The following is a 56,285-nucleotide window of genomic DNA, read 5'->3' as shown; positions in this document are numbered from 1 at the left end:
CCTTTGGGTGCCCATCGCAAATTCTGCACGCTAGCCCGCAACCATATTTCGGCTCTTAGGCGCTGAATTATAGGCTTGGCAAGCCATCATGTGCTCGAGGGAGTGTGACCGATATTCCTAGTGCACAGACGCAGACGAACGCACCACGCGCTCACCTACTAATCGCTTGCGAACGCGGAAGAAATTGGGCTAATCGCTGTACGTTTTGTCAGCGTCAAAGCACTAGGTGCCGGTCCCTGCTGGCTTCCTTTACCTCGCCGTGGTACTCAATGGATTCAGCCGTCAAATGTTTGATCGCGGAACGCTCACGCTTGGAACTGGCGTCCGGACTCGTAATGGTGGCTACTCCTGCCACGGTGTGATTCAGGGTTCCTGTAGGAGGAGCCCATGGATCAGTTTTGGCTGACGGACGAGCAGTTCGCGAAGGTCGCGCCGCATCTGCCCACCGACACGCGCGGCAAAGCTCGCGTGGATGACCGACGCGTGATCGGCGGCATCGTCCCTGTGCTGGAAGGCGGTGGCCGCTGGACCGACGCACCGCGCGAGGTCTACGGGCCGAAGAAGACCCTCTACAACCGCTTCGTGCGCTGGGCAGCCAAGGGGGTCTGGGCCAGACTGTTCGAGACGCTCGCCCAAGCTGGCGGACCGCCGACGCAGGTGCTGGTCGACTCCTCGGTCGTAAAGGCGCACCGCTGCGCCTCGGGAGGGACTCGTATGGCCCGCCGCGTCTGCAAGTGGCTCTGGATCCGCTGGTCTGAGCAGTCTGCATAAACGTATCGGGCCTTCCGGCGAGCCGTTGGCCAAGATGGAGATCCGCGCGTCCTGGGCCTCATAAGGGGGTCGGCGTCGAGCGCCATTTGCCTGCCAAAGGCTTCCAGGACATCGGTTGACTGTCAGGCCATCTTCCTCCCACCGCTCGCAGACATCAGAAGGCCGACGCGCCCTGTGTCGGCCGAACTCAGATCAGGCGGCAATGGCCGCCGCTTGGTAGACGCGCCCATGCCGCAGCAGCGCCCAGACGATCTGAGCCATCTTCGCCGCCAAAGCCACGACCGCCGTGTTCGTATGGGCCTTCGCGAGCAGACCACGCAGCCATTGGCCGAGCTGCGTCTCGCTCTGCCGAAGCGTCGGCATCGCGGATCGCGCACCCTGGATCAGCATCTTGCGCAGGTACTTGCTGCCGCGCTTGGTGATGCCCGCGAGCTTCGGTCGCCCGCCCGTCGTTGCCTGTCGGGGTACAAGGCCGAGCCAAGCGGCTCGGTCGCGTCCGCGGGTTACGTCCGTCAATGAGGTGGACTTTGGGGGTGGAATTGGAGCCGCCATCGGTCAGGCAGCCTGTGGTGGAAGTGTCGTGACGCTCTCCTCGATCAACGCCGAAGCAAACCCGGCCATGCCCTCGATCTGCATATAGCGGTGCTGAAGCTGCCACTCGTCGTTGGCCTCCAGAAGCACCGCACCGATCAGGCGTTGGATCGAGTCCGTGTTGGGGAAGATGCCGACCACATCGGCGCGCCGCTTGATCTCCTTGTTGAGGCGTTCCAGCGGGTTCGTGCTGTGAAGCTTGGCCCGATGCTGGAGCGGGAAAGTCAGGTAGGCCAGCACGTCCTCGCACGTGGCCTCGATGAAGACCTTCAGCCTCGGCCAGCGGTTGTGCAGTTGCTCGCCCAGGTGCTGAAGGGCGGCCCGGGCGGCGTCCTGATCGGGCTGCTGGAAGGCGTGGCGCAGGCCGGCAGCCACCATGGTCTGCTGGGTGCGCGGCACGTAAGCCAGCGCGTTCCGGGTCCAATGAACGCGGCAGCGTTGCCAGGTCGCCTTCAGCACCCGGCGGATGGCCGCCTTGAGCCCCTCGTGGGCCTCCGAGATGACGAGCTGCACGCCCGAGAGCCCGCGCTTGACCAAGCTCCGCAGAAAGTCTGTCCAGAACACCTCGGCCTCGGAGGGACCGATGTGCAGGCCGACGATCTCACGCCGGCCTTCGGTGTCCACCGCGACGGCGACTATGGCAGCGACAGAGACGATGCGACCGCCCTCGCGCACCTTCAGGTAGGTGGCATCGAGCCAGAGATAGGGCCACGCACCCGAGAGCGGACGCGTCAGGAAGGCTCCGACGCGCTCGTCGATCTCCTTGCACAGCTTCGACACTGAGGACTTGGAGATGCCCGACAGGCCCATGGCCTGCACGAGGTCTTCCACGCGCCGGGTCGAGACGCCGGCGATCCACGCCTCCTGGATCACGGCGACCAGCGCCTTCTCGACCGTGCGGCGCGGCTCCAGGAAGCCGGGGAAGTAGCTGCCGGTCCGCAGCTTGGGGATCTTCAGGTTGAGTGAGCCGAGCCGTGTGTCGAGGCTGCGCTCGCGATAGCCGTTGCGGTAGGTGCTGCGCTCGCCTGTGCGCTCGTAGCGGCCCGCGCCGATCAGGCCCCCTCCACGTCGGCCTCCATCAGGATCTGCAGGACCGTCTCGGCCAACGAGCGCAGGAAGTTGCCGTCGTCAGCCTTCTGCAGCGCCTCGATCAGTGCCACTCTGTCGTCGGTCATCGGGTGCTCCCGGCTCAGGTTGAAGTCCGCAAACTCCACCTTAGCCGCCGGCCCCGATGGCCACCCCAATCCCCACCGAAACGGTCCCGGAAATTACACCTCGTCCGTGGACGCTACCCGTCCGCGCGAGAAGGTGTTCACGTCACCGATGGCCGCTACCAGCGCGGTTGCATTGAGGGCGCCGATCCCAGGAATGGTGGTCAGCCGCCGCGCCTGCTCATTTGTGCGCGCCTGCTCGGCGAACTCAGAGTCGAGTGCGGCAATGCGCTGATCGAGGAACTGCCAGCGCTCGCGAACCGCGGCCACGAGAGCACGCATACGGGGCGTCAGCGACGAGCCCACATCAGCGTCGAGCAGGCTGGCAAGACAGACGGCGAGCGGGGCCGCGTCCTTGCGGTACGACATGACCGCGGTCCAAGAGGATGGCGCGGATCTGGTTCATCAGCGCCGTACGCTAGCCGAGGAGCTGATCGCGCACTCGGTGCAGGGTTTGCACGTCGAGCTGTGCTTCCGACTTGAGCGCCACGAAGCGCATGGTCGGGCGCGTGGCGGCTTCCGCAATGGCCTCGGCATCGCGGTCGTCATTCTTCTGAGCTTTGACGTAGGGGCGCACGTACTCGGGTGACATCAGCCGGACGGCGGGGCCCTGCGCAGCCAGAGCCCGGCCCATGTGGTGCGCGCCGCAACACGCCTCCATGGCGATGACGCAAGGCGGCATCTTGGCGCCGAACGCGAGCACCGTCTCGCGGCGCATGCGTCGGCGCAGCACGACCCGCCCGGTCGCATCCAGCCCAACGAGGCTGCAGCTGTTCTTGCCCAGGTCGATCCCGAGGACCGCAATCGTCATCGTCCTGCTCCATCCCTCATAGCGGCTACTCGGCAAGCCTAGCAGCGCAGCCCGGTGAGGGGCGGGCCATCCATAAGTGGGGAGCAGAACCAAGCCATCGGCCGCTCGCGCGGGGGTTTCACGAGCAAAATCCACGGTCTCACCGATGTGCTCGGCCGCCCCGGCGTCCTCCTGCTCACGCCCGGCAACGCCAGTGACGTGACGACCGCCCCGGCGGTGCTGGCCGAGGCCCCCGGCCGGGTCCGCCGCTTGGCCGCCGACAAGGGCTACTATGCTTCCGCCGTCGCCCTTGCCGCCGTCATCGCCTTCTGGTGCTGATCGAGTCTAAACCCCAGCGCAGCGCCTTGACGCGTTCACGGTCAGCCATCGTGAGCACATGAACCAAGCGCTCGAACACACCCTCGTGCAACAGGCATTAGAACCAGCGATGCACGCTGCCTAAGGGCGGGAATTCCAGCGGCAGGTGCGGCGATGCGCAGCCGACGCGCACGAAATCTAGGATGGCGTCGAGGATCGCGCCCTGCGACCATCGCATGGGTCGACTTGAGCATTTTCGGGTCACGCGGGATCATAGCCGCAGTGAGGGAAATAGTTAGCGCGCTCCTCGAGCGTGACGCTTGAGAAAGCTGCGTGGACGCTCTGCCAGAAGGCCTCGCGCGTCCGGGCTGCGGCGACCAGCAACAGCGTTTTCAGTTTGGAGAAGGCGAGCTCGATCGGGTTCAGATCGGGCGAGTAGGCAGGCAGGTAGAGGGGGCTGGCGCCCGCTCCCCGGATTGCCCGGATTGCGGCACGGGGATCCGACAGCGCTGGCCGCGCGGCGCCCATCCGTAGCGGCGGGCCAGGCTGGTCGCAGCAGCAGTCTCGTCGAAGAACACCAAGCGACCCGGGTCGAGGGCATCCTGTCTGGCGAACCAGTCCTCCCAGGCGACCTACACGTCCGCCCGCTCTTGCTCGGCCGCGTCCAGCGTACCCATTTGCGGGTGATGCGGTGGCGGGCGAAGAAGCGCGACAGCCCGCTCGTGCTGGTCGTCTAGCTCTGCTCGGCCAGGGCGGCGCGCAGTTCGTGCAGGCAGATCGTAGGCTGCGCTTCGGAGGTGGCCCGGATTAGATCGGCGTGCGCCGCGAGAGCCCGTGAGCGCTGATCGTCGCGTGGCCGTGGCGCAGCCTGACCGTCCTGCCGCACGCGCCCTATCCGACGGGCGCTCGACGCGCTCGCCCCGAAGCGGGCGGCTGCGGCATGGCAGGACGTCCCCCCGCTATCGCGGCGACGACGCGCTCGCGCAGATCGATAGACAAGGCTTTCGGCATTGGTGCCTCCTCGGACCGTCAGCGCCGCCCCAAACTACGTCGCAGATCGGTCGGGCACAGCTATAGCGGCACCTGCCGCTCCTCCGACAACCAAGCCGCTGAACCCGTTTTGAAACGGGGTCTAACTCTGAGCGGAGTCAATTTCCGACGTCACAGAATTACTTAGATGATCCAGCGATGCGATTAGAACCAACGCATCTTCTTCGCTTCCTGGGTACCAAAGTTCAATTTTATCCTCAAGCATATTCCCGCTAGCCGAGCTGTTCATTCAAGCAGCCAAAAGATGACCACTCTCGTTGTTTTACGAGCTGTCGCTGAAGCGCCTAAGTTAAGACTCCATTTCTAAAATTTTATCTTTTGATAGCATGCCTGTCGCTTTGAAAGCTCCAGAGAATCGACTGAAATCAGGAAGCACACTCCTGTGGTTTGACATATCCATTAAACTATCCCTCTTATTCCGCCGGATATAATGGATTGTACTCGGCGCCGTCACATGCATAAATCCCGCCATGACAGTTTCAAGGTTCCAGACCCAGTCCTCATAACCAAACCCCTCATTGATACGATTAGGGCAGTAGGAGAACCGACGAAATATGTCAGCTGAAGCCAACAATGATGAGGTCCAAATATTTTCCGAAAGTAATCGGGTGGTACAAATTTCATCGGTACGCATATCTGGGAGCACCCAAAAGTGGTGACTGAAGGAGCGCCCGAAAAACAGGTTAAACCTCGGATGCACAATGTGCAATTCTACAGCGGATCGTGCCTCAGCCATCGCACTGACCAACCAGTTGCGGCAACATAAATCGTCACCATCTAGAAATGAAATGTAATTACCCGTCGCCGAACGGATTCCATGATTCCTAGCAGATCCGAGGTCTCCGGCATTGATTGACTCAATTCGAGCACCTACAGCATTCGTTGCAACAACTTGCTCGGTCAGCGGGTCCGGTCGGTCAAGCACAAGAATTAGTTCCGCAGAGAGGCCCGCATTATGCGCATGCGAGACGGCTATTGCAGCGCTCTGAAGGGAAGGAACGCAAAGTTCCCCCTCTCGGTGTATATTTACAACCAGAGATACATCCATATTTTTACCCTTCAACTTCGCCGAGCCGGCTTTCTACTGAAAACAAAAGCTTGACATCCCTAAAGTAACGATCGGCAGAAAATAGCTCAGTAATTGACTCCGACAATCGGAAAGCCTTGTTCATCGCAACATCTGGATTTTGAATAATTTTGCGTAGCGCATCGACGTAGTCATCCGGAACTCGAGGCGCCGAGATAGGCCAGCCGGTCTCATTAGTCAAAAACACTCCTGCGCCGCCCACCCCGGAGGCAATAATCGGCAATTTAGCATACGCAGCCTCAAGTAAAAAACGCGGCGTACCTGCCCAGTTCGAAGTACTTAAAACTGCTATAATACTTTCGGTGCGCAGAGGGAAATGTAAGTATTTACGAACGCGAGATATAATATTACTCGGACACTCCATTTTATCAATTTCAAGTGCAATGCCGTTCTCAGAAATGACACAGAATTCGATTTCTGGAATCGCGCGAGCGATTTCAAACAATTTGGCGAATTGGTCTTTCGAGTTATACCGGTCGACGCAAACAAGACATCCGCGGCGACCGCTGAATATATCAACATTTTCGGTATTAGTTTTTAACAATATTTCGACGTCTTTATAAAAAGGAGGACGCAGAACACAAAATTTGTTGCAATTTGCTTGGGAAAGCCGCAAATCACTTTTCAATATCTTGACGAAGGCGGTGTCATTGGTTATTACGTAATCAAGATGGTCGACAGCATACGGCAGTTCCGTCCAGGAGTATCCTGCTCGTCGGCCGAAATTGTCGTAAGTGTAAAAGAATGCACAGCCCATCATCAAAGTGGTACGACGCAGGGCGAAGCCATGACGCTCCACTAATAGCCACCCCAGTTTAGAATTTATGACGCAAATGCTGTTCTTCGGTAAAATCTGAATGAAATTTGCAATTGTGAGCGCAGCCGTGTTAGGGGCCATCGAACAGACGATATCACCAAGGTAAACGACCTCACAGGTTTTTTTGTCTTGTAATGGCTGAGGTTGCATCCGGACTTTGCCAGTAACGATTATCATTATTTGCGCGGTCGAGTGCTGACTTTGACAAGCACATATAAGCGGCGCAATAAATTGGAAATACTCATCTGTATTGTCTTCTTCAATGAAGAAAACCACGGCACGACGGCTGTTATCCAGCTTACGCAATAGGATGCTTAAGAGCTCCCTTCCGCCCGATCGAGCATCAGCGATTATAACTCGCGGTAGTGACTCACAATCAACGTAAGGGGGCAAAATTGCAGGATCAAGCGTAGCGGCGAACTCTAAGTCGAGCTTCACGCCTTCTAACGAAGCGGTGATCGGAAATATTGCCAGCCCTTCAGCGTGCCCCCACCGCTTGTAATGGTATAACGGGTTTACGTTTTTTGCATAAGGGTACCGGCGAATGTAGTCGGCAGCGTCGAAATCCGGCGACGGACTGATTAAATGACTACTGCTGAGGTAATGCTGAAGTACACTCTCATTTTTTTCTAACTCATTACCAATACTTTCTAGCACATAACTTTCTCGGAAATATCGATCAGGATTAATCGATCCACGAACTGCCGTGATGTATTGAATAAGCGGATCGCTTTGGCTGAGAGTTTGTTCTTTTATATATTCGACATCAATCAACGGATGTGGACGGCGACCTTCAGCTGCCCCATATTCGATATAGTGAACAAGAGCTGGTTTCCCCGCAGCAGCTACATCAGGATATAAGCTGTGATAGAAATCGGTATCGAAAAGGGGATGCGGATTTAGGCGGTGGAAGTCGCCAATGGTGATATAGTGAAGCCAAGGATCGGTTCCATTCAACTGCAACCCGGCGCAGACGACTTGGCGAACATAGTAATCAGCCTGAAACAATGGGTGGTGCGACAAGACGACTGTACCAGCCGCTTTCCGCGATTGACTATTTCTTAAATGAATTTTATTTCTTAGATATTTTCTTAGTACTGCTCTAACGCGCATGACCTGTGCATCTTTCGATGTATCTCGACTAAAATTTTTGACCGATGAAGTTTCACTTTCCGAGTTAATTTCGATTTGACCGAGCCTGTCCTTTGTAGTTCTTGCTTACGTCGACGCAGTTAAGGTCATACGCCCCTCCGGCTTTCGTTGCAATGCTCCGCCGCCCATCAGGAAACTAAGCCTTTTTCATAAGAAACAAATCTGGATACTTTTAAAATTTTGTAAATTTCAGATTTTCCGCTTTAGAGCGCAGGCCGGCTTTTGAAACATGCGCTGCTTTTTACTCGATTGTCCGCTGTTTCAGGAGCAATAGACAGTAGCAATCGAGGTCGACTGTACCTGTGGACCACGCTTCATATGCCGCCGTTTCGTGCTCCTCATCCCGCTCACCTGCGTTCAACGCCTTTTTCGTGCTGGAGCTAGTGTTCGACGAGGAGGCGACAGACTCGTAGAGCATATATGGGTCATGCCGAGTCATAGCCGGAGTGATGAAAGTGGGTGGCGCACACCTCGGACATGGCTTGTGTTAAGGCCGCATGAACACTCCGCCCAAGAGCCTCGCGTGTCCGGGCAACGGCGGCACGTTGCACCGTCTTCAGAATGCGAGTTCGATAAGGCTCAGATCGGGCTCGTAGGCGAGCAGGTCCAGGAACCTCGCGCGCGCTGCCAGGAGCGCCTGGATGACGGTCAGGCTCGTGTGAACTGAAAGGTTGTCCATCACCACCCCGTCGCTTAGGCTCAAGCAGCGTGCGAGCCTATCGGTGAAATAGGTCAGGAAGGGCGCTGGAGACAGCCGGGCAGACCGTAGCGATGGAGGGCGTCAGTCGCGAACGTGTGTTTCTTCGCGTGCGCGGCGAGGTACATTCCCTTCGTGCGCGGCTCAGTGAGAAATCCGGCGTCGATTTCCGCGAAAAATGGGCCGTTTTCAGTTGAATTTTAAAGTCGCGAGCCGGTGCACAGAAACGAAAAACCACTGCATTGGCAAAGGCTTGATGGAGCGGGCGATCGGGATCGAACCGACGACATTCAGCTTGGGAAGCTGACGTTCTACCACTGAACTACGCCCGCAGCCACAGCGCTCCAAACTGCGCGGCCGCTTTTCGAGCGGCTCAGGCTAGACCATATCACAGCGTGGAGGTTTGTCTACGTCGCCGTCCCGGCGAGATCCGCAAGTAGGAGCAACGCGTTCACTTCGCGCGCCCGTTACAGTAGTGCTCTGCGCTACGGAGGGTGGACCGTGACTCACGCGCAGAGGCAGTACGAGAAGAGAATGGACACAATGCCTTCGCTCGAGGCTCCCATGCCTCAGACAAGCACGACGATCTCACACGCGGCTCGGCTAATCCTAGCCTCAGCATCACCGCGGCGGCTTAGCCTGCTTCAACAAATCGGAATCGAGCCCGACGCGCTGCTGCCGGCCGACATTGACGAGTCACCCCGCAAAGCGGAATCGCCGCGCGAGTGCGCCCGCCGCCTAGCTAGGGAGAAAGTAGATGCCGCATACGAGACTGCGCGTCGCCGGGACGACATGCGCGACGCTTGGATCTTGGCAGCCGATACGATCGTGGCAGTGGGGCGCCGCATTCTGCCCAAGGCTGAGATCCCAGACGAGGCCTCGGACTGTTTACGCTTGCTCTCCGGGCGCCAGCACCGCGTCTTCACTGCCGTTGCGCTGCTCTCACCCAAGGCCCGACGGCGCGAGCGAATTGTCGAGAGCCGAGTCCGGTTCAAGAGATTAACGGGTCGAGAGATCCAAGCATATCTCGCCTCCGGGGAGTGGCGCGGCAAAGCCGGAGGCTACGCGATCCAAGGACTCGCCGGCGCTTTCGTGGTTAGACTGGTTGGTTCACATAGTGCGGTTGTCGGTCTCCCGCTCTACGAGACAAGCAATCTTTTGGAGGGGGAAGGTTTTTCGGTCCAGGAGCGGTGGGGCGCTATCGCATGACGGGTACACCGAGCAACCGAATTTCCTGCCCGATCTGCGGGTGCCGAGCTGAAGTTGCCTACACGCCATTCTGCTCGCGACGATGCGCCGACATCGATCTTGGGCGCTGGCTAAACGACCGGTACGTCATCGCTCAAGAGGAAGATGACGACCGAGAACATCCGCAGGATCGGAGCGACCTAAAGCTTGGGACGAAACCGACGTGAGCGGGTTGAGTGGGCATACACGCTCTCGTTCGCGACGACGTCTGAGCGACGGTAGACCCGCTTCTGCCGCTCGAACCTGCGAAGTTGAACGGTGAACGGCCACGCGCCCCGGAGTGAGCCGCGCTAGCGCGCATCATCCTGTTTCTGCGCACCGGAATCACTGGAAAAACCTGCCGCGCGAAGGTCGGGTGAAGCGGGAGGACGAGCTGACGACGACTGTGGGCGTGGCAGGCAGCCGGTGTCTGCGCCGTCTTGCACCGCTCGATGCTGCAAGAGTTACAGGATGTAGATGCGCTCGATTGGTCACGCCGCTCTCGACGGCGGCGGCCTGCCAGCGGGACAAGGGGACAGCCACGGGTCCGAAGCCGACGGATGGGGCAGATTCGGCACGAAGCGCTACCCCTTCGTGGACGCGAACGGCACGCAGCCCGGCCTGAGGCTGGATAGGGCAAACTACCGCGACAGCCGCATGCTGGCGGCCACGCTCACTGCAGTGCCAGGCGTGCGCACGGGCCGGCGCCGTCGCCCCGGCCGCAGGCCGGAGCGCCGCGCCATCTTGGTCCGAGTTCAGCGGACACGGCGCGCCACTTGGTTCCGTTCTGATGGCGCCAGAGGATGGCTAAGACCGTGCGGCGAAGATCCTGGGCGCCGTCTTGCCCATTGGTCGGCGAGCCTCAACGGGTAGCTCCAACTCGGCCCATTGCGCGTCTCACGGCATCGCCCCTCCTCGTCCGCGAGAGGCGAAACGCTCACTGCACCAGGTCGTTCAAGCGATCACAGACCCTAAGAGTTGGACGAAAAACCGCAGGGCGCTTCGAAAGGAGGCTAGACAGCACGGCCGTCCCTCACTATACCCCCGCCTCAGCCGACGCCGCCAAGCGGTTCGGTGGTCGCCCAGGTAGCTCAGTTGGTAGAGCATGCGACTGAAAATCGCAGTGTCGGTGGTTCGATTCCGCCCCTGGGCACCATCAAGTCTCGAAAATCTTCAGCATGTTAGAGTGCTGTTTTTCCGGAAAGCAATGAGACTATTCCGGTGATTTCGAGTTGGTGTGATGGTCAAGCTCGCACCAGTTTCCAATGATTATGTGCCACCCTTGGCCCTGTTCCGCTCGCAGACTGCTCTAGCGTGTCGACGTTTGTGGATCGTAAAGGGCATACCTCCCTGGACGAGCCGCCTGCGGCTCCTCGGCGACACCCCGAGAGCACTTTCGCCTCTACCGAAGCCTCTTTCTACGCCAAGCCGATCACGGTTCGATATCTTGCCCGCCACCTATCAGCGAACAGACGAACTTGAAGCAAATTTTTATCACGCCCCCTGATCAGGATAATGACAGCAAGTCCATATTTCAGTCGCTATCGTGGGCGATTTGGTGAGGTCGTTTCTGCAGCGATTGCGAGAAGCACATGAGCGCTGGCCAAACCGCCCCTAATCGGATCAGAAGCAGTACCGAGGCCTACCTGCGCGTGCTACATGCGCTGATGTTGCGCGACATGCGCACGCGCTTCGGTGGCTCGCATCTCGGCTATGCAGTGGTTGTGTTGTGGCCTGTAGTCCATTTATTCGTGCTAGTATCTATTTACGTATTTCGCAAAGTTCCCGCACCACTTGGGGAAAGCAGGGCGTTATTCTTTGCCACGGGCGCTGTAACCGTTCTCATATTCCAATACATATCCAAAGAGGTCATGAAGGCGGTTATAATGAACAAGCCTTTGACGTATTATCCTCAGGTCAAAAACTTTGACGTAGTACTTGCTCGTATTCTTGTTGAAATAATTACAGGTTTTCTTGGCCTATTGACGGTCATGTCTACTTTGATAGCACTTGGAGTAAATCCCCTCCCTGTCGATCCCATTGCTGCAATAGCCGGCTACTGCGCTGCGATCGCTTTGGGAATAGGCATCGGAACAATCAATATTGGTATTATCGCGTTTTTTCCGGGGTGGCTTATAGGATACCAACTTTTCAATATTCTCATGTATGTCGCCAGTGGCGTAATGTTTCTTCCTCATTACCTCCCAAAGCAAATATATGATATACTAAAATACAACCCGGCAATGCAAGTTATAGAATGGGTTAGACTTGGCTACTACCCGAATATGGGTGTGAAAGTTGATTACATGTATGTAATGCTATTTTCAAGCGCCGCCCTCACTTTGGGATTGCTGCTGGAACGTTTAGTAGTTCGCAGGCGTAGTTCCTGACTAATGATTTTGGCCTGGCGAACTGCTCGAAGCTAACCGCAGGTTTTTCTCGCATCTTGAACCCTGAGGGAGGGCGGATGCCGTGCGTTGTAATCGCTTCACAAACGTACAGATCGCCTTTGCCTTTCGGCAGGCGGAAAAGGCTACGACGGTGGACGAGATCGGCCGGTGACGGTTCCCCAGATCTTGTTCGGGCCAAAGGGTGAGCCCCCGGATCTCGCTCGGCAGCCTGCTGGGCTGTCGCCAAGGAGAATTCCTAGGGCATTCGCCATCGCAGGGCCCTGTGAGGACGGCTCTCGTTGTACTGCCGCCGGCACGCCTCGATTTTGCCCCTGACGTTGGCCAGCGACAACAACTAGAAGGATGTGCTTATCGAGGCTCAGATTGGCCATGAACTGCTTGAGCTTGCGGTTCTTCTCCTCAAGCTGCCTCAGCCGGCGCAACTCACCCGTTCCGAGGCCACCGTAGAGCTTCTTCCAGCGCTAAAAAGTCTGCGCTGAGATGCCCATCCGGCGCAGCACATCCGCGACCGGCGTTCCGGTCGCGGCCTGCTTCAGCGCGGCGGCACTCTACTCTTCGGTGAACCCGCTCGTCTTTACGGCCCTGCTCCTCCCGTCAGGGTCTCGCCTCATTCCCGCAAAAAACGCGAGCTTCGGTCGAAACACAGTCAGGTGTGATGGGACAGTCATAGGCGGGACATCCACCTACGCCTAGAAGTGCCGCACATTTCTGAGAGGGCGTCGTGAAGAGTACCAATCAGCCGAAAGCCGTGACGTATGCGCAGACGAGGAAACAGGACCGCCCGCCGGTTGCTTGCTTCGATCCGCACTTTCCGCATTTGCCGCAGCGACTCGAACGCATCGGCGTCTCACCGAAACCGGATCGCTCGTCTCAGTCGACCCAGTTCGATCCGCACTTCCCAGTGCTCCGGACGAGCCATGCGCTGACAAATCGGGTGAGTTTTTTGGCCCCGCCATGTGGTACAGAGGATCAAGCCTGAAGTTTTCGAGCTGTTTCGTCTATTTATGGCCGACGAACTCGTAGGGTGTGAGTCCACGCAGCATGTCGAGGCGGTAGCCATCGTTTAGACTGTCGCGGGCTTCTATAGTTGGCTCTCCAGTTCATTCTAGGCCCGCAAACATAACTCTTTATCGTAGCGCCCTTGATCCTGTGATTCATTCATCTGACCTGATCGATATCCTGCACGTTGCGGTGTTGAACTGCATCCGGTTTTAACTCGACACGCGGCGCAACTGTGAGGCCCAGAGACTGTTATGTACCTCCGGCAAATTACCGCTGACATCTCCGACGTACGGTGCGCTCGTATATTCCTGAATGTCTGCTCAATCACGAGGCGCTACCCGGCGAAAGCTTTGGGAATGGCGCTATCTGCTGGGCTAGCGGGGTGGGCCTGTAGTCCTAGGGTGTGAACCGAACCAAGCCGTTGCGGAGTTTATGATTTTATGATTCAGGGCCGCCGATTGCAGCGTGGAGGCGGCGATGGCGGACCTGTTCTGGCTCTCGGATGAGCAGTGGGCGGTGATGGCCCCGTTCATGCCCAAGGATCAGCCCGGACCGGAGCGGAAGGACGACCGGCAGATCATCTCCGGCATCCTGCACGTGCTCACCTCGGGCTGCCGCTGGCGTGACTGCCCGTCCGCGTATGGGCCTCGCACGACCGTCTACAATCGCTTCAACAGATGGTCCCGGCGTGGCTTCTGGAAGGCGATGCTGGTGGCCCTGGCCAAGGCCGGCTGGTCGGGCGAGGCGGCTGCCATCGACAGCACCTACGTGCGCGCGCATCGCTCAGCGCACGGCGGGAAAGGGGGGCGACGGCGCAGGCCATTGGCTCGTCGCGCGGCGGCCAGACGACCAAAGTCCACGCGCTCACCGATGTCCTCGGCCGGCCCGGCGTTCTCCTGCTGACGCCTGGCAACACCAGCGATGTCACCGCCGCTCCGGCCGTCCTGGCCGAGGCGCCCGGCCGGATCCGCCGCCTGAGCGCCGACAAAGGCTACGACGCCGATTGGCTGCGCGCTGACCTCCGCAAGAGTGGCATCACGCCGATCATTCTGGGCAAGCGCGGCCGCAAGAGAAGGATCCGTCACGACAAGCCGCGCTACCGGGAACGCTGGCGCATCGAGGCGACGTTCAACCGCCTCAAGGACTTCCGCCGCATCGCCACCCGTTACGACAAACTCGCCCGCAACTACGCCTCAGCCGTCGCTCTGGCTGCCGTCATCGCCTTCTGGTGCTGATCGAGTCCAAACCCTAGATGTTTGATCCCAGGGAGTGATGGCGAAGTTTCCTGACGCGAATGCAGGGATGCGCCATGGGACAGGGTCACCACGGGTGCGCTGCGGCGACAGCGGCAGTCCGTCGAGCGATACAGCTTGGGCAAGCGAGCCTGAGGCAGCTTGCTCAGCGCTGCGGGATCAACCCAGAGATCGTCGCCAAGTGGAAGCAGACTGCGGTCGGAGGCGCGGTCCGACGGCCAACCGGAAGACGGGGCCGAACGTGCCGAATTCTACTGTGCTGTCGGCCGAGGACGAAGCCGTCATCGTTGCTTCTCGGGGCACACGCTCTTGCCGCTCGAAGTGTGGCTCTACGACGTGCAGCCGGCGCTCCCACACCTGCCGCGGTCGAACCTGCACGCACCGCTGCCTCCAACGCCATGGCATCTCGCGACTGCCTGAGACCGACGGCGACAAGCCGCTGCAGGCGAAGTTCAAGCGCTACCCGCGCGGCTACATCCACGTCGACATCGCCGAAGTGCACACCGAGGAAGGCAGGCTCTACCTCCTCGTGGCTATCGACCGAACCTCAAAGTTCGCCATTGCCGAGCTGCACGAGAAGGCCACGCGCCGGGTTGCCGGCGACTTCTTGCGCGCCCTCGCCGCTGCCGTTCCCTACAAGATCCACGCTGTGCTCACCGACAACAACAATAGGGTCTTCAGGCGCCGCGCGAAGTTGTAAGCAGCCACCAAGTCGGCAAAGTACTGCCGAAGCTGGTCATGGCCTTCGTCGCGGAAGCGCTTGACGGACGCGTCCTTGATCGTGCGGTTGATCCACTCGAGTCGACAATTCGTCCAAGGACGACGGGGCTTCGTCAGCCGATGCTCGATGTCGAGATCGGCGCAGACCGCCTCGAAGGAGTGGCAGCGGACACGCATCGAGAAGGCCATCCGTTAAGAAGGGGCAACCTTCATCCTTCCCGAGATTCAGTTCTGCCCAAGCGGCATCATTCCCGCAGCCGCCAAATCCGGGCCCGCCGGTTACTCGATACTTGGTTCAGAGGTGGGCGGCCTGGCCACACCTACACTGCCGACGAATGCAAGATACCCCTCATCCGGATTGGATTGAGCAACCGTCTCGTAAAGTTTCCGACCGCTCTAATAGAACTTATCGCTCAATCGAGGAGAAAGTCCTCAGATGAAGCAGATAGTATTATTTTAGCACCTATACACGAAAATTCTTCTACGAAGGCGATTTAAAAATGGACATCAGCCAAGAGCGAGGGCTAGGACTGGAAATAAAACTTTGGACGTCAGCGAAAATATTTTCGTCCTCCACCAGGTTCATAGTCTCTCTGTGAGTCTCGATGAAATCTTCATAAGACATCGTACCGATTTCCGCGACAGGTGTCCCGACAAAATTTTCGACAATGCGGGGATCGCGCCACACCACGGTTTGTCCATGGCCACCGAAGGTCCGAAAATGATAGAACTTCATCATCGTACGGATGAAGTAGACGACTTTGAACACGTCGCCCATCCAAGACCAATCACCGTTGCCGATGGACCTGCGCAGGCGGTAGCAGCGCTCCTGATCCGGAAGCGCTGAGAAGCTGTCGTTCGGCACCGTATCATCAATGAGCCAGATCGTTCTGTCGTGTGCGAAGGCGAGCGAGCTGATGAAGTCCCGCAGAGTTTGCTCATAGGTATGTAGGCCGTCGAGAAAGATCAGGTCGAATGGCTCATAGCGTGCGGTCCGGAAGAACTCATCACTCGGAAGAGGATGAAAATGCGTTCGATCGTTCGCGAGAGCTGCGTAGTCAAAATGAAACGTTGGATCGACGCCAACCCGGAAATCAACGTCTACCCCCGAGAAAGTTGAGCCGTTAAAGACCCCGATTTCCAAGTAACGCTTAGCGTTCGCGATTCGCGCTAAGCGGTTGATGCGCTCGTAATGCATTCCTGGAATTTCCCACTCTCAATCCGGGCCTGCCACGCGTGTAGCATAACCCGAGCCCCAAGGCGCCTGCGAAGCTGAGTGCCTTGCAAAAAGTAGCCTACGCCTCTCTCCGCGAGTTCATGAAGCCAATGGCTGCTCGCCGACATCGATCGTCTTCTCGACGAGGGACGAGAGGCTGCCGCTGTACCAAGCTGCGATTGAGCGGACAGGTGGATTGCTCGCCACCGAATGATCCATATCCGCCGCTTGGTACCCGCCGGCGAGGGGCTGTTGGTGACCCTGAGAAGCTATGCGGTACGTCAACATTGAGCGATCACTGATGAAGGCGAGGCGACTCTTTAATGGCAACCTGCCAGCAACGGTAGGATGTTTGGCTATTCCATCGAGTTCTGTGACCTCAAGGAGCAAGGCGTTTAAGCCCTAAGCCATTCGTTTGAAATGAGTTGGCCGCTGTCTGGAGCGTTCCGTTAGGGCAAGCCCGAGTGGGACAGCGTCGGCTTATCTCCCAAGCGCAGCCGTAGAATTATTCTGCTTGCCACAAAGGCTGGCATGCCAAATAATGCATACATCGCACCTGCAGTGGATCCTGGTTCGCCGTAGCCGAACACGGCGTTTTACCAGCATTCACCCCATCACGACGGAGCCGGAGCATGCGTCGCTACGTGATCCCGATAGTCCTCGTCCTCGCCGCGACCGGCACCCGCGCCGCTGAGACGGCCGAGGCGCCGCTCCCGAACCGCGCGCCGGCACTCGTCTCGCAACTCGTCGGCTACGCGATCACCCTGGAGAAGTGCAAGGCGGTCAAGCCCGGCCGCAACGCCCAGGCACCCTGGCTCGCCCTTCAAGCCGCCTACGGCGGCGCCCATGAGCGCTGGGAGCAGGATCAGGCGCGGCTCAAGGCGCTCGTGCGCACCGAGATCAACCGCCAGCGCCTGACCATGCCGGAGCCCGCCGACGGCTGGTGTGAGGAGGCCAGGCGTGCCTACGGCCGCCGCGGCACCGTCTACCCGGACGCGATCTCGATGATCGACGGCTCCTCCAGCAGCGCCTCCCTGGGCGCCGAGGCGATGTTCACCGCCGACACGCTGGAGATCTAGCAGCACTGATGGCGCGCCGCGATGGCTGGGCGGCAGCCGCATAATGCCGCTTACATGAGATGGGCAGCTCCCTAACACCCGATCGGTGAAGGTCCGCTCCCGAGGGCAATGCGACCCGTTGCGGTTGGTTGGCTGAACGCAGGCTACCCATTCGTGGCGGCCCCGTACGTGGGTACCGAGCGTCAAATGACGACCGCTGTCATTGCCCTCGATGCTGCCGTCGCCTAACTTAAGTTAAGGCCCCTTTCTCGTCGAGCAGAGCCGGACAGTGACGCGAGCGGAGCTTGACATAGCCCTCGCCCGGGCGCGCGAGCGCGTGTTGGCCGGGCAGCGATCCTGGGACGAAACATCTGAGTGTCTAAGGCGCTCGCAAGAACTGCTGGCACGTTCCCGAGCCTTGCTGATGAGAACTGCGCAATCATCTTCGGGCCATACGACAGTCTTCGGCGACGCGCCGATCGAACGATGTCACTCGCGGCTCGAGTCCAGAAGCTGACGCTCAAAGCCCCTTTTCGCTCAGGCGGTCAGCGCTCGCGCAGGCCCGAAGTGAGGTTCTGAAAGGAACTGTCACGACTGAGGAGCAACGCGCAGGTGATGCCCACGCAACGAAAAGCCCGCCACGGCGGACCGGGCGGGCCTTGCGCTTCATGCGGCATCATCTCGACAATCGAGGCGTCAGCGGCCGCCGACAGGCCGAACCTCGCCTGCGTTCACTCCGCCGCAGCCGGCTCGGCTGTTTTGCGCCGGCTGCGCGGCTTAGGAGCCGGTTCAGCCGCCTTTGTCCGAGCACTGCGGCCCTTCGAGGAAGCAGGAGGCGGAGCTGCCTTGGTTCTGGTCTCAGGCGCGAGAGCGGCTGGAGTTGCAGACTTACGGCGCTGCTGCCCGAGCCCCAAACTCTTAGCGAGCGATGACCGCGCCTCCGAGTAGGAGGATGACACCATCGGGTAGTCGCGCGGCAACCCCCACTTCTCCCGATAACTCTCCGGCGTCAGCCCGCGGATCGTCAGATGGCGGCGCAGCGTCTTATAGGGCTTGCCATCCTCGAAGCTGATCAGCGCGGCGGCCGTGATCGATTTACGGATCTGGGCCGGCGTCGCCTTGATCTCAGGCTCGGTCACTTCGGCCCTCTGATTCAAGCCCGACACGGCAGCATGCACGCTTGCGATCAGGCTCGGCAGGTCCGCTACCGCGGCGTGATTGTTCGATAGGTAGGCCGAGACGATGTTGACCGTCAGGTCGATGGGGCTGCTGTTCAGTTCTTCAATGTCTGCCATAGCGAGATCCTTCTTGATGCTCGCTCGCACTTCTGCAACTTCAGACACTCTTGGCAATCCGAACGCGTTGGGAAAAGATCGTTTTACAACACAAATTCAGCGACACTGTTTCGCCGTCGCAGACGACCGCTTGACGGAAACGATTGGACAACTTTCGCTAACCGATCCCGTTCGATCCGGCACAAGCGCGCTCAACTCTCAAATCGGTCTGCCCATAGAGCCAGCAAGCCTAGCTGCGTTGCCGCGCCGTCCGGGAGATGGCATACGCCCTCGGAGGTTGAACTGAGCTCTGACCCCACGTCGGAAACGCCTTCACATACGAGCAGCTGATGCAGCGATTCATCTCCTCGGCAGTCCGCCGGATCATCCAGAAGGGGGCGGCCGCTCCGGCGCCGGCTCCCGCTCCGAGCGCACCTGAGCGGTCTCATCTGCTGTTCAATCCTCCGGCGAGCGAGGCGCCGCCGCCCCAGGCCGGGTATGAGTACCGCGCCACGGGCTACCACCATCCCGCAATCCATCACCACGAGGACATTCTCGCGCCGTGGAAGGCCATCGCGGGAGAACGGGGCGATCTCCACCGCGAGTATCTTGTTCCCAGGCTCGTGTGTGCTCCCTCGGAGGAGGATTTCGCGTTTCTCAGCCGACCGCTGCAGCTGTCGAAGCCCGAAATCGAGGCTGGCATCAGCTCGCTCGCACCCTGGACCTACCACCTGGAGCCGGCTGGCGTGTCGACGGAGGCCCTCGGCGCCTACAACCAGCGGACGGTCGCTTTCCACCGCTATCGAACGAACCTGATCACGCGGGCCGTTGCGGGCATGCTTGGACCTGAGGCTGCCTCATCGACCCTGCTCGACCTCGGCTGCAACTGCGGTTTCTTCACACTCGACGCGGCTGTGCACGGAGTGGGAAGCACATCCGGGCTCGACCTGAGAGCAGAGAATATTGCACAAGCGAACTTCCTAAAATCCCTCTACGGTGTAGAGAATGCCAATTTTGAAGTCGGCAATGTGAAAGATGCCCTCGACACCGACAAGACCTTTGATGTGGTTCTCAATCTCGGATTGATGTACCACTTGTCCACGCCCTTCGAAGTCATGCTGGATTGCTACAACATCAGCAAGAAATTCTGCGTGGTCGACACCATCACCCATACGGAACCTTTCTCGGCTTACTTCGTCAGATCGAAGGACACGAGTAGTCCGATCGAGGGCGACCTGTCTTTCGAGCTGCAGCCGACCTATCGCGGCATCATCGACACGATGCGCGCGGCTGGCTTCCAGGACATCATCGAACTCGAGGCACCCACCTCCAGCATAGAACTGTATTCGGATGGTACACGACGCTGCCTCGTCGGGTTCAAGGACAGTTCCGAGACGTACGTGAACAGGCTTCTTGCTTGAACGTCTCGCTTGAAGCGCGGAGTGCAGCACAAATTCGATTGTGCGGCACGATACGCCGATCTGACTATCTTCGATTATCAATGAGTTTTCGAGGATGGAGAGCGCCGGTTCTCTCCTCGGGACGGACTGGATCACAATGGTGGACAAGAAAGCCGTCGAGGAATTTACCATCCCTCCTCCAGCCGGCGCTAAAGTCGCGTCCATGCCTTGCACCAATTCGTACTACGCATATCCCAAAGTAAAAAACCTTCACCTAGCTTCATCACATATTGCGTCACTGCTCGACGGTCTCTGGAGAAGATCTGTCCATCCGGGAGAGGACGTCACATTTTACCATCTGAAAGATGTTATCGTTGCCGAAGAGGGTCTGGTTTTCGATCTTGCCGGGAATCTGATCTCGGTTACGCGCACCTACCACACGGATGAGGAAGTGCTCGCCGGCCGCCAACGCGTACTGGATGCGATCGAGCGTGGGCTTGCAAATAAGATTGATAAAGGCATCCTCGGGAAGAGCCGCGGTGCCGACAATTATGGGCACTTCCTCGTGGAAATGCTTCCGCGCGCCTGGCTTGCCAGAAAAATCCTGTCCCTGAACGATTGGCCCGTCATCATCTTCGATGAGCCGACAGCGGTGACGCGATCGGCGACGGCGGCGCTGCATTGCGCGGGTTTCTCGAACGAGTATGTGCTGCCCATGGGGCGGGCTCCGGTTTTTGTCGACGACCTGATCGTCGTCGACCGGCTTACCGGCCATGCGGTGTACCTGTCGCCGCTGGTCATGGAATGCTTGGACACGATCACTGAGACGATCGCAGCCGCTAAGAACGATTCGATCTATGTGCCACGCAGACCGTCGAAGAGCCGCGATTTCAACGACGAGCATCTGGTCGCCGAGCGGCTGCAGGGGCTCGGATTCCAGGAAGTTGAGGCAGCGGCGCTACCTTTCCACGAACAAGTCGCAGCGTTCAAAGGTGCGTCGCGGGTGGTTGGATGCGCCGGAGCAGCTCTCACGAACATTGCGTTTTGCCGACCGGGCACCGACGTTTTCATTTTCATGCCGAGTGGCGCTGCCGAAGTTTTCTTCTGGATGTTGGCGGAGGCCCGTAACTTGAATTATCACGAAATTCGATGCCGCGAGATCGGCCCACAACGAGGGGCATTTTCCTGGGATCGTTTGCTCGATGTTTCACCGGATGAAGTTGTCCGGCTCATCGAGCCTGGCGTGTGGAACTAAGTTCTAAATTGACTTAATCCCGCACCGGACCTGGTTGATATTTTTACATCGAAGCGCAGGAATACGCACTCATCGCCCTGCTCGCGGGCGAAGATTTATCGGGCCTGATTTCTGCATTCTCGCAAACCATTTCCATGTGCGGAAGGATTGTGTTCCGCTTCGTCGTTGCGACGCGAGAAGCTTCAACGCCACCGAGCGAGCTCGGCTTCAACCTTTGCCAGGAAACGCGCACGCCTTGCCTCATTGCACGAGTCCATGCCCGTCAACGCGATCCAATCGAGGCGGCAACGCTGCGCGCAAAGCGGGCGAATGCCGAAGCGAAATACCCGCCAGTCCGGCCAGCCGATTAGCCACAGCAGCCAGCGCGGCGATCCGTAGGTCGTGATCACGCCGATCCGACGGATCCCCGTGAGTTGGGGCTGCAGGTCGTTCGGGCCGGCGAGCCGGAAAGCGACGCCGGGCAGCCAGACACGGTCGATCCAGCCCTTCAGCATGGCCGGCATCCCGAACCACCAGGTGGGATAGACGAAGACCAGCGCCTCGGCGCCTCGGAGCGCCGCGATGTGATCGGCAAGACCGGAGCGATCAGCCCTCTCGTCGTAGTAGCACCCGCGCTCCCTGTCGGAGAGAACGGGGTCGAAGCCCTCGGCGTAGAGGTCCCGCAGAACGACCGCATGCCCGCCCGCCTCAAGACCGCGCCGTGCCGCGTCGCGCAAGCCTGCCGAGAAGCTGTCGGCACGCGGGTGGCAGTAAATCATGAGCACGCGCATGCCGAGCTCCCGCGCCCTATTGGTCTCAGGGGCGATCCGTGACGCGCTGGAGAAGCTCCGGATCAGCGAACCCATCCGGCGTCAGACCGGCCGAGCCCTGAAACGACCGGATCGCCGCGCGCGTCTTCGGGCCGATCTTGCCGTCGACGCCCCCGGGATCGTGGCCGAAGGCCGACAGCCTCGCCTGGAGATCCCGGATCTCGTCCGGCGTGAGCGGGCGCTTCGACCGCGGCCAGTCGCGGAGGAAGCCGCCCGCACCGCGCAGACGATCGGAAAGGTGAGCAACCGTCAGCGCGTAGGACAGCGCCGTATTGTAGCGCAGGATCACCCGGAAGTTCGGTTGAAGCAGGAAGGCCGGCCCCCCGGCGCCGGCCGGCAGCGCGAGGCTCGCGCGCTGCTGCAGGTCGGCGACGGGACGGCCGTCGGCGGGGCGCAGGCCGCGCTCCTGCCACTCCGACAGGGTGCGCTCCGTCGTCTCGTCGGCGAGACGGTAATCGAAACCCTCGGGAAGCGTGACCTCGAAGCCCCACCCCTCTCCGGCTTGCCAGCCGGAATGGCGCAGATAATTCGCCGTTGAGGCGAGCGCGTCGGGAATCGAGCTCCAGATGTCGCGGCGGCCGTCGCCGTCGAAATCGACCGCGTGCTCTCGGAACGTCTTCGGCATGAACTGGGTGTGGCTCATCGCGCCGGCCCAGGACCCCGTCATCCGCTCTGCTGGGACAGCGCCCTCGGCCAGAATCTGCAGGGCCGCCACCAATTCGTCCCGCCAATACGCGGCGCGCTTCGGCTCTCCGCAGCTCAGCGTCGCGAGCGAGCGCAGGACGGGCTTCACGATCGATGGATCGTCGAGCACCGCCCCATAGGTCGACTCGACGCCCCAGATCGCTACGAGAATGTGACGGTCGACCCCGTAGGCGCGCTCGATGGCAGCGAGCGTCGGTGCCCACTCCGCGAGCTTCTCACGGCCTGTAGCAATACGGGCCTCCGTGACGGTGGCCTCGATGTAGTCCCAGATCGGGCGAACGAACTCGGCCTGCCGGTTCGCCGCGGCGAGAATTGCCGGATCGGGTGCAACGCCCGCCAGTTGAGTTTCCACGAAGCCCCGGTCGAGGCCGCGGCTCGCGGCAAATGTCGCGATCTGGCGCAGGCAACCCGTGAAGGTGTCATTCGCACCGGCCTCCGAAGGGCTTCCTGACGATGGCTCGACCTCGGCGCGGAGCGGTGCAGCGCCGAGGACGAGAAGAGCCGCGGCAGCGAGAAGGGTTCTCATCGCCACACCCGCGCCAAGGCCGCACGGAAAGCGGAGACTCCCCCGTGCAGGCGCGACGGCTTCCGGTCGGCTGGTGGCTCGGAGGGCGTCGAGCGTGTCAGCAGCCGTTCGAGCTCGGCCGGTGAGACGTCGATCAGCCGATCCCACGGCATCGCCCAGAGTTGCGGCCCGATTTCCGGGCAGCGGATCTCGCGATACCGCAGGCGGCGTGCCTGCGCCAACATCCAGAAGAACGTCTCGCCGGCGCTGCTCGGCGTGAACACCACGACCTCCGTGCCGGGGCGGCAGAACACGATGTTCGTGATGGCGGCGCCCATGCAGCCGACGACGCTGCGCGCGCCCTTGAAGGCCGCGACCTGGTCCTCGAAACTCAGCGCTGCTGCTTCGACCTCACGATAGCCCATGGTGCGCAAGCGTTCGGCGATCGCTGGCTCTTCCACGAACTCGCGGATCCGCGCAGGGCGCCGCGTCGCGTAGAGGTCTGCTTCGGGCGCCGGCGCAATCCCGGCGGTGATCGTGTCGAAACACTGCATCACGTGGGGCGACAGGTAGGTGCTGTGCGAGGTGAGACCGTCGATCGCGACGAGGTCGCGCACCAGCACGGGCTCTCGCCCGGTGACGACGATCTCCTCGGGCGCGAACCCGGCAACCTGCAAGGCTGCCCGCGCGACGTCCCGGACCGGGGCCGGCTCGTCGAAGATGATGGCCGGCCAGTCCGGAAAGCCGAAGCGCGTCCGCGCGAGCCAGGCGCGGGGCAGCATCTCGACGAGGAAATGGCCGTAATTGTCAGCCCCGCGGCTCTTGGCGAGAATGCCGCGCTCGAGGGTTCGCGCCGAGCCGGATCCGATTGCCGTAAGGACGGCAGCATGCGCGCGCCGGATCTGCTCGTCGTCGTGATAGGTCCGCGTCGGTGCGAGAAGCTTGCCGGATTGGTCGAAGGCGAGACCTTCCTCGGCGACGTACACGTCGGTGAATCGGTAGGCGACGACGTCCCGGCCCCGATGGATATCCTTGCGCCAGATCGTCTCCAGGGTCGGACGGATCGTCTCCGGAATCGGAGCGAGGCAGGTCAGTCGCGGATAGGCGTAGTACGAGTTCGTACTGGGGATCGCAGCGATCCGTGCAAAATCCGGTGGTTGGACGATCAGATCTTCGATCGGCTCCGACAACGATGTGACTTCCCCTGCATGCGGCAGCCCGCGAGACGCCCTCTTGGCCGCTTTCTGCCCTTGCACGCAACAGCAAGCGACCGCCGGAACGCGCCGCGATGGGCGTTCCGGCGGTCGGCCGGTCTCAAATCCCGCTCTCGGATAAGAAGCGCGGAGGCGGGGCCGCAGCGCGAAGCCGCGCCCGCCCTACTCGCAGACGCGGACGCGGCGGAAGAACACGTCGCCGTAGCCGTCCACGTAGCGGCGGCGCTCGAAGTGGCAGACCGGGCCCTCGTCCTCGACGTAGACCGGCGGCGGAGCGCGGTAGACCGGGCGGCCGGGATAGTAGCCGTTCTGGGAGGACGCGATGGCTCCGCCGACAGCGAGGCCGCCGAGCACGCCGAGGGCGGCGGCGCCGCCCGGGCTGATTCCGTCGCGGGCCTGCGCGGCCGGCACCGCGGCGACGGCGAGGCCACCGGCCACAAGCGCCGTGGTGAGAAGCCTGATCATGGTTCGATCTCTCCTGTGAAGCGACCTCCCGGCATCGCCGGGGAGTCGCGAAGACTGAACAGAACAGCAACGGTATTGGGGCGAGAGTTCGGCACGGGATGAAAATGACGGGCCAAGCCGTATGCCGCCCGACATCAACCTTGGCTGAACGGTCCTACAGGCGCGCGTTCCGTGCGGATAGGCGCCAGCGCACATCCCGGCGAAGCTCAGGCTCGCCCCAACTCTCGGCAAGCGCCTCGCGGACCGCGATGAGCGGGGCTCGCCCGCGATCACGCTCGGCCGCTCGAACGGCCGACCAGGTCTCGACGTAGCCGATGAGATCCGCGAGCGTCCACGACGCCACGATCGCCAGGGCGGGCGCCGGCATCTCGGCGAAGGGAAACGGGAGGCCCGCATAGCCCTCCTCCACATGGCGGCGCTCCGGCGGCCAGTAAGGCTTGAGAACGGCGCCGTAGAAGTGCTGAACGACAGCGCCGGCCGCGCCCTCGATCTCGAGCACGCCGTAGCTGATCAGGGAGAGGACCCCGCCCGGTCGCACGACCCGGCGCACCTCCGCGTAGAAGCGCGGCAGATCGAACCAATGGGCGGCCTGGGCGACGGTGACGAGGTCGACGCTGGAGGCGGGCAACCCGCTCGCCTCCGCGGGAGCGACCTTGTAGCGCACGCGTGGATGCGGGCTCGCGGCCGCGATCTGGGCGGCGCTCGCATCGGTCGCGACGACCTCGCCGTAGCGCGCGGCCAGCAAGGTCGAGAGCTGCCCGGTGCCGCAGCCGCAATCGAGCGCTTTCTCGTGGCGCAATGTGAGGGAGGAGAGATGCTCGACGAGGGCCACCGGATAGGTCGGCCGGTGGGCGGCATAGTTCGCGGAGCCGGTCGAGAAATGGTCCTTGAAGCCGTGCTCCGTCATGGCGTCCGCTCCCCGGTGGATCGTGAGAATAGCGACGTTCACAGCCGATGCGAGCTTGACGAAAAGGCCGGCGCCGGCTCGAACCCGGGATCGCGTCGGGCGTTCGCGCTGAGGACGCGGCTGCCGGCGAAAGGCACCTGAGAGGCACCTATGGCGACACGAGGCTTCACGGGACGCAGGCCGCCCGAGGCGACGCGGGAGCGGCTGCCTCCGGGGCAGTATCTCACCGAGGACTTTCCGGTCCTGCAGCTCGGACCGACGCCGCGGCTCGACCTCGCGACCTGGCGCTTCACGCTGCGCGACGGCGCAAAGCCTCTGAAGAGCTGGACCTGGGATCAGTTCGAGGCCATGCCGCGCACGCGCTGGGGCGGGGACATCCATTGCGTCACGAAGTGGTCGAAGTTCGACACCGTCTGGGAGGGCGTGACCTTCGACGATATCCTGGCCGATGCGGGCGTCGCCGCGCCGACCGCTTTCGCGCTCGCTGAGGGCTACGACGACTACACGACGAACGTGCCCGTCGCGGATCTCGCGAACGGCAAGGCCATGGTCGCGACCCGCTACGCCGGCGCGCCGATCCCGCCCGATCACGGCGGCCCGGCACGCCTCCTCGTGCCCCATCTCTACTTCTGGAAGAGCGCCAAATGGGTGAGCGGCCTGCGCTTCACGCGCAAGGACGAGGCAGGCTTCTGGGAATTGCGGGGCTATCACATGTACGGCGATCCGTGGCGCGAGCAGCGCTTCACCGGTGACTGACCGCGGCCCGCTCCGCTGGCAGGAGGCCGAGATCGTCGGCATCACCCCTGTCACCGAACGCGTGAAGAGCGTCCGCTTCCGGGTCGATTTCGCCGACAGGTTCGTGCCCGGGCAGCATGTCGACGTGCGGCTCACCGCGCCGGACGGCTATCAGGCCCAGCGCAGCTACTCCATCGCCTCGGCGCCCGAGGCGTCCGGGACGATCGAGCTGATGATCGAGCGCCTCGACGAGGGCGAGGTCTCGGGATTCTTCGCGAATGTCGCCGCGATCGGCGACCGGATCGAACTGCGTGGGCCGATCGGCGGCGCGTTCGTCTGGACGGAGCGGGACGGCGGGCCGCTGCTCCTCGTCGGAGGCGGATCGGGCGTGGTGCCGCTCCTCGCGATGCTGCGGCACCGGGCGGTGGCCGCGCCGGACGTGCCGGCCCTCCTCCTCTACTCCGCCCGCACGCGCTCGGACATCATCGCGGCCGATGAGTTGCAGGCCCGCGCCTGTGACGAGCCCGGCTTCACGCTGAGGCTCGCCCTCACCCGGGAGCCGGGCGGCCGGCGGATCGACCGCGCGACGATGGACGAGGCGCTCGCCCGGCTCGGGCGACCGGCCCACGCCTTCGTCTGCGGCAGCAACACCTTCGTCTCGGCCGCCTCCGACCTCCTCGTCGATGCCGGCGTTCCGCCGCGCACGATCAGGACCGAGCGGTTCGGCGGTTCGCTCACGGGCTGAAGATCAGGACGAGGTAGACGAGGAACACGATCAGGTGGACCGCGCCCTCGAGCACCGTGGTCCGGAGGCCCGAGAAGGTGAGCGTGCTGAGGATCAGCGTGACCGTCAGGAGCGCCATCTCGGTCGGCTTCAGGCCGAGCACGACGGTCTGACCGGTGATGAGGCCGACGGCGAGGATCGCCGGAACGGTCAGGCCGATCGTCGAGGTCGCCGCGCCGAGGCAGAGGTTGATCGCGCGCTGGAGATCATTGCGGGCCACCGCCTTCAGGGAGGAGATGGCCTCCGGCGTGAAGACGATCGCCGCGATGAGGACGCCGCCGAGCGCCGAGGGCGCCCCCAGCGCCGCGATCCCGTGGTCGAGGATCGTGGCGAGGCTCTTCGACAGCAGCACGATCGGCAGGATGTTGGCGATGAGGAGCGCGGTGTGGCGCAGGATCGTCCCCGCCGCCGGCCGCTCTCCCGCCTCGGTGGGTTCGGGGCCCGAGGTCGCCTCGTGGCTCGATTCCATGAAGAAGTCCCGGTGCCGCCCGGTCTGGATCAGCAGGAACACCGCGTAGAGGGCGACCGTGAAGGTCGAGAAGGTGATCGCCTGCAGGCGGGTCAGCGTGCCGTCGCTGGTCGAGGTGGTGAAGTTCGGGATGATGAGCGCGATCGTGCTGAGTGGGATCAGCACCGACAGGAAGGCGGAGGCCCCCTGGAGGTTGTAGGATTGCTGATGGTGCCTGAGGCCGCCGATCAGCAGCCCGATCCCGACGACGCCGTTGAGCACGATCATCAGGACCGCGAACATGGTGTCGCGCCCGAGCGTCGGCGCGTCCTTGGCCGAGAGCATCACGGCGGAGACGAGGGCGACCTCGATGACCACGATGGCGAGCGTCAGGATCAGGGTGCCGAGCGGTTCGCCGAGCATCTCGGCGAGTTCCTCCGCCTCGTGCACCACGCCGAAGGCGGACCACATGATCGCGCCGAGGAGCCACGCGAACAGGCCGCACGCCCAGAGCGGAGAGCCGAGATCGCCCAGCCACTCCTTGCCGAACCACGCGAAGGCGCCGACCGTCGCCCAGGCCACCGCCAACCGCAGGATGCCGCTCATCGACCCGTCCGTTTCGCCCCGCCGCCCGCCGCGGGCCGGCTCGCAGGGGCCGGTCCCCTTCTGCCATCGGGCGGTCGGGGACGACAGGTGTGGCGGCGGGAAATGGCGGCGGGTGCCGTTCCGCTCACGAAACCGTGCTTGCGCGTTGCAACCGGCCCATGCAGCGTGTGCTGTGGTGCCGGGCGCCCGCGCGCGGTAGACATCCAGGCTCCGTAACCGATTCGAGACCGGCCCTCCGCTTCGATCCGCGCCCCCGTGCGGGAGCGGACGAGCGCCGCCGCTGAAAGTCCGCCCTTGCCTTTCCCGACCATGCCCGCCCCCATCGCGCGGGCGCTTTCCGAGCGCGCCTACGAGGAGCCGACGCCCGTTCAGGCCGCCGTGCTGGAGCCCGACGCCCTCGGCCGCGATCTTCTCGTCTCCGCGCAGACCGGCTCCGGCAAGACCGTCGCCTACGGGCTCGCCATCGCCGGCACCCTGCTCGGCGAGGCCGAGACGTTCGGGCAGGCAGGGGCTCCGCTCGCCCTCGTGATCGCGCCGACGCGCGAGCTCGCACTCCAGGTGCACCGCGAATTGTCGTGGCTCTACGCCGCCGCCGGCGCCCGCATCGTCGCCTGCGTCGGCGGCATGGACCCGCGCCGGGAAGCGCGCTTCCTGATGGACGGGACGCACATCGTCGTCGGCACGCCGGGACGTCTGCGCGACCATCTGGAGCGCGGGAACCTCGCCACCCAGTCGCTGCGCGCTGTGATCCTCGACGAGGCCGACGAGATGCTCGACCTCGGCTTCCGGGACGACCTTGAGTTCATCCTGTCGGCGACGCCGGGCGAGCGCAGCACGCTCCTGTTCTCGGCGACGCTGCCGAAGGCCATCGCGACGCTGGCCGAGCGCTACCAGCGCGATGCCCTGCGCATCGCGGTGAAGGGCCAGGAGCAGGGCCACGCCGACATCGCCTACCGCGCGATCCGGGTCGTTCCCCGCGAGATCGAGCACGTGGTGCTCAACGTCCTGCGGGAGGCGGATGCCCCGACCGCGATCGTCTTCTGCAACACCCGCAATGCCGTGCGCCACCTCCAGGCGGTGCTGACCGAGCGTGGCTTCTCGGCGGTTGCCCTGTCGGGCGAGCTCGGCCAGGGCGAGCGCAACGCCGCGCTCCAGGCACTGCGCGACGGGCGCGCCCGCGTCTGCGTCGCGACCGATGTCGCCGCGCGCGGCATCGACCTGCCAACGCTGAGCCTCGTCATCCACGCCGACCTTCCGCACGATGCGGAGGTCCTGCAGCACCGGAGCGGGCGCACCGGCCGCGCCGGACGCAAGGGCACGAGCGTGCTGCTCGTCCCGAATTCCCGCCGCCGCCGCGCTGAGCAGCTCCTCGCGATCGCGAAGGTCGCACCGATCTGGAGCGGGCCGCCGACGGCGGACGAGATCCGCCGCCTCGACGGCGAGCGCATGATGGCGGACCCGCTCTTCTCGGAGCCGCCCGCGGAGGAGGATCTCGCCCTCGCGGACCAGTTGCTGACGCAGATGTCGCCGCGCGACATCGCCGCGGCGCTCGCGCGCGTCTACCGCACCCGCCTCCCCTCCCCCGAAGACGTGACCGATCCGGGCGAGGCGCCGGGGCGCGGTTCGGCGAACCCGCGCTTCGATCCGCTCGCGGCGGAGCGCATCGCCGCCATGGGACCGGCCGTGTGGTTCCGGCTCAACCTCGGGCGGCGCGACAATGCCGACCCACGGCGCCTGCTGCCCCTGCTGACAAGGCGCGGTGGGGTCGATCGTCAGGAGATCGGCGCGATCCGCATCTTCGAGCGCGAGACGAAGTTCGAGGTCCGGGGAGGCGCGGCCTCACGCTTCGCGGCGGCTTTCGCGCGGAACGGTTCGCCCGAGATCCAGGTCGAGCCGCTCGCCGCCGAGGGCGCGCCCGCGGAGCGCCGCGGCCCGAAGGGCTTCAAGAGCCCGCGTGGGGACAAGCATGCCCGCGTGATGGGCAAGAAGCCGCGCAACGGCTGAGGCGGCCGGACGAACGGCCGCTCTCCCGATCCGGTCGTCCGGTCAGAACTTCTCGGGCAGGCCCTTCACGGCCTCGCCGAGCGCTTCGACGCTCTCGCGGATCTTGCGGCCCGCGGGCGCGAGCGAAGGCACCTTCATGCCGAAGACCTCGGTGGTCTCGGGCTCCTCGGCGGCCGTAGGCGCTGGCGCAGCCTCGGCGGAGGCGACCTCGCTCCTCTTGGGGGCCGGCGGCTTCGGCGCTGCGACCTTCAGGCGGGGCTTCGCCGCCTCCTTCGCGACATCCTTCGGCGTCTCGGGCGCAGCCTCGCGCGCCGGCGCAGCCGGCAAGGCCGCGAAGGCGACGTCCGCTGTGCGCGCCTTGACCGTCTCGTTCTTCGACGGGGCGACCACGTGGGCGGTCCGGGCCGGTGGCGCGAGCAGCGCCGCTTCCCGGACGGGGGCGACGGTCGCCGCATACTCGATCATCGGTGCGCGCTTCGCGGGGGCGCTCGCCGTTTTCGGAGCGGTCGGGGCCGGCTGCGGCGCGGCCTGCGGCTCGATCGGCTTCGCCTCGGCATCGATGGCTGCGCGAAGCGGCATCGGAGTCTCCGGCGCGGCTGTCGGCACGACCGGCGTGGACACGGGGGCGGGCTCAACGCTCAGGCTGCCCGTGACGAGCGCCGGGACACCGTCCTTGAGATCGGGCCAGTTCGCTGCAATCTGCTTGACCCCGGCCGGCTTCGGCGAGGCGGCGAGGCCGCCGAGCAGGGACATCGACGCCGCCGAGAAGGCGGCCACGGCACCGATGGCGAGGCCGCCGAGCAGCGCGACGCGGAACTTGCTCCGCGGGGCCGACCGGACCTTGGCCGAAGGCCGCGTGTCGCGGGTTTCCGACGGATCGATCGAGACGTTCATCATCGGGCGGGGTCTCTTCCTGATACGCGACGCATGGTGAACGGACCGGCGCTCCCCTTCACCGACCCCGGCGCGTCAACCGCGCCGCCGGCCAAGCCGCGCATGCCGGAACACGCGGGACGTCGGCCTTGGCAAACGAACTCATCGTGACAATACGGCGCAAAGATGTCCGCAAGCCCCACGTCAATCATAACCGTGGTCTGGGACACCGCCTGCGGATTAACCACGGTACGATTAAGGCTTCGTGTCTGCGCATGACTTGGGAGCCAGGGGCGTGCGACTCGGCCACGTCTTACGGCTGTGGACAATTCTCGGCCAGCAGCGCTGCCTGGGCACGGGCCACCTTCTCGACGCTGCGAGTCCACCGGTCCGGGATCCGGTCGGGACGCTCGCCGCGTCCGAGGCAATGCTCCTTCAGGGCGAAGAGCTGTGGGTCGCCCCAGCGCGCGAGGAGCGCCTGGAAGGCAGCGTGGCGCTCCATCCGGAAAGGCAGCGCCGCACCGGAAGCATCCTTGCAGGGATGGGGCGGCAGCATGTGCGCGTGCGGCACGAGCCCGGCCGGGATCGGCGCCGTCGCCGCGTGCGTGCGCTGCAGACGCAGGACGCTCGTCACGACGTGAGCGCGGGGACCGTCCGGTCCTGCATCGACGGACACCTCGATCCGCCCGAGCGGGCCGGCGAAGATGAGCGTCAGGGCGCCCCTGGGCACGCGCGACAGGCGCGGATCCTGCGGGTCGAGCGCGGGCGTGCCGATGGCCGATCCGAGGATGTCCAGCGCCTCGGAGTCGCGCGTGCGCAGGCAGACCGCGCATTGCGGCAGGCCGAAGCCGAGATCGAACAGGGTCGCGTCTCGATCCTCCGGCGAGAGGGCCGCCGTATCGGGCCCCAGTCCTGTGACCACCGGATGCGCCGTGGCAGACCCGAATTCCTCGGGCAGGCACAGAGCGACGGCATGGCTCCAGCTCTCTCCGAGCGCCGTCTCGTAGGCGACGGGGACGGTCTCAACGGGCGGACTCAACGCGATGCCGCCGCGCGGCGTCACCAGCCCGAGGCGTCCATCATCGAGGGGTACCGTCGGCTCTTCCGGCAAGCGCCGGAACTCCGCCGCGGCACCGAACGTGCCGAGGCTCCAGGCCGTGTCCGTGTCGGCGAGCCCTGCACGGAGAAGGTCTGTGATTGCGCCCGCGTCGTCCATAACCCGTCCCCGCTACGCCCGGCCGAGGTTCGCAGCAAGCGGGCTGGACGCGCCGGTCCCTGTGGAGGCTTGCGCGCCGTGCGTGGACTTCGGCGGCGGGCTTTGCGACGTTGGGTTCGTGGGCGGAGGTGCCCTGCCCGATCACGATGACGCCATCCGCCGGCACGGCCCCGACGATCTCCCCGCGCGAATCGCGGCTCGCCTCGCTCTGGGCGGGCCTGTCGACGCGCACCCGCTTGATCGCCGTGGTGCTGGCGATCGACGTCGTCGCCGCCCTCGTGTCCTGTACCGTCATCGTGCTGAACGCCCGCTCGGCGGTGACGGTGGAGACGCAGGCCTCCCTCGCCACCGTCGAACTCCTCGTCGCCGACACGATCCGGCTCGCCGAGGATTCACCGCCGGACCGCCTCCTGCAGACCCTGGACCTGCGCTTCCAGGCCCTGCGCCATGTCCGCGTCTCGCTGCTCGACGAGTCAGGCCGCAAGGTCGGCGTCGGGCTGACCCGGTTCCGGTCCGACAGGCACATCGCACCGCGCTGGTTCGCGCAGATGATCGCGCCCGGGATCCAGCAGCACGTGCTGCCCATCGTGGCCTCCGGCCGGCGCATCGGCACGGCGCAGATCGTGACCGAACCCTTGGACGAGATCGACGAGGTCTGGGGCTACGCGGTCGCCCTCTCGGTGACGACCTTCTGCATCAACGTCGCGATGCTGATGGCCCTCTACCTCGCGCTCGGCCGCGTACTCGCCCCGCTCGGCAGCCTCGCGGACGGGCTGACGCAGCTGGAGCGCCACGATTACACCGCGCGCCTCGAGCCCCCGCGGTCCCGCGAACTCGCCGTCATCGCGGAGCGCTTCAACGGAGTCGCCGAGGCCCTGACCGAGGTCCGGGCGGCGAACGGCCGCCTGAACCGCCAGCTTCTCACCGCCCAGGACGACGAGCGGCGCCGCACGGCCCTCGAGCTTCACGACGAGTTCGGGCCCTGCCTGTTCGCGCTGGAGGCGAATGCCGCCTCGGTCAGCCGCATCGCTCTGGCGCCGAGCGGGCCGGACCGCGAGAAGCTCGCGGCGCGGGCGGCCGACATCAGCATGATCGTCGGGCAGGTCCAGACGCTGAACAGGGATCTCCTGAACCGTCTGCGACCGCACGCGCTCGGGCAGGTTCCGCTGACCGAGTGCCTCAACCTGCTCCTGCGCGATTTCGCGCGCCGCCATCCCGCGACCGGCTTCTCCGGAGATTTCGATGGGCTGGCGCGGGGCTACGGCGACCTCGTCGACCTCACCGTGTTCCGCTGCATCCAAGAGAGCATGACGAATGCCGTGCGCCACGGCCAAGCGGCCCATGTGAGCGCGGTCGCACGGGAGACGGAGAGCCGCAGCATCGAGATCAGCGTGCGGGACGACGGCACCGGGGTGAAGCCGGATCACAGGGTCGGGCTCGGACTCTCGGGGATGCGCGAGCGCGTCGGAGCGCTCGGTGGTACATTTGAGCTTGACAACGCCGCACCGGGCACGGTTGTCCGGATCACCATCCCCGCGGATGCCGAGCGGGGCGAAGAGACAGGGGCCAGCGTGCCGCTATGAACGCCATCGCGACGAACGCCACCGCGGTCACGACCCGCCTGCCGGTCCTGGTGATCGACGATCACCCGATCGTGCTGCAGGGCTGCCGCCGGGTGCTGGAGGATGCCGGTATCGAGACCGTCGCGGAAGCGACGAACGTGGTGACGGGCTACCGCCTGTTCCATCGGCTTCGCCCTCCAGTCGTGATCTGCGACCTCACCTTCCAGGGAAGCGGGCTCGCGGGCCTGGGCCTGATCCGACGCATGAAGGCGGTCGAGCCGAAGACGCGTATCCTCGTCTTCAGCATGCACAACGATCCGGTCATCGTCTCGCGTGCCCTCGAGGCGGGCGCCCTCGGCTATGTTCTGAAGGACCATGCCTCGGCCGAGCTCTACGACGCGTTCGAGCGGGTGCGCGTGGGAGAGGTCTACCTCGACCGCCGTCTCGCGACCGAGGTCGCGATGCTGCGCTCGGACGCGCGGCGCACGCCCGAATCGCAGCTGACCCCGCGCGAGCAGCAGATCCTCGCTCGCCTCGCCCAGGGCAAATCCTACGGCGCCATCGCGACGGATCTGTCGGTGAGCTACAAGACCATCACCAACGCCTGCTCGCAGATGCGCCAGAAGCTCGGCGTCCGCACCCTGGCCGAACTCATCCACGTCGCGGTGACTCAGGCTCAACGGCAGGGCTGACCGGCGCCACGCGACGGCGACACGAAGGCGCGAGCGCTCCCGGCGGGGCGCTGCGGGACATCGGGCGAGGCGGATCGTGACGGCAGAAGGACGACCGGCAACCTTCTCCGCGGAAGCCTGGACGCGCAACGCGGACATCTACGCGGCGATCCGCACGATGCCCTTCAACGTCGAGCTTGCCGCCGGAACCCTCGGGCGCTCGCGTTTCCGGCACTACATCCTGCAGGACGCGCATTACCTTCTCGGTTTCGGCCGCGCTCTCAGCCTCGCCGCCGCCAAGGCGCCCGATCCGGACCGGATGGTCCAGTTCGCGCGGGCGGCCGAGACGGCGATCGTGGTCGAGCGGGCCCTGCACGGCGGCTTCTTCCGGGATTACGGGATCGACGCCGAGACTTTCGCGCGGACGCCGCTCTCCCCGCCCTGCGACCACTACGTCGCCTATCTCCTCGCCGCGGCCTACGCCGAACCCTACGAGGTTCTGCTCGCGGCCCTTCTGCCCTGCTTCTGGATCTACGCCGAGATCGGCCGCGACATCCACGCGCGCGCCGCGCCGGACAACCCCTACCAAGCCTGGATCGACACCTATGCCGGCGAAGAATTCGCCCGCGCCGTCGCCGAGATGATCGCGGCGACGGACGAGGCGGCCGCCTCCGCGGCGCCCGGCCTGCGCGCGCGCATGCACCGCGCCTTCACCCATGCCACCCGCCTCGAATGGATGTTCTGGGACGGAGCCTACCGCGAAGCGGATTGGCCGCTCTGACCGAGCGCCCCCGGCGATCGAATCCGTGGCGGGCCTCTTGCCTCGGGGTGGCCGCCGCGTCCCGCGCTGCTAGCTAGACGAGGACAGGCGCGCCTCGGCGCGGAGGCGGGCGGTTCGTGACGCGGCCCGAACGGAACCAGAGGACAGATTGTATGACGGCCGGCCTGACGAGCGACCTCCTGCGCACGAAATCGCTGGAGCGCCTCAACGCGGATGCGGAAGCCGGCGAGCACAGGCTGCAACGGACCCTCGGCCCCTGGAGCCTGATCGGCCTCGGCATCGGAGCGGTCATCGGTGCGGGTCTGTTCTCGCTCACCGGCATCGCCGCGGCGGAGCATGCGGGTCCGGCAGTCGTGATCTCCTTCGCCATCGCGGCGATTGGCTGCGCGTTCGCCGGCATGTGCTACAGCGAGCTCGCGGGTATGATCCCGGTCGCGGGCTCGGCCTACACCTATGCCTACGCCACGATGGGCGAGTTCGTCGCCTGGATCATCGGCTGGGACCTCGTGCTCGAATATGCGGTCGGCGCGGCCACCGTCTCCGTGAGCTGGTCGAAATACGTCGTCCGGTTTCTGCACGAATTCGGGATCGACCTGCCCGGAAATCTCGTGCACTCGCCCTTCGAGACCTACCAGCTCGCCGACGGCACGACCGCACACGGCCTCGTGAACCTGCCGGCGATCCTCATCATCTGTGCCGCCTCGTATCTGCTGATGATCGGCATCCGGGAATCGGCCCGGGTGAACGCCGCGGTGGTCATGGTGAAGCTCGCCGTCGTGGCGGCGGTCATCGGCGTCGGCGTGTTCTACATCAAGCCCGCCAACTACGTGCCTTTCATCCCCGAGAACACCGGCACGTTCGGCGAGTACGGCTGGAGCGGGATCATGCGCGCCGCCGGCGTCGTGTTCTTCGCCTATATCGGCTTCGACGCGGTCTCGACGGCGGCGCAGGAAGCCAAGAACCCGCAGCGGAACATGATGATCGGCATCCTCGGATCGCTCGCGATCTGCACGATCATCTACATCCTGTTCGCCGGCGTGCTGACCGGCCTCGTCCACTACGACGCCATGCGCGGCGACGCCGCGCCTGTGAACACCGCGATCGCGCAGACGCCCTTCCCCTGGCTGAAGAGCCTCGTGACGCTCGGCATCATCGCCGGCTTCTCGACCGTGATCCTCGTGCTCCTGCTCGGCCAGAGCCGGGTGTTCTACACGATGTCCCAGGACCGGCTGCTGCCCGGCCTGTTCTCCCGCATCCACCCCGAGTGGAAGACGCCCTACCGCTCGAACCTGTTCTTCATGGTCTTCACCGGCGCCCTCGGCGGCTTCCTGCCGATCAGCCAACTCGGCCACATGACGAGCATTGGCACCCTGCTCGCCTTCGTCCTCGTCTGCCTCGGCGTGATCATCCTGCGGCGCACGCAGCCCGACGCGAAGCGCGAGTACCGGACGCCGCTGGTTCCGCTGGTGCCGATCCTCGGCATCGTCAGCTGCGGAGCCATGATGGTCTCCCTCGACGGCGAGACCTGGATCCGCCTCGTTGTCTGGCTGGCGATCGGACTGGTGATCTACTTCGCCTGGAGCCGCCGACACAGCCGCATCGGCCGGGAGGAAGAACGGGCCAAGGCCTGACGGCGGCCCGGCCGCGTCAGGCCATCGCGGCGAGGGCGAGCCCCTTGCTGCGGGCCTTCCGCACCGGGGCTCCGACCTCGACCACCTGCCGCTCCCGGGCGACGAAGGCGGTCGGCATCTCGGCCTGCATCTCCGCCTCGAGGCTGCGCAGGCGCGCGTCCGAGTGGCAGGGATGCAGGTGGATGATCCCGAGCGCCTTGACCCCGGCCGCGCGGGCGAGTTCGACGCCCTTCTGCCAGGTCGAGTGCCCCCAGCCGCGGCAGGTCGGATACTCGCAATCCGTGAACATGCCGTCGTAGATCATCAGGTCGGCACCAGCGACGAAATCCTTGAGCGCCGGATCCGGCCACGGATCGCTGTGCTCGATGTCGCTGATCACGCAGAGGCGCTTGCCCCCGTGCTCGAAGCGATACCCGACCGAGCCCTGCGGGTGGTTGAGGAGGATCGTATCGACCCGCATCCCGTCCGGGAAGGTCAGCGTCTCGCCGGCCTTGAAGCCGTGGTGCTGGAGCGTGCAGGGCAGGACGTCGAGCGTAACCGGGAACAGCGGCGGCGCGAACAAGCGACCGAGGGCCTCCTCGGCGGAGGCACCGTCGAGGTTTCCGCAATACGTGTGGACCGTCCGCTCGGGATCGAACACCGCGGGCTTGAAGAAGGGGAGGCCGCCGGTGTGGTCGAGATGCAGGTGGCTGAACAGGAGATCGACCGATTTCGGCAGCGTCTCCCGGTGGAACTGGCCGCAATTATAGAGGCCCGATCCGGCATCAATCAGGAACATGCGCTCGCCGCAGCGAACCTCCAGACACGGGGTACTGCCGCCGAACTCGACGTAATCGGGTCCGCTGACCGGGGTTGAGCCGCGGACGCCCCAGAAGCGCAGCGTCAGGCCGCTGTCCGGGGCAAGACTTTTCGACATCATCATCGGGGTCGTTATACCAACTGACCTGATCGCTCACGATCAGGACCCTTTCGCCGCGGCGGCGTCAATGCATCCGCGCCGCTCGGCCGGTGGGCAAGAGGCGCCTCGCGCTCTCCACGCTCTGTGAGGTGGTCGTTGCGGTGCGTTTCTGATGTGCGTGCGCGCACACGCCGCGGGACCTCCACGATGCTCTCTCCGCCGCGCGTCAGCGCTGCGCCAGCCGGCCCGGCTGGGTGGCCGGGTCGGCGGCGTAAGCCCAATGAGCTTCCCCGCGGGCAGCCGGGTCCGAGCCCTGCCCGGCCAGTGCGATGCGCACGAGCCTCGGCAGCGTGTCGGCGTAGGTCGCGGGGGAATCGGAGAACGGGTCGGGCACCCGCTCGTAGGCCGCCACGAAGCGCGCGGAGACCGGATCGAATGAGAGGCCGCTGCCCGGCGCGATCCAGCCGGCCCAGATCGCCTCCGGCACGGGCGCGGGCGCCCGGCGCGCCGGGATCACCACGACCTCCTGCCCGGCATAGGCCAGGGCCTCCGGTCGGCTGACCTCCCCGAGCGAGACGCCCTTCGAGGCGAGCGCCGCCCAGAACGCGTTCTGGCCGCCGTCGGAATAGGTGGTGCGCACCGCGGCGGCCCCATCGTCCACGAGGGCCGCGATGCGCGCCTCCTCGGCCGCGCGCCGGATCGCGACCGCGCGCTCCTTGGCCGGCTCCTTCGCGGGGGTGAAGGCGTAGCGGCCCGCCTCGACGGTCACCTGCACCTCCTCGCCCGTCGCCTCGAAGCGGTCGGATCCCTCCTTCAGCTGCCGCCAGAAGGCGATGTTCGGGTCCGTCCGGTGGCGCGCCATATTCGCGGCCGTCATCCGGAACGGATAGGACTGGAACTGGAAGGCCGCCTGCCCGCCCGCCAGCGCATCCCGGGCGATGGCGTAGATCTCGCCGACGACCTGATCGGTCATGGCGAAGCAGCCCATCGACGAGCACACGCCGTGGACCATCACGGCGGAGCCCGTGCCGCCATGGGCGCGGTCGAAGGCGTTCGGGTAGCCGACGTCGAAGGAGAGATAGTAGCGCGAGTTCGGGTTCATCTGGCTCTTGGCCACGCTGTAGAACCCTTCCGGCGTCTGCCGGTCGCCGTTCTTGCGCTTCGGCCCGAGCTGGCCGGACCAGCGGCAGATCGGGAAGGTCTTCACGTGGACGAAACGTCCGCCGGCCGCCTTCTTCCAGACCTCGATCTCGGATTCCTTCTTGTAGGCGCGAAACAGAACGGGTGCGGAGGCGCTCGTGCCCTTGGATGCCATCAGCGACAGGGTCGCGGCCGGGATCGGCGCCTCGGCCTTGGCATTCTGCGCGCCCGCGGCGCCGGGCAGCAGCGATACGCCGAGCGCGACGGCGAGGATCGCGCCCCGCGAGAGCTGTCCGGCAATGGCAGGGAGCATGAGCGGCCCGGGAAATCGACGACGCCGGTCGGCCCGCCGGTGCGGCACGGAGCACGCACGATTCGAGACGGTGGCGAGCCATTGCGGCGGGGGTGAGGCTGGTATCGCGCCCGGGACCCATCGTCCCCTCAGGCCGGCACAGCTTCCTCGCGCGCAACGACCGTGTTGCGGGCGATCTGGACCACGGCGTCGAAGGGCGGCAGCGCCTCGAGGTCGGCGGAATCCGGCAGGCAGACGATCAGGCCGCTCCCGGCGCGGGCCGACCGGAGGCGGGCAAGGCGCTCGCGGAACTCGTCGCTCTTGCGCTCCTCCATGAGGATCGCGACGACGAGGATGTCGGGGTCGCGGATGATGCAGCGGGCAAGATCGATGGCAATGCGCTCCCTCGGGCCGATCGCGCCTTCGCCGAGCCCGCTGCCCCCGCCCGCGGGCTCCACGCGGCTCTCGAGGCCGAGACGGTACACGGTGCGCTCCAGCCCTTCGTCGGAGAGCACGCGGCGCACCAGCGCACGCACCCGCGCCTCGGCCCCGGCCTCGCCGTAGGCAATGCGGCCGAAGAGCAGGTTCTCCTCAAGGCTCGCCGCGGCGTTGACCCGAGTGGGATCGTAGAACTCGACCTGTCCCCGCAGGTGCGTCGGCAGCATCGCGGCGAAGGACCGGCGGGCGGCCACGAGCCGCTCCTCGAAAGCGGCGTCGATCAGGCCGAAGCGGTGCCGTGTCTCGCTGTAACGGAGCGAGAGGCCGATCAGCCGCTCGCGGTCGCGTTGCCCGGGCGCCCCCCGGCGCCAGCCACTGGCCTCGGACTGGCGGGCGACGAGATCCTCGAAATAGGCCCGCTCAGCGGCCGGGAAGAGCGAGAACGCGTCGAAGAGCGGATGATCGTTCGGGAGGTCGGCGAAGATCTCGACCGTGCTCCGTGCGACCTGCAGGCCGATCTCGGTGAGGGCGCGCGTGAGATCCTCCGCCTCCAGCACCGCACGCAGATAGGGATGCCGGCCGAGATTGGCCGGCGCGAAGGCCGTACCGATCGACTCGCCGAACAGGATGTTTTCTCCGACCGTCGCCTGATGGTTGTAGCGGTCGGGATCGAAGGCCTCGACGAGCCGCTCGGCATTGTCCGCCGCCAGGGCCGCGCGCACCGCCTGACGGGCCGCGACCACGGCGCCCGCGAGTTCGGGATCGGCCGCCGGATCGACGCGCCCGACGAGACCTCGGGCGTAGACGAAGCCGTCGAGCCCCGTCAGGCGGAGCGTCTCGACGAAGCTCGCTTCCGGAATCGTTGCGGCGGGCTCGGTGCCGTAGAGCAGGTTCTGGCGCAACGTCCCCTCGATCAGGATGGCTTCGCCCGCGGCGAAGGCAATCCGCCGGGCGCGCTCGGCCGGCTCGAAGGTCCGCATGTCGTGCCCGTCGAAGGTCGCGGACCCTGCAGTCGGCTCGATCTGGCCGGCCAGGACACCCGCCAGCACGCGGGCGCCGCTGCCGCGCCCGCCCGCGATGGCCACGTGCCCCGGCATCGGCAGCACGAGGTCGGCCGCGACGAGGCGCTCGCCGGAAGCCGGATCGTAGGCGCCGACTGTCGTGAGCGTGAGAAGACCCGCCCGGGGCACGGGGACGGCGTGGGTGGTCCTGCGCGGGCGTCGCCGCTCGAGCTCGTCGAGAGACCGGACGATTTCGCGGAAAGTGGGGGCGATGTCGGCGCGCAGGACGTAGAGGCGCAGCGTCACGGCGAGCAGCAGGGCGGCGAGGCCGAAGGCGCCCGCCGCCGCGGCGAGCGCGCCCGGCGAGACGGGTGCGGCGGGCGGTGCCCCCGGCACGGTTCCGCCCCGCCACAGGGCCGCACCGAGCGCCAGCGCAGGTAGGAGCACGGCGAGCGCCACCGCCGGGGCACGGGCATAGGCCAGGCGCGCCTCGGCGTGACCGAGTGCGCCGCGACTCGCGACGGCCTTCGCGCGGAGCCGGGCGCGCTCCTGCGCGGCGGCACCGTGGGCCCGCACGGCCGGCAGGCGGCGCACCAGATCGACGAGCGTACGCTCGACCAGCCCGCTGACATTGCGGCGCAGAGACGCCCGGGCTCGGCCGCCGCGCAGGATGAGTGTGCCCGCCAATCCGGAGGCGAGCAGGCCCACGACGGCGACGGGCAGGAGCCGCGGCGCCGCGACAGCGGAGGCGAGGGCTGCCATCAGGATCGCCGCAATCGTCAATGCGGGCACGAGGATGCCGACGGCCAGCAAACCGTCCACGCGTCCCAACAACTCCCCGACGAGATGCGCGAGGCCGCGCGCTTCGTCGCGCGCTCCGAGCGGCGCATTGAGGATCGCGTCGGTCGTCGCCCGCCGAAGCTGCCACACGGCTCGCGCCTCGGCGGAGAAGCACAGTCGCGCCACCACCCAGCCGAGGGCGGCGAGGAGGAGCGCGACGGCGGCGAGCGTGAGGAACCCCGCAAGTTCGAGGGCGACCGGGGAGAGGGGCCAGCCCTCCGCCAGCACGATCTCGCCGTCCGAGGACGCGACGGACAGGCGTAGGAAGGGCAGGATTGTCGCGGTGTCCCGGCCGAGCGTGTCGGCGAGGTCGCGCAGGCACAGGAGCGCGAGCGCGGCGAGCGGCGCACCCACGCCGAGTGCCAGCGCGACCGCCGCAGCGTGCCGGCTTTTCGCGGCGCGCCACGCGAAGAGGATCGGATCGCGTTCCATCGCAGTCCCGGGCTCGAGTGCGGGCTTGGCGCGGTCTTACGGCGCGTCGGGGCGCGCGCAAAGCGCGACCGCGCACCCGGCCGACGTGGATGATGTGACGGGTCGCAGGGCACTTGGGGCAACGAGGGATAATCGGGCCTCACCCGCCTTCCGGGTGCGCGGCTCATTCGGAGCATGTGAGGCAGCCGGCTGCTGCAGCCTGCAACGCAAGACACGCGCCGAATACATCGGCGCGCGCGAGCGTGACGGTTGTTCGAGCGGCGCGACGCTTCTACATCTCGGCTCCCGGTCTCCCGTCAGCGTCGAAAATCCAACGATGTGCGAACTGCTCGGCATGAGCGCGAACGTGCCCACCGATATCCGCTTCTCCTTCGCCGCCCTGGCCCGCAGGGGCGGCGAGACCGGACCGCACGCGGACGGGTGGGGCATCAGCTTCTACGAGGGCCGGGGCTGCAGGACCTTCCACGATCCCGAGCCGAGCGCGCGCTCCGAACTCGCCAAGCTCCTGCGGAACTACCCGATCAAGAGCCGCATCGTCGTGGCGCATGTCCGCAAGGCCAATCGCGGGCGCGTGTCGCTTGAGAATACCCATCCCTTCTCCCGCGAATTGTGGGGACGGCGCTGGACCTTCGCGCATAACGGCCAGCTGAAGGGCGTGAAGCGGCTGCCGCTCACCGGCTTCCACCCCGTCGGCACCACCGACAGCGAGCACGCCTTCTGCTGGATGATGGGGCAGCTCCAGGCGCGCTGGCGCGGCCTGCCGAAGCCCGGGGCCCTCGATCGCGCGGTGGCCGACCTCTGCGCCGAATTGCACGGCCGGGGCGTGTTCAACATGCTCCTGTCGGACAGCCGCTCCCTCTACGCGCATTGCGGCAAGCGGCTCTGCTACCTGACCCGCTCGGCGCCCTTCGGCACGGCGACGCTGATCGACGAGGATTGGCACGTCGATTTCGCGCAGGAGACCACGGAGCGCGATGTCGTCACCGTGATCGCCACCCAGGCCCTGACCCGCGACGAGACCTGGACCGACCTCGAGCGGGGGGACGTGCTCGTCCTGCGCGACGGGGGCATCCGCCTCCTCAAGCCGAGCCGCGCGGCCCGGACGCTCGCGGCGCCCGTGAGCGCCTCCCACGCCTGTTGATCGGCGTCCCGACACGGCGCCGCAGGGTGCGCACGGGAGCTTGATGCGCTACAACCCTCGTCAAACCATGCCGCCTGCCGGAAGAGGACCGCCGGCCTGCGCAGCAAGAACATATCAAGACGAGCCATGCAGAGCGACGAGATCCAGACCCTCCCAGACCGCCACGACGGCGATTCGGACGCGCGGCCGAACCTGAGCGCCAGTATCCGCACGCATCTCGGCGATCACCTGCGCAACGCCTACGAGGCGATCGGCCAGGCCGAGATGCCGAACCGTTTCGCCGAGCTGATCGAGAAGCTGGAAGCGGCCCTGCGCGCACAGGGCGAGGCCGTCGAGCCGGATTTCCGTGACGGTCTGCTCGCGGCCGTACCCAGCCTGCGGGCCTTCGCCCTCTCGCTGACCTCCAATCCCGCCCGCTCCGACGACCTCGTGCAGGACACGCTCCTGAAGGGCTGGCAGCACCGAGCCCGCTTCCAGCCGGGCACCAACCTCAATGCCTGGCTGTTCACGATCCTGCGGAACATCTTCTACTCGGACCACCGCAAGCGCGTCCGCGAGGTCGAGGATCAGGACGGCTCCTACGCGGCCCGCCTCGCCACCGCTCCCCATCAGGGCGACCGCCTCGACGTCGAGGACCTGCAGAGCGCCCTCGCCAAGCTGCCGCCGGACCAGCGCGAGGCCCTCGTCCTCGTGGGCGCCGAGGGCGTGTCCTACGAGGAGGCCGCCACGATCATGGGCTGCAAGGTCGGCACCGTGAAGAGCCGCGTCAGCCGCGCCCGCGGGCGCCTCGCCGAGCTTCTCGGCTATGACGAGGAGGATCTCGGCTCGGACCGCTTCATCCAGTCGGCCATGCCGAAGGAAGCCTGATCGCACCGTCGAATCGGCGTTGAACAAATTATAGGCATAGGAAATTTCGACGCATCCCTTTCGGGATATCGCGCGTTACCGGCCCAAGCTCCGCTGTGCACCTTGAGCGCATCGGTCCCTTGAAACCGGAGATTTCTCTATGAAGATCAAGACCCTCCTCGCGGCTTCCGCGATCGCTCTCGCCCTCCCGATGGCCGCCCAGGCCCAGGGCCTCGTGCGCGGTGCCGAGCAGGGCGCTCGCGACGGCGCCGATGCGGCGGGCCCGGTCGGCGCGATCGTCGGCGGCGCGGTCGGCGCGGCCACGGGCACGGTCGGCGGCATCCTCGGCGTCGATGATCGCCCGCGCTTCCGCAGCTACGTCACCGAGCGTCGCGTGCGCTCCTACGATTACGACGGCCGCGTCGCCGTCGGCACCACGCTGCCGAGCAGCGGCGTGACCTACTACGAGGTGCCGGACGATTACCGCGTGAAGCCCGGCTACCGCTACACGGTGGTGAACGATCGCCCGGTGCTGGTCGACCGTAGCCACCGCATCGTCGAAGTGATCGACTAAGCTCGGCGCGGCGCCCTGCGGCGCCTTACAGGACAAGGCCCCGACGCGCCGCGTCGGGGCCTTCGTCGTTTACACAAGACGGTGAGCGCGTTCGGAACCTCACCTTTTCTCTGCCATTGCCGCGCAACGCTGACCTTGCCGACACGTTAGCGTGATCGAGTAACGGAGATCGCGACAATGCAGAACGACGACACCGAGTCCGATCCTGTCCTCCCCGAGCCGGTCCGGGACCATCTCGGCCAGCAGCTTCGAACCGTCTACCATGTGGACGCCGGCAAGCCGGAATTCCTCGGCGACGAGGCGGTGCCTAAGGCCTTCGAGCCGCAGATCAAACGCCTTGAGACGCGCCTGAAGACGCACGAGGAGGGCACCGCCGCCGTGGGAGATGCGCTGGACCGCATTCTCGACGCCTTCGGTCTGGAGCCGGGCGAGGGCCCGTCAGACGCGCGGGCGAACGGCAAGTAGGTCGCGGATCTCTCCCAGGATCCTCACGTCCGCCGGCACCTCGGCCACGGCCTCGGGCTTCTTTTCCTCGCGGGTCTGCAGCTTGTTCATGGCGCGGATCACGAGGAAGAGCACGAAGGCGACGATCATGAAATTCAGCGCCACGGTGATGAACTGCCCGTAACCGAGCACGGCGCCCTGCTTCTTGGCCTCCGCGTAGGCGAGGCCGGTCTGCACCTTCGACGAGAGGGGGATGTAGTAGTTCGAGAAGTCGAGGCCGCCGGTCACGGCGCCGATCATCGGCATGAAGACGTCCTGCACCGCCGAGGTCACGATGGCGCCGAAGGCCGCGCCGATGATGACGCCGACGGCGAGGTCGACCACGTTGCCGCGCAGCGCGAATTTTTTGAATTCCTCGAGCATCGCAGCCCTCCGCTAGGAAAGGCCGCCGCACGCGGCCCCCGCGAAGCTTAGGGAAAGACGTTGCGCCGAGACAGACCGGGCGGCACCTATCCACGGCGGAAGCGGGCTCCGGAATCGCGGAGAGCACCGGCCCCGGGGCGTCAGGTCCGCGGTGCTCCGGGCTCGTCCGTCAGAGGCGCCCGAACCCCGGCCTCCCGCCTCACGCGGCGTCGGTACTGCATCGCGCCGATCGGAATCACAGCCAGATAGGCGAGGCTGATCGCGACCATGACCTCGAACGGGAAGCTGATCGCTACGCCGAAGATCGCGACGCCGAGGAGGAAGATCGGCAGCACCCAGGCACGCGGCACCCGCTTCCCGATCGTCTTGCCCGAGAAGGTGGGCACGGTCGAGACGACGAGGAGCGCGATACAGAGGACGTAGACCAGCACCAGGGGCGCCGCCCATTTCTCGAAGGAGAAGCCGAGAAAGTGGAGGTAGAGCGGCAGCATCGCCGTGAGCGCCCCGGCGGGTGCGGGCATCCCGACGAAGAAGTCCTTCTTCCACTCGGGCCGGTTGGGGTCGTCCAGCATCGCGTTGAAGCGGGCGAGGCGCAGGCCCATCGCGATGGCGAAGATGAGGGCCACGATCCACCCGACCGAGCGCAGATGGAACAGCGCGAAGCCGTAGAGGATGAGGGCCGGCGCGCAGCCGAAATTCACGAAATCGGCCAGCGAATCGAGCTCCGCCCCGAAGCGGGAGGTGCCTTTGAGGAGGCGCGCAACCCGCCCGTCGACGCCGTCGAGGAGGGCGGCCACGACGATCGCGATCACCGCAGGCTCGAACTTGCCCTCGAAGGCGAGACGGATCGCGGTGAGCCCGAGGCACAGGGCCATCAGGGTGATCATGTTCGGGGCGATCACGCGGAACGGCACCGGCTTGAAGCGGCGCGGCTTCGGCTCGTTCGGGTCCGGGGCGAAGGGTGGGAAGAGCTCGTCCATCGATCCCCTCCCCTCAGATCCGGCGGAAGCTGCGCTCGGGACCGCCCGAGAGGTCGGCAAGCACCGTCTCGCCGGCCACGGCCTTCTGTCCGAGGCCGACGAGGACGCGGGTGCCCGCCGGCAGGTATACGTCGACGCGGGAGCCGAAGCGGATCAGGCCGAACCGCTCGCCCACCTGCAGGGAGTCGCCCGCCGCCACGAAGCCGACGATGCGGCGCGCGACGAGACCGGCAATCTGCACGACGCCGACACGAAGGGGGGCGCCCTTGTGCAGCGTCTCCATCACGAGACCGTTGCGCTCGTTGTCCTCGCTCGCCTTGTCGAGCTCGGCGTTGAGGAACAGGCCTGGCGTGTAATGGATCTGCCCGATCCGGCCCGTCACCGGCACGCGGTTCACGTGGCAGTCGAACACGTTCATGAAGACCGAGATGCGCGTCATCGGCACCTGCGGCAGGTCGAGTTCCGGAGGCGGCAGAACGGTGGCGATGAGGTTGACGCGGCCGTCCGCCGGCGAGACGACGAGGCCCTCCCCCACCGGGGTGATGCGCTCGGGATCGCGGAAGAAGTAGCAGACCCAGAGTGTGAGGATCAGGAAGATCCAGCCGAAGAACTGCGAGAAGTAGCCCGCCACCACCGTCAGCACGATGCCGATCAGGATGAAGGGGTAGCCCTCCTTGTGGATCGGGACCAGAACGCGGCGGATCGTCTCGAAGAGGTCGGTCATGGAGGTACAGGCACTCCTGCGGTCGGCCGCTTCACGCGCTCCGGCGGGGCCGGATGGCAGTCCTAGGGATTTCCGTCAACAGTCGTCGGGCCGGGAGGGGCCGCCTCACTCGGCCGGTACCGGCTCGGCGGCGCCCCGGCGGGGCGGCGCGACGGCCGGGAGATCGTCTTCGTCCTCCGCGCGCTTCAGGGCCTCGCGGGCCTCATCCGCCTCGCGCTGGCGGTTCCACATCGCCGCGTAGATGCCGTCCTGCGCGAGCAGGCTCGTATGATCGCCCCGCTCCGCGATGAGCCCGCGGTCGAGCACGAGGATCTCGTCGGCGTTGACGACGGTCGAGAGACGGTGCGCGATGACGAGGGTGGTGCGGCCCCGCGACACGCGGTCGAGGGCGTCCTGGATCTCGCGCTCGGTGAAGGAATCGAGGGCGGAGGTTGCCTCGTCGAGGACGAGGATCGGCGGCCCCTTCAGGATGGTCCGGGCGATCGCCACGCGCTGCTTCTCGCCTCCCGACAGCTTCAGGCCACGCTCGCCGACCGGCGTGTCGTATCCCTCCGGCAGGCTCGAGATGAAGCGGTCGATCTGGGCAAGGCGGGCCGCCTCGCGGATCTCCTCCGGGCTGGCGTCCCAGCGGCCATAGCGGATGTTGTAGCCAATCGTGTCGTTGAACAGCACCGTGTCCTGAGGGACCATGCCGATCGCGGACCGCAGGCTGTCCTGGCGAACCTGCGCGATGTCCTGCCCGTCGATCGTGATGCGGCCGGCCTGCGGCTCGTAGAAGCGGAACAACAGACGCGACAGGGTCGACTTGCCGGCGCCCGAGGGACCGACGATCGCCACCGTCCGGCCGGGAGGCACCGCGAAGGAGACGCCCCGCAGGATCGGCCGATCCGGATTGTAGGCGAAGCGAACATCCTCGAAGCGCAAGGCCGCCTGCTCGACGCGCAACGGCGCGGCGCCCGGCCTGTCCGCGATCTCCGGGTTGCGGTGGAGGATGCGGAACATGTCGTCGATGTCGATCAACGCCTGTTTGATCTCGCGGTAGATCATGCCCATGAAGTTCAGCGGCATGGAGAGTTGGATCAGCATCGTGTTCACGAGCACGAAGCCGCCGATCGTAATTCTGCCCGCCAGGATATCACGCGCGGACAGCCACATCACGATCGTCATGCCGATGGTGAAGATCACGGCCTGCCCGGCGTTCAGCACGGCGAGCGAGACGTAAGTCTGGGTCGACGCCTTCTCGTACTTCGCCATCGAGGCGTCGTAGCGCTCGGTCTCGCGCCCTTCCGCACCGAAATACTTGACCGTCTCGTAGTTCAGCAGCGAGTCGACGGCCTTGGTGTTGGCCTCGGTGTCGGAATTGTTCATCCGGCGCCGGATCGCGATCCGCCACTCCGTCGCCTTGTAGGTGAAGGCGAGATAGGCGAGCACCGTCAGCAGCACGACGACCGAGTAGATCCAGTCGAATTCGTAGGCGAGGACGCCGATGACGAGCGCGAACTCGACGATCGTCGGCACCAGGGTCAGCACCATCAGGCGCGACAATTCCTCGATGCCGGCCCGGCCCCGCTCCAGGACGCGGGTGAGGCCGCCGGTCTTGCGCTCCAGGTGGAAGCGCAGCGACAGGCGGTGCATGTGCTCGAAGGTCCGGAGCGCGAGGCGGCGCACGGCGTGCATCGCGACCTTGGCGAAGAGCCCGTCGCGTACCTGGGTGAGTGCGCTCATGATGATGCGCGACAATCCGTAGAGCGCGATCATCAGCATCGGCGCCGCGAAGAGGCCGGTGGGGAGGCTCTCGCCGGGCTTCGCGCTGACGGCCGCGACGAGGGCGTCCGTGGCCCATTTGAAGGTGAACGGCGTCACCATCGTCGCGACCTTGGCGACGAGCAGGAGACCGAAGGCCAGGAATACGCGCCGCTGCAGGTCCGGCCGGCCGTGGGGCCAGAGGTAGGGCCAGAGGCGGCGATAGGTGGCGACGAGGCCGGGGCGCTCGGTGGGCGCGGCCGGGCCGGGTTCGGAACTCATGGGCGACGTGTCCGGGAATGCGGGTTCGGGCCCGCATATAGGCGCGGCGGGTCCCGCGTGCACGCCCGGCCCAGGCAGGGCGGCCCTGCGAGCGGGCGGGGGCAGCATCCCGCCCGCGATCAGCCGCGCTTCTTCTGCCGCTGTGCCGCGCCCTCGTCGGTCGGGAGCACGAAGATCTGGCCGGGATAGATCAGGTCGGGATCGCGGATCTGCCCCTGGTTGGCGTCGTAGATCACCGTGTAGCGGTCGCCCTTGCCGTAGGTGCGCCGGCTGATCTGCCACAGGCTGTCGCCGCGCGTGATCTTGGCGGTGTTGATCTCGGCGACGAAGACGCCCTTCCCCTCGCCCGGCGCGGGAGCCGCGCTGGTCTGGGCCGCCGGCGTCTCGGCCCTCGCCGAAGCCTCGAGGGCGACCTCGGGCGGTGCCGCAGCCGCCGCCGGCTTCGTGCCCTCGCTCGCGATCTCGGGCGGCCGGGTCGGCGGCGAACGGGACCCGATCTCGGGCCTCGCCTCAGGCTGCGCGGGCGCCGCAAGCGGGGCGCCCTCGGGCGCGGGGTGCGGTCTCGCCTGGGCCGCCCCGGGCATCGGTGAGGCGGAGGAAGGCCGCGGCGCCTGGGCTGGCGCCTGACCCTCGGCGCGGCCCGTGGGTGAAGGAGGGGCCTCCGAACGCTCGCGGCTCGCCACCCTTGCGGGCGCCGGGTAGCTGAACGGGACCTCGGAGCGCGCGCGCACCTTGCCGGAGACCGGGTCCACCTGATCGACGCGGACCTTGTAGTCGCCCGGGCGCACGCCCCGGCCGATCGTGAAGGTCACCTTGCCGTCGGCGCCGACGCTGCCCGGCGCCACCAGCGTGTCGTTGAGGTAGAGGCGCACCGTCGCGCCGGGCGCGGCCTGGCTCGTGATGTAGAGGCGGCCGCCCTCCTGCGCGTCCACGCTGACGATCTTCACCGGAGCCGCCGCCTGCGCCTCGGGCTTCGCACCGGCCTCGGCCTTCGAGGGCGCACCAGGGCCACCCGCTTGGGGCTCTCCGGTCGCTGTCGCGCCGGGGCGCATCCCAGCCATCTGCGGACCCGATTCCGGCTGGGAGAGGACGACGGTGGGCTGATCGGGAGAGGTCAGGGCGACGAGGGGCTTCGCATCCCGCTTCGGCGCGATCACGACCGCAACGCTCTGCTTCGAGCGCTGCTCGCGCCCGTCGGGGCCGGCCGAGCGCAGCACGATGTCGCTGCTGCCCGGCGCCAGGGTCGGCGGCACGATGGCGAATTGTCCCGATGGGTCGGCAAGCGCGCGGGCGACGGGCTTGCCGTTCACCAGCAGTTCGACGGTCGTGTTGGGCGCGCCGCGCCCTGCGATCACGGACTCGCCGTCCGGCTCCACGCGGATCACGTCGAAGGTCGGCCCGGCCTCGAAAAGAGCGGCGGGCGGCCTGGCCTCAGGCTCGGCGCTCGGCCGCGCCGCGGGCTGGCCCGGTGCGGGTGCGAGAGTCGCCTGCGGCTTCTCCGCGGGCGAGGGATCCGACCCGGCCCGGGCCTTGCCCGGATCGCCGGCCGAGGATTCGGGCCGCGCGTCCGCCCCGCGCCCCGAAGGCGCGTCGAGGATGCCTGCAGGCGCGCGCGCCTCGCCCGGTCGCGCGGGCTCGGAAGCGCGCTTCATGTACTCGCCGGCACCGAACAGCCCGACCACGAGCAGGAACCCGCACAGCAGGCCGATGCCGGCTAGTCCGAGGCTCCGCCGCAACTCCGCCGTCATGGCGTCCTACTCCCCGCATGTCGACGGGGCCGGACCGCCCTCCGAAGCGGCCGGTCCGCGGATAAAACCGTCGACTGGTCCCGGCATATTAACGTACATGACCGAGACACCAAGCCGCCGACGCCCTCGTTGGGGCGAATCCCGCGCGAATTCAGCAGTTTGGCACAGTCCGACGCGGTGCATGCGCCCGGACCCGCGGCGGTGCGGCGAAGCGAGACAGGAGGACGCCGGATGGCGCCGGTGAAGACGGTCTGCGTGTATTGCGGCTCCGGGTTCGGGGAGAATCCGGCGTTCCGCCAAGCCGCCGAGACCCTCGGGCGCTCGCTGGCCGCGGCCGGAATCGGGCTCGTCTACGGCGGCGGGAATGTCGGCCTGATGGGAACGGTGGCGCGCGCCGTCCTCGACGGCGGAGGCCACGTCACCGGCATCATCCCGGACTTCCTGAAGTCGCGCGAGCGCATGCTCGACGACATCCAGGAAACGGTCGTGGTGGGTGACATGCACACCCGCAAGCGCATGATGTTCGATCGCTCGGATGCCTTCGTGGCGCTGCCCGGCGGCATCGGCACGCTGGAGGAGCTCGTCGAGCAATTGACGTGGGCTCAGCTCGGCCAGCATGCCAAGCCGATCCTGCTCGTCTCGGTCGCGGATTTCTGGCGCCCGCTTCTGACCCTGTTCGACCACATGCGCGGCCACGGCTTCATCCGCGACGGCCTCGACCTGAACTACCTCGTGGCCCGGGACGCATCCGAGGTCGTGCCGATGCTGCGCCGTGAAGCCTCCCACCGGGAGCCGGCGCCGGAGGCGGACGAGTTCATCAAGGAGCGGTTCTGAGGGCCGGCAACGCGCCCTCCGCCAAGCGTCCTCGTTCGGGTCCGCGAACCGGGCCGGAGGGTCAGGCTTATCCGGTGCGCTCGCGCCCCTGTCCCTGACCCTGTCGAATCTCCTGCAGCGCCTGCGGATGTTGGCGCGAATCGGCGCCCACCGACGGATCGATCGTGCCGACCAGGGCCGGTTTCAGCTCGTAACGGCCGGCATCGATCACGACGACGGGCTGGCAACCGGCCGCGTCCGTCACGGCGCGACGCTCCATGTCGTCGTGCCGTCCTTGTTGTCCTTGACGGTCACGCCGATGGCCGCGAGCGCGGCGCGCACGCGGTCGGATTCCGGCCAGTCCTTGGCCGCGCGGGCGACGCGGCGCGCTTCGATCAGCGCCTCGACCGCGGCGACATCGACGCCGGAGGCTCGCACGCTCGCGGCGTCCCGCTCCGAGCGCGTCTGGCAGAGGAAGCCGAGGAGGTTCGCGCCAGCCTTCAGGGCAGCCGGATCGTCGAGCCGGTGGATCTCGGCGAGCGCCGCGGCGGTGTTCAGATCGTCCAGCAGCGGCTCGAGGACACTCTCCGGCGCATCGGCGGACGGGGCCGCGTCGCCGACATGGCCGTACCAGCGCTCCAGCATGCGGCCCGCGTCGTCCAATCCCCGCAGCGTCCAGTCGATCGGCTGGCGGTAATGCGTCTTGAGCATGGCGAGCCGCACGACGTCGCCGGGCCAGTCGTTCAGCACCTCGCGGAGCGTCACGAAGTTGCCGAGCGACTTCGACATCTTCTCGCCCTCGACCTGCAGGAAGCCGTTGTGCAGCCAGACGTTGGCCATCACCTCCGTGCCGAAGCAGCAGCGGGACTGCGCGACCTCGTTCTCATGGTGCGGGAAGATGAGGTCGATGCCGCCGGCATGGATGTCGAACGTGGTGCCGAGATGCTTCCACGACATCGCCGAGCACTCGATGTGCCAGCCGGGCCGGCCCGGCGCCTCGATGCCCGAGGGTGAGGGCCAGGACGGCTCGCCGGGCTTCGACGGCTTCCAGAGGACGAAGTCGAGGGGTGAGCGCTTGTAGGGCGCGACCTCGACGCGGGCCCCGGCCTCCATCTCGTCGAGGGGGCGCTTCGAGAGGGCACCGTAATCGGGCATCGAGGGCACGTCGAACAGGACGTGATCCTCCGCCACGTAGGCGTGGCCGGCCGCGACCAGCCCCTCGATCAGATTCACCATCTCGACGATGTGGTCGGTCGCGCGCGGCTCGACGAAGCGCGGGCGCTCGCCCGGCAGGTTCACGTCCTCCGGCATCAGGACGCCGAGGGCACGGATGTCCGCATGGAAGGCGGCGAGCGTGCCGTCCGTCAGCTCGCGGATGGTGATGCCGCGCTCGAGCGCGCGCGCGTTGATCTTGTCGTCCACGTCCGTGACGTTGCGGGCGTAGGTGACCTGCGCCGCGCCGTAGAGGTGGCGCAGCAGGCGGAAGAGCAGATCGAAGACGATGATCGGGCGCGCGTTGCCGATATGGGCCGCGTCGTAGACCGTGGGTCCGCAGGCGTACATGCGCACATGGCTGGGGTCGATCGGCACGAAGGGCGCCTTCTCCCGGGTCAGCGTGTTGTAGAGCCGCAACATTGGCGCCATGAAACCCACTCTCGTCCCTTTGGCTGCCGGCCGGTCTCCAGCCCCTGTTGCGCGGAGGCGACGGCCCCGCCGGCTCTCCTGCGCTAACCCAAAACGGTGAGCTTTTCGAGAACGACGACGGGCCATGCGCCCGACCGCTCGAAGAGGTGCGCGTCCGACGTTCTAAAGCCTTTGTTTACCGTCGCGTCGGACCTTCAGCGCAATCGTCAATGGTTTGGTCAGGAGAGACCTTCATGCGTCGTACGGCTGCCGGCCTCAGCGCTTTTCTCGGCGTTCTACTTCTCACCGCTGCCGTGCAGCCCACCCGCGCCGGAACCGAGGTGGCGCCCGCCGCGATCGAGCGCACCTTCCTGATCCCCTCGAGCGAGGGCTACGGCGTCGGCGACTGCCTGACCGGCGGCCAGAGCGAGTGCGGGCAAGTGGTCGCCAACGCGTGGTGCGAGTCGCAGGGCTTCGCCTCGGCCGCCTCCTACGGCATCGCCGCGCAGGAGGACTACACCGGCGCCATCGACACCGTGCCCTCTCCGAAGCGCGACGAGCGCCCGATCCGCATCACCTGCCAGGATTGAGGATTCGCGAGGCGGCGCCTCACTTCAGGAAGTCGGCGCATTTCGGCGGCGGCTCCGTGCCCCAGGGCATCAGCGGGACCGTCGAGGTCGAGTTCTTCGGCGATCCCTGGACCACCTTGTCCGAGTAGACCATGTAGATCAGCGTGTTGCGCTTCGCGTCGCAGCCGCGCACGATCTGCATCGACTTGAAGATCAGCGAGCGCCGCTCGCTGAACACGACCTCGCCCTGCTTGAACTTGTCCTTGAACTGGACAGGGCCGACCTGCCGGCAGGCGAGCGAGATGTCCGAGACGTCCTCGGCGAGGCCGAGCGTACCCTTGATGCCGCCCTTCTCGGGTTGCGTGTAGTGGCAGGCGACGCCGCCCACGATCGGATCGTCGATGCCGTAGACGACGAGCTTGTCGTTCGGCGTCAGCGGCCGCCACACCGTCGACTTGTCGAAGATCCGGTCCGGATCGTCGGCCGCAGCGGCCGGCGCGGAGAGCGCCGCGAGCGCGACGAGGCCCGCGCCGACCGCTCCTGTGAGACTCCGAAGCCACATGGTTCAACCTTTCCCCCGCTGATGCGACGTGGCGCATGTAGGGAGGGTGTCCCTGAGGCGCGAGGCCGCGTAAAAATAAGTTAAGCCTCGACCGCCCGCGTTCCGTATCCCGCGTTCAGGCCGGACCCGTCATCGACAGAGCCATGCCGCTGATCCGATCTCAGATTCGTCAGCTCGCCCGCACGCTCGCGGCCGGCGCCCTCGCCGTGCTGCTCGCGCCGGCCGCGCTCGCGCAGCAGCAGACGCCGAACCCGGCGTGCCAGCGCTACCGCGCCGAGCTGTCGAGCCTGAGCAACAATGCGAACGTCGCGCGCGCCCTGCAGGGCGAGATCTCACGGCTCGAAGCCTATTACCGCACCCTGAACTGCGAGGGCGGCCGGTTCCTGTTCTTCGACACGCGCCCCCCGCAATGCGGCGCCGTCGAGCAGCGCATCCGCGCGCTCAATGCCGGCTACGGCAGCGAGAACGGCGAGGTCGTGGCCGCGCGGCGGCGCCAGCTCCAGGCGGCGGTGGCGAGTTCCTGCGGCGACCTCCCGACGAATCCGGACGGCTCGCCCACCGGGCAGTTCGCCCGCGGCGGGGCGCAGGTGATCTGCGTGCGCACCTGCGACGGCGCCTATTTCCCGATGCCGAACCTGCCGGACGGCCGCGAGGGCGCGAACGAGATGTGCCAGGCGCTCTGCCCCGGCACCGAATCGGCCGCCTACTCGATGCCCCACGGCGACGACGCCCTGAAGCATGCCGCCACCGTCCAGGGCCGGCGCTCCTACGCCTCGCTGCCGAACGCCTTCAAGTTCCAGAAGGCCTTCGTGCCGAACTGCTCCTGCAAGAAGGAGGGGCAGAGCTGGGCACAGAGCCTCGTGAAGGCCGAGAGCATGCTCGTGCGGCACAAGGGCGACATCTTCGTCACCCCGATGCAGGCCGAGGCGCTCTCCCGGCCGAAGGTTCGCCTCACCCTGGTCGGCCGCGCCGACAAGACCGCGGCCGGCCTCGCGGCGGATGCGGCCGGGCGCACCGGCGCCGAGGCGAGCGCCGCCGAAGGGGTGCCCGCGACCACCGCCTCGACGGATGCGGCCGGTGCGGATGCCAAGCCCGCCATCCGGGTGATCGCCCCGAACGTAATCGCGGTTCCGACCCGGACCGGGACGCCGTAGCGTTGCGGCGCGGGAGGCGGATTCAGCCTCACACAAGACATTGTGATCACAGGCGAAAGGCCTGTTTCAAGCCGCGCCCGCGCGCCTCGGAAATTTGACCTCGCGCGCTCGGGAACCATATCGCGCCCGACCCCGTTCGGCCCCGTCCGAACCCGAAGCGCGAGATTGTTCCGATGCGGAAGACCCGACTCCTGCTCCTGACCGGCACCGTTTTGCCGGGCCTGCTCCTGTCGGGTCCGGAGGTCTCGCGGGCGGCGGACGGGATCCTTCTGCTCGCCCAGGGCGGCCCGCCCGGCCTCGGCGAGGGCGGCCCGCGCGGCGGCGGCGAGGGTGGTCCCCGCGGCGGCGGTGAGGGAGGCTCCCGCGGCGGCGGTGAGGGACCGCGCGGCGGCCCGCCCGGCG

At 65.8% G+C, this 56,285-nt stretch carries 46 protein-coding genes, 2 tRNA genes and 11 pseudogenes; 27 read left to right on the top strand and 32 right to left on the bottom strand.

The genetic code is table 11. From position 1 onward, the window contains the following. Positions 1-387: 387 nt before the first annotated feature. Positions 388-708: pseudogene (locus E1J50_RS08445) on the top strand (transposase); the annotation flags it as partial. A 255-nt stretch (positions 709-963) separates the two neighbouring features. Here the strand turns inward: E1J50_RS08445 and E1J50_RS08440 are convergent. The 3 pseudogenes from E1J50_RS08440 to E1J50_RS08430 form a co-directional block, all read right to left on the bottom strand. After that, a pseudogene (locus tag E1J50_RS08440) lies at positions 964-1,272 on the bottom strand (transposase); the annotation flags it as partial. 54 nt (positions 1,273-1,326) lie between these two features. Next, positions 1,327-2,537: pseudogene (locus E1J50_RS08435) on the bottom strand (IS256 family transposase). A 117-nt stretch (positions 2,538-2,654) separates the two neighbouring features. Further along, a pseudogene (locus E1J50_RS08430) lies at positions 2,655-3,384 on the bottom strand (IS110 family RNA-guided transposase); the annotation flags it as partial. A 78-nt stretch (positions 3,385-3,462) separates the two neighbouring features. On the opposite strand from E1J50_RS08430, the pseudogene E1J50_RS08425 reads away from it, so the two are divergent. After that, a pseudogene (locus E1J50_RS08425) lies at positions 3,463-3,660 on the top strand (transposase); the annotation flags it as partial. Positions 3,661-3,942: 282 nt separating this feature from the next. Here the strand turns inward: E1J50_RS08425 and E1J50_RS08415 are convergent. The 5 genes and pseudogenes from E1J50_RS08415 to E1J50_RS08400 form a co-directional block, all read right to left on the bottom strand. Next, positions 3,943-4,692: pseudogene (locus tag E1J50_RS08415) on the bottom strand (transposase). 328 nt (positions 4,693-5,020) lie between these two features. Then, positions 5,021-5,779 (bottom strand): glycosyltransferase family 2 protein, encoded by a 759-nt coding sequence (locus E1J50_RS08410; RefSeq protein WP_132252402.1) that lies wholly within the window; start codon positions 5,777-5,779, stop codon positions 5,021-5,023. Between the two features lie 4 nt (positions 5,780-5,783). Beyond that, complete coding sequence (locus tag E1J50_RS08405; protein WP_132252400.1) at positions 5,784-7,748, bottom strand: glycosyltransferase family protein; 1,965 nt, start codon at positions 7,746-7,748, stop codon at positions 5,784-5,786. A 595-nt stretch (positions 7,749-8,343) separates the two neighbouring features. Further along, the gene (locus E1J50_RS28005; protein ID WP_245516488.1) at positions 8,344-8,466 is read right to left on the bottom strand and encodes a transposase; all 123 of its coding nucleotides are present in this window, start codon (positions 8,464-8,466) and stop codon (positions 8,344-8,346) included. Between the two features lie 275 nt (positions 8,467-8,741). Beyond that, positions 8,742-8,816 (bottom strand) — tRNA-Gly (locus E1J50_RS08400). 211 nt (positions 8,817-9,027) lie between these two features. On the opposite strand from E1J50_RS08400, the gene E1J50_RS08395 reads away from it, so the two are divergent. The 5 genes and pseudogenes from E1J50_RS08395 to E1J50_RS08375 all read left to right on the top strand — a co-directional run bounded on the left by E1J50_RS08395 (position 9,028) and on the right by E1J50_RS08375 (position 12,101). Then, positions 9,028-9,693, top strand: a complete 666-nt coding sequence (locus E1J50_RS08395; protein ID WP_425374921.1) for a Maf-like protein — start codon at positions 9,028-9,030, stop codon at positions 9,691-9,693. Next, entirely contained in the window at positions 9,690-9,899 is a 210-nt protein-coding gene (locus E1J50_RS08390) for a DNA gyrase inhibitor YacG (RefSeq protein ID WP_132252398.1), read from the top strand. The genes E1J50_RS08395 and E1J50_RS08390 overlap by 4 nt, the downstream gene beginning before the upstream one ends. Positions 9,900-9,962: 63 nt before the next feature. Further along, positions 9,963-10,446: pseudogene (locus tag E1J50_RS28000) on the top strand (transposase family protein); the annotation flags it as partial. Between the two features lie 345 nt (positions 10,447-10,791). Beyond that, positions 10,792-10,867: transfer RNA gene (locus E1J50_RS08380), tRNA-Phe, on the top strand. Between the two features lie 436 nt (positions 10,868-11,303). Further along, a complete protein-coding gene (locus tag E1J50_RS08375; protein ID WP_132252396.1) occupies positions 11,304-12,101 on the top strand; it encodes an ABC transporter permease in 798 nt (265 codons plus the stop codon). Positions 12,102-12,357: 256 nt separating this feature from the next. On the opposite strand, the gene E1J50_RS28515 is transcribed toward E1J50_RS08375, so the two are convergent. Continuing rightward, entirely contained in the window at positions 12,358-12,453 is a 96-nt protein-coding gene (locus E1J50_RS28515) for an integrase core domain-containing protein (protein WP_425374920.1), read from the bottom strand. Continuing rightward, positions 12,446-12,658, bottom strand: a pseudogene (locus tag E1J50_RS08365) (transposase); the annotation flags it as partial. The pseudogene E1J50_RS08365 and the gene E1J50_RS28515, both read right to left, overlap by 8 nt. 943 nt (positions 12,659-13,601) lie before the next feature. Here E1J50_RS08365 and E1J50_RS08360 point away from each other — a divergent pair. Further along, positions 13,602-14,359, top strand: a protein-coding gene (locus E1J50_RS08360) for an IS5 family transposase (protein WP_132252394.1) whose coding sequence is annotated in 2 segments (ribosomal slippage) — positions 13,602-13,938 and positions 13,938-14,359 — 759 coding nt in all. Because the reading frame shifts where the segments join, the coding sequence is not laid out codon by codon here. 74 nt (positions 14,360-14,433) lie between these two features. After that, positions 14,434-15,041: pseudogene (locus E1J50_RS08355) on the top strand (transposase family protein); the annotation flags it as partial. Positions 15,042-15,046: 5 nt separating this feature from the next. Here E1J50_RS08355 and E1J50_RS08350 read toward each other — a convergent pair. Next, positions 15,047-15,265, bottom strand: a pseudogene (locus tag E1J50_RS08350) (integrase core domain-containing protein); the annotation flags it as partial. Between the two features lie 313 nt (positions 15,266-15,578). Further along, entirely contained in the window at positions 15,579-16,295 is a 717-nt protein-coding gene (locus tag E1J50_RS08345; RefSeq protein WP_132252392.1) for a class I SAM-dependent methyltransferase, read from the bottom strand. Positions 16,296-16,945: 650 nt separating this feature from the next. On the opposite strand from E1J50_RS08345, the gene E1J50_RS08340 reads away from it, so the two are divergent. Further along, positions 16,946-17,392: a hypothetical protein gene (locus tag E1J50_RS08340; RefSeq protein WP_132252389.1), complete on the top strand. Its 447-nt coding sequence runs from the start codon at positions 16,946-16,948 to the stop codon at positions 17,390-17,392. A 710-nt stretch (positions 17,393-18,102) separates the two neighbouring features. Here E1J50_RS08340 and E1J50_RS08335 read toward each other — a convergent pair. After that, positions 18,103-18,666, bottom strand: a complete 564-nt coding sequence (locus E1J50_RS08335; RefSeq protein WP_132252387.1) for a Ros/MucR family transcriptional regulator — start codon at positions 18,664-18,666, stop codon at positions 18,103-18,105. Between the two features lie 329 nt (positions 18,667-18,995). On the opposite strand from E1J50_RS08335, the gene E1J50_RS08330 reads away from it, so the two are divergent. Continuing rightward, positions 18,996-20,066: a class I SAM-dependent methyltransferase gene (locus E1J50_RS08330; RefSeq protein WP_132252385.1), complete on the top strand. Its 1,071-nt coding sequence runs from the start codon at positions 18,996-18,998 to the stop codon at positions 20,064-20,066. 94 nt (positions 20,067-20,160) lie between these two features. Continuing rightward, on the top strand, positions 20,161-21,300 hold the full coding sequence (locus E1J50_RS08325) for a glycosyltransferase family 61 protein (RefSeq protein WP_132252383.1): 1,140 nt from the start codon (positions 20,161-20,163) through the stop codon (positions 21,298-21,300). Positions 21,301-21,482: 182 nt separating this feature from the next. Here the strand turns inward: E1J50_RS08325 and E1J50_RS08320 are convergent, their stop codons facing one another. The 5 genes from E1J50_RS08320 to E1J50_RS08300 form a co-directional block, all read right to left on the bottom strand. After that, positions 21,483-22,070, bottom strand: coding sequence for an NAD(P)H-dependent oxidoreductase (locus E1J50_RS08320; RefSeq protein ID WP_132252381.1), 588 nt, complete (start codon positions 22,068-22,070; stop codon positions 21,483-21,485). 25 nt (positions 22,071-22,095) lie between these two features. Continuing rightward, entirely contained in the window at positions 22,096-23,340 is a 1,245-nt protein-coding gene (locus E1J50_RS08315) for a lytic murein transglycosylase (RefSeq protein WP_132252378.1), read from the bottom strand. Continuing rightward, complete coding sequence (locus tag E1J50_RS08310) at positions 23,337-24,509, bottom strand: glycosyltransferase family 61 protein (protein ID WP_132252376.1); 1,173 nt, start codon at positions 24,507-24,509, stop codon at positions 23,337-23,339. The genes E1J50_RS08315 and E1J50_RS08310 overlap by 4 nt, the downstream gene beginning before the upstream one ends. Positions 24,510-24,695: 186 nt before the next feature. Further along, the gene (locus tag E1J50_RS08305) at positions 24,696-24,998 is read right to left on the bottom strand and encodes a hypothetical protein (protein ID WP_132252374.1); all 303 of its coding nucleotides are present in this window, start codon (positions 24,996-24,998) and stop codon (positions 24,696-24,698) included. A gap of 154 nt (positions 24,999-25,152) precedes the next feature. Next, positions 25,153-25,905: a class I SAM-dependent methyltransferase gene (locus tag E1J50_RS08300; protein ID WP_132252372.1), complete on the bottom strand. Its 753-nt coding sequence runs from the start codon at positions 25,903-25,905 to the stop codon at positions 25,153-25,155. 150 nt (positions 25,906-26,055) lie between these two features. On the opposite strand from E1J50_RS08300, the gene E1J50_RS08295 reads away from it, so the two are divergent. Both E1J50_RS08295 and E1J50_RS08290 read left to right on the top strand, forming a co-directional pair. Beyond that, complete coding sequence (locus tag E1J50_RS08295) at positions 26,056-26,661, top strand: sulfite oxidase-like oxidoreductase (RefSeq protein ID WP_132252370.1); 606 nt, start codon at positions 26,056-26,058, stop codon at positions 26,659-26,661. Next, a complete protein-coding gene (locus E1J50_RS08290) occupies positions 26,654-27,385 on the top strand; it encodes an FAD-binding oxidoreductase (RefSeq protein ID WP_132252368.1) in 732 nt (243 codons plus the stop codon). The genes E1J50_RS08295 and E1J50_RS08290 overlap by 8 nt, the downstream gene beginning before the upstream one ends. Here E1J50_RS08290 and E1J50_RS08285 read toward each other — a convergent pair. Continuing rightward, positions 27,375-28,478 (bottom strand): calcium:cation antiporter, encoded by a 1,104-nt coding sequence (locus E1J50_RS08285; RefSeq protein WP_132252365.1) that lies wholly within the window; start codon positions 28,476-28,478, stop codon positions 27,375-27,377. The two genes, E1J50_RS08290 and E1J50_RS08285, sit on opposite strands and share 11 nt — an antisense overlap. A 294-nt stretch (positions 28,479-28,772) precedes the next feature. Here E1J50_RS08285 and E1J50_RS08280 point away from each other — a divergent pair, with 294 nt between their 5' ends. Further along, entirely contained in the window at positions 28,773-30,482 is a 1,710-nt protein-coding gene (locus E1J50_RS08280) for a DEAD/DEAH box helicase (RefSeq protein WP_132252363.1), read from the top strand. Between the two features lie 42 nt (positions 30,483-30,524). On the opposite strand, the gene E1J50_RS08275 is transcribed toward E1J50_RS08280, so the two are convergent. Both E1J50_RS08275 and E1J50_RS08270 read right to left on the bottom strand, forming a co-directional pair. Then, positions 30,525-31,379 (bottom strand): hypothetical protein, encoded by an 855-nt coding sequence (locus E1J50_RS08275; protein ID WP_132252360.1) that lies wholly within the window; start codon positions 31,377-31,379, stop codon positions 30,525-30,527. 289 nt (positions 31,380-31,668) lie between these two features. Next, a complete protein-coding gene (locus E1J50_RS08270; RefSeq protein ID WP_132252358.1) occupies positions 31,669-32,571 on the bottom strand; it encodes a DUF6925 family protein in 903 nt (300 codons plus the stop codon). 146 nt (positions 32,572-32,717) lie between these two features. On the opposite strand from E1J50_RS08270, the gene E1J50_RS08265 reads away from it, so the two are divergent. From E1J50_RS08265 to E1J50_RS08250, 4 genes are all read left to right on the top strand, one after another. After that, entirely contained in the window at positions 32,718-34,154 is a 1,437-nt protein-coding gene (locus E1J50_RS08265; RefSeq protein ID WP_132252355.1) for an ATP-binding protein, read from the top strand. Further along, positions 34,151-34,825: a response regulator transcription factor gene (locus E1J50_RS08260; protein ID WP_132252353.1), complete on the top strand. Its 675-nt coding sequence runs from the start codon at positions 34,151-34,153 to the stop codon at positions 34,823-34,825. Before E1J50_RS08265 ends, E1J50_RS08260 begins: the two co-directional genes overlap by 4 nt. A gap of 76 nt (positions 34,826-34,901) precedes the next feature. Next, positions 34,902-35,585: a thiaminase II gene (tenA, locus tag E1J50_RS08255; protein WP_245516487.1), complete on the top strand. Its 684-nt coding sequence runs from the start codon at positions 34,902-34,904 to the stop codon at positions 35,583-35,585. Between the two features lie 152 nt (positions 35,586-35,737). After that, entirely contained in the window at positions 35,738-37,216 is a 1,479-nt protein-coding gene (locus E1J50_RS08250; RefSeq protein ID WP_132252351.1) for an amino acid permease, read from the top strand. A 16-nt stretch (positions 37,217-37,232) separates the two neighbouring features. Here the strand turns inward: E1J50_RS08250 and E1J50_RS08245 are convergent, their stop codons facing one another. The 3 genes from E1J50_RS08245 to E1J50_RS08235 all read right to left on the bottom strand — a co-directional run bounded on the left by E1J50_RS08245 (position 37,233) and on the right by E1J50_RS08235 (position 42,257). Beyond that, complete coding sequence (locus tag E1J50_RS08245) at positions 37,233-38,132, bottom strand: MBL fold metallo-hydrolase (protein ID WP_425374919.1); 900 nt, start codon at positions 38,130-38,132, stop codon at positions 37,233-37,235. 208 nt (positions 38,133-38,340) lie between these two features. Further along, positions 38,341-39,567: a L,D-transpeptidase family protein gene (locus E1J50_RS08240; protein WP_245516486.1), complete on the bottom strand. Its 1,227-nt coding sequence runs from the start codon at positions 39,565-39,567 to the stop codon at positions 38,341-38,343. A 128-nt stretch (positions 39,568-39,695) separates the two neighbouring features. Continuing rightward, a complete protein-coding gene (locus E1J50_RS08235; RefSeq protein ID WP_132252348.1) occupies positions 39,696-42,257 on the bottom strand; it encodes a P-loop NTPase family protein in 2,562 nt (853 codons plus the stop codon). A gap of 316 nt (positions 42,258-42,573) precedes the next feature. Here E1J50_RS08235 and E1J50_RS08230 point away from each other — a divergent pair, with 316 nt between their 5' ends. The 4 genes from E1J50_RS08230 to E1J50_RS08215 all read left to right on the top strand — a co-directional run bounded on the left by E1J50_RS08230 (position 42,574) and on the right by E1J50_RS08215 (position 45,283). Next, positions 42,574-43,398 (top strand): class II glutamine amidotransferase, encoded by an 825-nt coding sequence (locus E1J50_RS08230; protein WP_132252346.1) that lies wholly within the window; start codon positions 42,574-42,576, stop codon positions 43,396-43,398. 126 nt (positions 43,399-43,524) lie between these two features. Further along, positions 43,525-44,265: a NepR family anti-sigma factor gene (locus E1J50_RS08225; protein ID WP_132252344.1), complete on the top strand. Its 741-nt coding sequence runs from the start codon at positions 43,525-43,527 to the stop codon at positions 44,263-44,265. Positions 44,266-44,404: 139 nt separating this feature from the next. Further along, positions 44,405-44,818 carry a DUF1236 domain-containing protein gene (locus E1J50_RS08220; RefSeq protein ID WP_132252341.1) on the top strand — a complete coding sequence of 138 codons (414 nt, stop codon included), beginning with the start codon at positions 44,405-44,407 and terminating at the stop codon, positions 44,816-44,818. A gap of 177 nt (positions 44,819-44,995) precedes the next feature. After that, complete coding sequence (locus E1J50_RS08215) at positions 44,996-45,283, top strand: hypothetical protein (protein WP_132252339.1); 288 nt, start codon at positions 44,996-44,998, stop codon at positions 45,281-45,283. Here the strand turns inward: E1J50_RS08215 and mscL are convergent. The 5 genes from mscL to E1J50_RS08190 all read right to left on the bottom strand — a co-directional run bounded on the left by mscL (position 45,257) and on the right by E1J50_RS08190 (position 51,162). After that, positions 45,257-45,685 carry a large conductance mechanosensitive channel protein MscL gene (gene mscL / locus E1J50_RS08210; RefSeq protein WP_132252337.1) on the bottom strand — a complete coding sequence of 143 codons (429 nt, stop codon included), beginning with the start codon at positions 45,683-45,685 and terminating at the stop codon, positions 45,257-45,259. The two genes, E1J50_RS08215 and mscL, sit on opposite strands and share 27 nt — an antisense overlap. A gap of 140 nt (positions 45,686-45,825) precedes the next feature. Further along, positions 45,826-46,665, bottom strand: coding sequence for a CDP-alcohol phosphatidyltransferase family protein (locus tag E1J50_RS08205; protein WP_132252335.1), 840 nt, complete (start codon positions 46,663-46,665; stop codon positions 45,826-45,828). A 13-nt stretch (positions 46,666-46,678) separates the two neighbouring features. After that, positions 46,679-47,389 (bottom strand): phosphatidylserine decarboxylase, encoded by a 711-nt coding sequence (locus E1J50_RS08200; RefSeq protein WP_132252333.1) that lies wholly within the window; start codon positions 47,387-47,389, stop codon positions 46,679-46,681. 105 nt (positions 47,390-47,494) lie between these two features. Continuing rightward, positions 47,495-49,414: an ABCB family ABC transporter ATP-binding protein/permease gene (locus E1J50_RS08195; protein ID WP_132252331.1), complete on the bottom strand. Its 1,920-nt coding sequence runs from the start codon at positions 49,412-49,414 to the stop codon at positions 47,495-47,497. 119 nt (positions 49,415-49,533) lie between these two features. Then, a complete protein-coding gene (locus E1J50_RS08190; RefSeq protein WP_132252329.1) occupies positions 49,534-51,162 on the bottom strand; it encodes a LysM peptidoglycan-binding domain-containing protein in 1,629 nt (542 codons plus the stop codon). A 231-nt stretch (positions 51,163-51,393) separates the two neighbouring features. Between E1J50_RS08190 and E1J50_RS08185 the strand changes: the two genes are divergently transcribed. After that, positions 51,394-51,996 carry an LOG family protein gene (locus E1J50_RS08185; protein WP_132252327.1) on the top strand — a complete coding sequence of 201 codons (603 nt, stop codon included), beginning with the start codon at positions 51,394-51,396 and terminating at the stop codon, positions 51,994-51,996. A gap of 67 nt (positions 51,997-52,063) precedes the next feature. Here E1J50_RS08185 and E1J50_RS27190 read toward each other — a convergent pair whose 3' ends face one another. Continuing rightward, positions 52,064-52,240, bottom strand: a complete 177-nt coding sequence (locus tag E1J50_RS27190; RefSeq protein WP_165937819.1) for a hypothetical protein — start codon at positions 52,238-52,240, stop codon at positions 52,064-52,066. Beyond that, on the bottom strand, positions 52,237-53,619 hold the full coding sequence (gene cysS, locus E1J50_RS08180) for a cysteine--tRNA ligase (protein ID WP_132252325.1): 1,383 nt from the start codon (positions 53,617-53,619) through the stop codon (positions 52,237-52,239). The genes E1J50_RS27190 and cysS overlap by 4 nt, the downstream gene beginning before the upstream one ends. Positions 53,620-53,852: 233 nt before the next feature. On the opposite strand from cysS, the gene E1J50_RS08175 reads away from it, so the two are divergent. Next, the gene (locus tag E1J50_RS08175; protein ID WP_245516485.1) at positions 53,853-54,188 is read left to right on the top strand and encodes a hypothetical protein; all 336 of its coding nucleotides are present in this window, start codon (positions 53,853-53,855) and stop codon (positions 54,186-54,188) included. Between the two features lie 19 nt (positions 54,189-54,207). On the opposite strand, the gene E1J50_RS08170 is transcribed toward E1J50_RS08175, so the two are convergent. Further along, the gene (locus tag E1J50_RS08170) at positions 54,208-54,729 is read right to left on the bottom strand and encodes a CreA family protein (RefSeq protein WP_132252323.1); all 522 of its coding nucleotides are present in this window, start codon (positions 54,727-54,729) and stop codon (positions 54,208-54,210) included. 143 nt (positions 54,730-54,872) lie between these two features. On the opposite strand from E1J50_RS08170, the gene E1J50_RS08165 reads away from it, so the two are divergent. Then, positions 54,873-55,883: a DUF2865 domain-containing protein gene (locus E1J50_RS08165; RefSeq protein ID WP_132252321.1), complete on the top strand. Its 1,011-nt coding sequence runs from the start codon at positions 54,873-54,875 to the stop codon at positions 55,881-55,883. A gap of 173 nt (positions 55,884-56,056) precedes the next feature. Beyond that, positions 56,057-56,285, top strand: a pseudogene (locus tag E1J50_RS08160) (OmpA family protein); the annotation flags it as partial.

This window comes from Methylobacterium segetis (assembly GCF_004348265.1).
Taxonomy (GTDB): domain Bacteria; phylum Pseudomonadota; class Alphaproteobacteria; order Rhizobiales; family Beijerinckiaceae; genus Methylobacterium; species Methylobacterium segetis.
The sequence above is the reverse complement of the archived record's forward strand: the minus strand, read 5'-3'. Positions and strand labels throughout refer to the sequence as shown.

Excerpts from the sequence above, each read along its gene's own strand:
- E1J50_RS08410 (WP_132252402.1), bottom strand. The coding sequence starts at position 5,779 with ATGGATGTATCTCTGGTTGTAAATATACACCGAGAGGGGGAACTTTGC.
- E1J50_RS08405 (WP_132252400.1), bottom strand. The coding sequence starts at position 7,748 with ATGCGCGTTAGAGCAGTACTAAGAAAATATCTAAGAAATAAAATTCAT.
- E1J50_RS28005 (WP_245516488.1), bottom strand. The coding sequence starts at position 8,466 with ATGGACAACCTTTCAGTTCACACGAGCCTGACCGTCATCCAGGCGCTC.
- E1J50_RS08395 (WP_425374921.1), top strand. The coding sequence starts at position 9,028 with ATGCCTTCGCTCGAGGCTCCCATGCCTCAGACAAGCACGACGATCTCA.
- E1J50_RS08390 (WP_132252398.1), top strand. The coding sequence starts at position 9,690 with ATGACGGGTACACCGAGCAACCGAATTTCCTGCCCGATCTGCGGGTGC.
- E1J50_RS08375 (WP_132252396.1), top strand. The coding sequence starts at position 11,304 with ATGAGCGCTGGCCAAACCGCCCCTAATCGGATCAGAAGCAGTACCGAG.
- E1J50_RS08345 (WP_132252392.1), bottom strand. The coding sequence starts at position 16,295 with ATGCATTACGAGCGCATCAACCGCTTAGCGCGAATCGCGAACGCTAAG.
- E1J50_RS08340 (WP_132252389.1), top strand. The coding sequence starts at position 16,946 with ATGCGTCGCTACGTGATCCCGATAGTCCTCGTCCTCGCCGCGACCGGC.
- E1J50_RS08335 (WP_132252387.1), bottom strand. The coding sequence starts at position 18,666 with ATGGCAGACATTGAAGAACTGAACAGCAGCCCCATCGACCTGACGGTC.
- E1J50_RS08330 (WP_132252385.1), top strand. The coding sequence starts at position 18,996 with ATGCAGCGATTCATCTCCTCGGCAGTCCGCCGGATCATCCAGAAGGGG.
- E1J50_RS08325 (WP_132252383.1), top strand. The coding sequence starts at position 20,161 with ATGGAGAGCGCCGGTTCTCTCCTCGGGACGGACTGGATCACAATGGTG.
- E1J50_RS08320 (WP_132252381.1), bottom strand. The coding sequence starts at position 22,070 with ATGCGCGTGCTCATGATTTACTGCCACCCGCGTGCCGACAGCTTCTCG.
- E1J50_RS08315 (WP_132252378.1), bottom strand. The coding sequence starts at position 23,340 with ATGAGAACCCTTCTCGCTGCCGCGGCTCTTCTCGTCCTCGGCGCTGCA.
- E1J50_RS08305 (WP_132252374.1), bottom strand. The coding sequence starts at position 24,998 with ATGATCAGGCTTCTCACCACGGCGCTTGTGGCCGGTGGCCTCGCCGTC.
- E1J50_RS08300 (WP_132252372.1), bottom strand. The coding sequence starts at position 25,905 with ATGACGGAGCACGGCTTCAAGGACCATTTCTCGACCGGCTCCGCGAAC.
- E1J50_RS08295 (WP_132252370.1), top strand. The coding sequence starts at position 26,056 with ATGGCGACACGAGGCTTCACGGGACGCAGGCCGCCCGAGGCGACGCGG.
- E1J50_RS08285 (WP_132252365.1), bottom strand. The coding sequence starts at position 28,478 with ATGAGCGGCATCCTGCGGTTGGCGGTGGCCTGGGCGACGGTCGGCGCC.
- E1J50_RS08275 (WP_132252360.1), bottom strand. The coding sequence starts at position 31,379 with ATGATGAACGTCTCGATCGATCCGTCGGAAACCCGCGACACGCGGCCT.
- E1J50_RS08270 (WP_132252358.1), bottom strand. The coding sequence starts at position 32,571 with ATGGACGACGCGGGCGCAATCACAGACCTTCTCCGTGCAGGGCTCGCC.
- E1J50_RS08265 (WP_132252355.1), top strand. The coding sequence starts at position 32,718 with ATGACGCCATCCGCCGGCACGGCCCCGACGATCTCCCCGCGCGAATCG.
- E1J50_RS08260 (WP_132252353.1), top strand. The coding sequence starts at position 34,151 with ATGAACGCCATCGCGACGAACGCCACCGCGGTCACGACCCGCCTGCCG.
- E1J50_RS08250 (WP_132252351.1), top strand. The coding sequence starts at position 35,738 with ATGACGGCCGGCCTGACGAGCGACCTCCTGCGCACGAAATCGCTGGAG.
- E1J50_RS08245 (WP_425374919.1), bottom strand. The coding sequence starts at position 38,132 with ATGTCGAAAAGTCTTGCCCCGGACAGCGGCCTGACGCTGCGCTTCTGG.
- E1J50_RS08240 (WP_245516486.1), bottom strand. The coding sequence starts at position 39,567 with ATGCTCCCTGCCATTGCCGGACAGCTCTCGCGGGGCGCGATCCTCGCC.
- E1J50_RS08235 (WP_132252348.1), bottom strand. The coding sequence starts at position 42,257 with ATGGAACGCGATCCGATCCTCTTCGCGTGGCGCGCCGCGAAAAGCCGG.
- E1J50_RS08230 (WP_132252346.1), top strand. The coding sequence starts at position 42,574 with ATGTGCGAACTGCTCGGCATGAGCGCGAACGTGCCCACCGATATCCGC.
- E1J50_RS08225 (WP_132252344.1), top strand. The coding sequence starts at position 43,525 with ATGCAGAGCGACGAGATCCAGACCCTCCCAGACCGCCACGACGGCGAT.
- E1J50_RS08220 (WP_132252341.1), top strand. The coding sequence starts at position 44,405 with ATGAAGATCAAGACCCTCCTCGCGGCTTCCGCGATCGCTCTCGCCCTC.
- E1J50_RS08215 (WP_132252339.1), top strand. The coding sequence starts at position 44,996 with ATGCAGAACGACGACACCGAGTCCGATCCTGTCCTCCCCGAGCCGGTC.
- mscL (WP_132252337.1), bottom strand. The coding sequence starts at position 45,685 with ATGCTCGAGGAATTCAAAAAATTCGCGCTGCGCGGCAACGTGGTCGAC.
- E1J50_RS08205 (WP_132252335.1), bottom strand. The coding sequence starts at position 46,665 with ATGGACGAGCTCTTCCCACCCTTCGCCCCGGACCCGAACGAGCCGAAG.
- E1J50_RS08200 (WP_132252333.1), bottom strand. The coding sequence starts at position 47,389 with ATGACCGACCTCTTCGAGACGATCCGCCGCGTTCTGGTCCCGATCCAC.
- E1J50_RS08195 (WP_132252331.1), bottom strand. The coding sequence starts at position 49,414 with ATGAGTTCCGAACCCGGCCCGGCCGCGCCCACCGAGCGCCCCGGCCTC.
- E1J50_RS08190 (WP_132252329.1), bottom strand. The coding sequence starts at position 51,162 with ATGACGGCGGAGTTGCGGCGGAGCCTCGGACTAGCCGGCATCGGCCTG.
- E1J50_RS08185 (WP_132252327.1), top strand. The coding sequence starts at position 51,394 with ATGGCGCCGGTGAAGACGGTCTGCGTGTATTGCGGCTCCGGGTTCGGG.
- cysS (WP_132252325.1), bottom strand. The coding sequence starts at position 53,619 with ATGGCGCCAATGTTGCGGCTCTACAACACGCTGACCCGGGAGAAGGCG.
- E1J50_RS08175 (WP_245516485.1), top strand. The coding sequence starts at position 53,853 with ATGCGTCGTACGGCTGCCGGCCTCAGCGCTTTTCTCGGCGTTCTACTT.
- E1J50_RS08170 (WP_132252323.1), bottom strand. The coding sequence starts at position 54,729 with ATGTGGCTTCGGAGTCTCACAGGAGCGGTCGGCGCGGGCCTCGTCGCG.
- E1J50_RS08165 (WP_132252321.1), top strand. The coding sequence starts at position 54,873 with ATGCCGCTGATCCGATCTCAGATTCGTCAGCTCGCCCGCACGCTCGCG.